The organism is Armatimonadota bacterium (assembly GCA_029907255.1).
Classification (GTDB): Bacteria; Armatimonadota; UBA5829; order DTJY01; family DTJY01; genus JAIMAU01.
Genome location: JARYMF010000001.1, coordinates 1 through 57,671, shown reverse-complemented (window position 1 = coordinate 57,671; position 57,671 = coordinate 1). Strand labels below are relative to the sequence as shown.

Below are 57,671 nucleotides of genomic sequence, written 5' to 3'. Positions count from 1 at the left end.
TATTCGTTGCTTTGTCGCAAATTACGTTGCTTGTCGAAGGTGGAATTGACAAGGTATACGTATATACAGTTGATGTGCCAGGGCCCTCGACTGAGCCATTTCTCGCATGGAAATGCCGTGTGTATAGCGTATTTGGCGCAAGGCCAGTTTCGTCTATATATGAGGCATTTCTGCCTGCAGTGCCCTTAACCGCGTGGCTAGCGTCATGCAATCTGAAACCGGATTCATTATTCGAGACATCGGTAAAGTTCCACCGAATGCTCGATGTTGAGAGTGCGACTGGCGTCCCAGGAATGGGCGCCAACGGAGGGCTGGCTGTGAATTGAGCATCGTCGAAAAGGCTTTCGGTTACCACATTATACTCACGGCCAATGTTGACCCGCGTAAAGCCAAAGGTGTCCGCATTTGCAGGCCTGGGCAGGCTACCCTTTTTCACTCCATCAATATAGTATTTGATTTGGGTTGGTCCAACAACAATTTTAAGATTACGCCAAGCAATCGACCTCGAAGCTAGCTGCGGTGCCCATGACCAAGAGGTGCCATCGAAAACCCCTCCAGAATACTTCGTAGAACTCCCCGGTGAGTTGGGATATGTTCCTAAGTATGCTGAAAACACTATTGTGTTTCCGTTGTACCCTCGCACGTGAATACCCTGATTGCTGTTGTCCGTACCTCCAAGGTCATAGAACCAACAGTCAAATGCACCGCAGGAAAAAGTATCTTGTAATGCTCGGTAGCTCAGACAGCCCTGATTGGAATTCGAGCCTGGTTGCGTTAATGCCGCACCTGAACCAGAATATGTACCATGGTGCTCATCGGTGTACAAGCTTACTCCTCTTGTTGAACCATCTGCAACGACGTCCGGACCCCATGCATTTAGATTAGGGAAGCCGTCCTGGAATACGACTACATGGGTTATAGCAGCAGATGGAGCACTTTGAGCAGACTCATTTCCGATTGCGTCATAAGCCGAAACTGTATAGGTATATGTTGTGTTGCCTGCAAGTCCAGTATCTGTATATGAAGTCTGTGTAGTCGTGGTGATTTGCAAACTATTCCTGAAAACCTTATAACCAGTGACACCTACATTATCGGTTGAAGCAGACCATGTCAGCTCAATTTGGCTTGTGCTTACTGCTTCGGCAACTAGATTGGCTGGGACACTGGGCGGCTGGGTATCGGGCTCGCCAATTACTAATACTTGTTTGCTAACTGTTGGACCAAACCAAGTGTAGCCATCGCGCACCATTCGCCAATCGGTGAGGTAGGTGTTGCCAGAATTGGGGGCTGTTAGTACAAATGTGAACGTATAAGTTTCATTTGGGCCAACTTCGCCAGATATGATGTGTCTCGTCTGGGTGGTAAATGGATCAGAGTCTCCAACTGCACCTAATCTAATTTGGCGGGCTTCGGTCCACAAGACTCCCTTATTTCGGAAAGTAATATGCACTGTATACTGACGGCCGGCCTCCATGGTCGTTGGAATGTCCTCGCTGACAAGTTCGCAGGAATAAAAATCCCACGTGGGGTTTGTCCCAAAGTATTGGCAGATACCCTTATACATGCCCCACATTGCCGCGGACCGGAAGAAATTGTCTCTCAAATAAACAGCATCGTAATTACACGTATCATGAAAAGCTAATTCAGTAAGAGTCGCTGCCCGGTCTGGGATGCGAATTTCTCCATATGCACCGTTCGAATTCTTTACACAAGCACCGTGACAGGTCCACTGGCTATCAACATTCTGTTGGATGGCACTCATTATGTTGTTGTTGATGTAGGTAGCGAGAGTCTGGCTGACTGCACCCCAAGGGGCATGCTCAGTACTCGCATCATAATAGGTCTCTGTGCCTGTCGGACAGCCTGAATAACAATCCCCAGCATAACCATTAGTATGCAGCGACACATAAATATCGCTATTGTCGTAATCCGAGGCAAGCGGTCTGGAGCGGATATCATCGCTGGATTCGCTCGACCCGCTTCCCAAGGTGCAACCAGAGTAGCTTCCATATACGCTACAAGGATATCCAATATGCTGAAGCCAATAACAAGCCGCCATCTGCCACCAAGGCTTGCCAGTAGTAGGATGGTTACCATAGTTCTTATTAGTACAGCGGACCATTCGAACAGTAGCTCCATCATTGAGAAGGTACTTCTCAAGGTACTGGCACATTTCCAGGTTGTGGAAGTCCTCCTCGTTCAGCGGCGAACAATAAACGGGGCGCTGCGTATACCAGCCACTACCATTCCAATAGATGCCGTGTCCAGGAGAAATTGTGATACTTTTCCCTGCAAGACCGCCGACAAGTGGAGGAATACCAGGTGCAGAGGAAGGAGTCGCTTCTTTCGAACGAGGCGTAATTATAGGTGTTGGCGGCAGATAATCGGATAGCAGCTTCCCCTCGGCCATAATTTTGACATCTTTATCGAGGCTAAACTGCCTTAGAGTGAGGTTTACTTGCTTAAAAATTATCCCAAGCTTTTCCTCCGTAATCCCAGCTGTTACCTCTTTCGAAAAATCTACAATAGTAGTTTCGCCTTCTACTCGCAGGTCAAGAACCTTAGTTCCTTGTGGGATGGCTGAGGATAACTGCTTTCCGGTATCTGGATCCACAATTGGCTGTGCTAATGCGGCAACCGCAGAAACTGGGTCCGAGACGTCCGGATGCATCACCGCCTTCAAACCACCCAGATCATCGAGGTAAAACACAACAGCTGATGGATACACACAAAGCTCTATGCTTAGGAGAAAGACAAGAGCAGAAAAAAGGATTAAAAAGTGACGGAAATGAGCGCCCATTCTAGCAACCCCTCCCTTAAAACTTTAAACTTGCTTTCTTGCCCACCAACCAATAAAATTTCTTAAAGTTAGCTGCTTTCATTAACTATAAAATGCCTGATAGCCGCTAAAATAAAGGTCAAATTAATGTTTGAAAGTATTATATCACCTTCATGGCAAGGAGTGTACCAGTATAATTACCAGTTGTGCAACCGTTAAGTTATACTTCGCAAAAATAAAACGCACCTGGAGCTCACCAATAGAGCTCCAGGTGCCATTGCTAGCGCGCCAACGGGGGTTTACTTGCGCCTTTATTGTTTATTGAACTTTACAGCATCGGCGATCACTACCTTCGAGCTCTCTGCCGTGCCGTTGCCAAGTTTCACGTAACCTGAAGTACCAGCCGCAAACGGCTTGTTGGTAACCAAGGTGACCCAAGTACCGCCATTGACAGTTTGATTGACTTGAACTGTCTGCGATCCGCCATTCCAATACACAGTATATGGAGCTTTGGTCGAGCGGTTTGAACCAGAGCGGTACATGCAGTAGACATTGTAGTAGCCAGCGGCTTCAAGATTCGGCGTCCACTTGGCCCATGCCGTTTCACTCGTGGCTGTGCTGTAGTAACGATAGTCACCATTATAAGCGTATGAAGTATCACAGGTTGCAGTTACCCACGAACCTTGATAGGTGGCCGCCTCCTCGTCTATGATGTACTCAGTCCTCGCTGGTGTGGTCACCACCACCTGGTTGCTTAGACCTGACTCGTTGCCGGCCTCATCGTACGCGCTCACCTGATACGTGTACGTCGTGTTGGACGAGCAAGTTGTATCGGAGTAGCTAGTGGTAGCGCTCGTGCCAATTTGCGAGCTGTTTCTGTAGATTTTATAGCCAGCTACGCCAATATTGTCTGTGGAACCAGTCCATGTGAGATTCACCTGGTTGCCCGAAATTGCTGTCCCCTGAAGGTTAGTGGGCGTGCTTGGAGCCTGCGAATCCAGATAGGTCAGGTAATTCCAGCGGACTGCATCGGCAATCACTGCCAGACCGCTTTCGCCAGTGTAGTTGCTTAGCTTTACATAACCGCCGGTACCGCTATTGAAAGGCTTCGTTGCTATTATGTTCCACTGGCCGCCATTAATTGTCTGGTTAACCTGAATGGTTGTTGATCCAGTCTTGAAATAGACGGTGTAAGGTGCTTTAGTCGTGCGGTTGGTACCAGACCTATAGTAGACATAAACCTCATACGTACCGGCATAGGTAAGGTTCGGCGTCCACTTTGCCCAAGCAGTCTCACTACTAGCCGACGAGGTGGTATATTTGTAGTCGCCATTATACGCCGCTGGCGCAGTCGCAGTGGCGCTAGTCCACGAACCATACCAAGTGCAAGACTCCTCATCCAAAATCACTTGATAGCTTGGAGGAGTGGTTACTACTACCCCTGTACACCTGGCAGATTCATTCCCCGACGTATCGAAAGCCGATACCTGATAGGTATAGGTGGTGTTTGCCGAGCAAGTGGTGTCGGAATATGAGGTGCTTTCAGTTGTTGCGATTTGCGATCCATTCCGATAGACCTTGTATCCTGCAACCGCCCTATTATCTGTCGAGGCTGACCAAGCTAGATTTACCTGTGTCTGACTTGGCGGCCAAGCTGATAGGTTGGTTGGGACGCTGGGCGGAGTTGTATCAGGAGTACCAGACACGGTGATTTGCTGCTGACATGTTGCACCAAACCACTGATAACCTTCTCGCAACATTCGCCAATCCGTCGTATAGGTGCCAGTGGTTGAGGGAGCAGTGAGAGTTAAGTTGAAGGTATATGTATCACCTGGCGCTACTTCGCTTGTAACATCGTAGCGAATGGTGGTCGTGAAAGGATCAGAATCTCCCACAGCTCCAAGCTTGAATCCCCTTGCCTGGTTCCATAGCACTCCTCTATTTCGGAACACGATTTGCACATTGGCACGCTCGCCCGGAAGTAGAGACGACGGAATGTTGTGGCTTACTAACTCATCCGAATAGAAATCCCATGTAGGTGTCTGGCCAAAATAATCGCAAACACCCTTGTAGATTCCCCATGCCGCTACTGAGCGGAAGAAGTTATCCTTTAAATGCTGAACGTCATGATCGCAGGTGTCGTGGAATCCGAGTTCTAGCAGACAAGCGGCTCTATCGGGAATTCGAATTTCACCGTAGGCGCCATTTGAATCATGCACGCCACGATTGTTCCAATCGCTATCCGGCATTTTGTTCCGAATGGCGTCAATAAGCGCATTGTTTATTGCATTTGCCAGGTTCTGGCTCACCGTACACCACGCCGCATGTTCCGAGCTACAATCATAATACATATCGGAACCGGTAGGGCAAGAAGTGCCATAGCAATCGCCCTGGTAGGCATTGGTATGGATTGAAATGTATATGTCCGTGTTGTCGTAGTCCGATGCTAATGGGCGAGCACGGATGTCGTCATTCCATTCGTCAGCGCCTGAACCTGGCGTACAGTCGGTGGTGCTTCCCCAAACAGTGCAAGGATACCCTTTGTGCCAAAGCCAATATACGGAAGCCATTTGCCACCAAGGGTAGCTCACCAATGGACATGTCCCATAGTTTTTGTCCAAGCACCTTGGCACTTTGACAGTCATACCGTCTTGCTCAAGGTAGGTTTTAATATACTGGCAGATTTCAATATTGTGGTCATCCTCACGCGAAAGCTGGCCGCTGCAAGTTGGACTGCGCTGGAATCCCCAACTTGACCCAGTCCACACCAATCCATGACCTGGAGACAACGTGACACTGCGTCCCGAGAGAGTATTAAGCTTAACATCGCTTCTCGGTTCAATTACTGGCGCAGGCTCTGCGTATTCCGCAAAAGGCACACCCTCAGCTAGGATTGAGACGTCGCCATCAATGCCGTAGCAACGCAACGTCCACTTTACCTGGTCGAAAATTGCCGCAAGTCGCGCCTCACCAGCTCCCTGCGACATTAATCGTTTGGAAAAGTCAACAACCGCCCTATCGCCCTCAAAGGTGAGGCTAAGCAACTTCGTGCCTGGAGGTATTGCAGAGGTAATACCCAATGCAGCTTGAGTACCCGGAGGCGGTGACGATAAGAGAGACAGTGCCGAGACCACATCTACAGCCCTTGGGTGATTGAGAACAGTGATAGTCCCAGAGGCGTCAATATAGGCCACAGGTCCAGCGTAGGTGCTTGCTACAATGCAAAAGCAACCCAAAACTACGAGGAACAAAACTACTTGGGGTGAAAGATGTGAATCTTTCATTGCATCCCTCCCATGAAAAATTGCACTCTACTACTAGCGATCGTTGGTGGCCATGGGATCCCGGATGCAGGGGAACGACCGCTCTAGTGAGCGATACTATTTACCTTATGTTAGCACAAGGTAATAAGGATGTCAACGGCTAATTTTTGCCACGAGCATTTCTTTTAAAAAATACCATGCGGTTTTTGTGCAGAGGGTAATGTTAGTCAACCATAAACCAAGTGACCGCAAACTTTTGGCACTCAGGTATGTTTGCTTATGCAGCCGATTCTCGCATTGCAAACACGGACTATGTCATCAGCCTTTATTTCAAGAGTGCAGTCGTTTTGACCAGCTCCACAATAAACGGTATCCATACCGAGAATGTGCTTATCAAAGACAACTAGAATATCATCGCGAACGGGCACGGGGCAAATACCACCAACCTGCAACCCAAGCTGTGTCTTGATATTGTCTATTGTGGGAAATTTGATATCCGACCTTGGGATACCAAGAATCTGGCTTAGGGCACGATAATCCACCATATCTTTCGCTCTTACAACCGCAAATATCCAACCTGAACCTTTAACTTTGAATACAAGGGTTTTTAAGAGTCTATCTTTCGAAAAAGGCAGTTTATCTAAAACATCTTGCATTGTTAAAACAGGTTCATGCTCATGGATTCTAAAGCGCACACCCTCCGCTTTAAGTTTTTTAATTATTTTTTTCAAGAATCATCTTTCCTCAAAGTAGCCATAATTGCGAATTACGTCGACGATTACCGAATAGCTCTTCCGCCAAACGCCCGGAGGAACGTTTTCCGATATTTGGATTTGAAGCCTTCCAGTGCGCCCTCCCTCTTCGAGAATTCTTTCCGCTGTCGCACGAATCGTTTCAGACGACGCCAGGTGAACCGATGACGGGAAGTTTACACCCAAACGCATCTTGGGCCACATTGCAACAGCTTGAGCAACACTTGTATCGTTATCTGGCGGTGGCGACATAGAATCAATGCCTAAAATATCCGACTCTCCAATTGCATCCCATAATGGCTTTAAATCGCCATCCATGTGAACGTAAACAGGAATATTCCTATCTGAAAGCATTTCAGATAGTTCACGGTAATAAGGCACACAATACTCGCGGAAGTATTGTTCGCCGATTACAGGCGCAGTAATGTTATCGCCAAACACAACATAGGGCATTGGAGCTCGACGCACGATTTCGAATATAGCACGCAAATGCCTGCCAATTAGCGAAATTACTTCGGCTATCAAGTCTGGATAGTCTGCAATATGAATGCAGAGGTCTTCCAGCGACACCCATTCTATCCACAATCTTTGGAATGGCGTACGACCGAGTGAAACATGCGGCAGTCCGTCGTCACCAAGCTCTCTGTCATCAAAATAAAATCGGTCGAAGTTTTCAGTTACTTTCAGGTCCTTAAGGTAAGCCATGAGGATTAGGTAATCGTCCTTCTTTTGGATAAAGTGCCTTTTCGTCGCTCCCGTGCCATAAACAGGTTCGATGAGTTTCTCTTGAAAAAGCATTCCCTTGGGGGTTATAAGGAACGTGCGAACTCCGGGAACTCCGTCAATGCAAATCTTTTCGGTTTCAAAGCGACAATTTGGCGCAAAGGCAGAATGAACACTGCTCCACCTAAGTATTCCCATGTTCTCTCGACCGACCAGCGCCCATACCTCTTCGTTGGGAGCAGCAATTCCGTCATACTGGACGAACGGCACGCGGTCTGGCATCCGTCCTTGAACGATAGCAAGCATTCGTTCTCGATTTGTCATGGTCATATCCTATTTCGCTTATCTAAAAGGCTGGCTTACTGCAAAACTACCAACTCTAGATATTCTGCTATCTACGCTTAATACTAAGTATTTCAGCCCCTATGACAAAGCTCCTTTCTTGAAATTATGTGCCTTTTACAACCCTTCCTCTTTTTCAAACTTCCATGCTACACTGGGAATTGAGAATTCTATTTTACCTTGACTGCAATGCTCTGCTGTTGTAAGATGATTGTAACAGCTGAGCTTGCCAGGTAACGAGCATGAAAACCGACAACATACTTGATTTAATTGGCAATACTCCGCTTATTCAGCTTAAGGGCGAAAATGTATACGCAAAGGCGGAGTTCCTCAATCCCGGTGGTAGCATAAAAGATCGCGTCGCCCTTGCTATGATTGAAGGCGCCGAGCGCGATGGGAAGCTGAAGTCTGACTCGATTATTATGGAGCCAACCTCCGGCAACACAGGCATAGGGATAGCGCTAGTTGGCCGGCTTAAGGGCTATCAAGTGCGGATTGTTATGCCCGAGGGTATGAGCGAAGAACGCAAAAAGCTCATCAAAGCTCTTGGCGCAGAGCTAATCTTAACACCAGACAATGAGGGCATTGCAGGCGCGGTTCGTCGGGTTGAACAGCTAGCAGCTGAAGACCCGAGGATATATGTACCTCAGCAGTTTGAAAATCCTGACAACCCTCGTGTGCACTACGAGGAAACGGCGCGTGAACTTTGGAGGCAGATGAGCGGTGACATCGCTTGCTTCGTTGCAGGCGTCGGAAGCGGCGGAACACTCCAAGGCGTCGGTAAGTTTCTAAGAGAACACAAGCCGGATGTACGTATTGTCGCTGTCGAACCGAAAAACGTGTCGGCACTCCTTGGCCATGAACCTGGCCTTCATCAGATACAAGGCATCGGCGATGGGTTTATTCCAGGTGTACTTGACGTTTCTTTGATAGACGAAGTTGTAGAGGTTAGCGACGATGACGCTATTGAAACCACCAGGGAGCTAAGCCGCGATTTTGGACTTCTTGTAGGTATCTCTTCGGGTGCTAATGTCTGGGCGGCAAGAGAATTGGCTAAAAAGATAAAAGGAAATATTGCAACAGTGCTTCCCGACAGAGCCGAACGTTATTTCAGCACTGCACTCCTTTAGTTGCTAGCCAAACCTGAGGGTAGATTCCGCGCACACTTTATCTCTATGCAGAAGGCATTTTACTTTTTGGCATACTGTGCTTTTATCTGCTAGCTTTCTCCAAGTTCGTAAATTACCGCTACCTCGCCGCAATTTGGGAACTTCACGCAATTGATACATTCATTCCAAACTTTATGTGGCAACTCGGATTTATCAATTAAGCGAAAGCCGAGCTTTATAAAAAACTCGGGCCTGAAGGTCAATGCAAATACACGAGATATACCCAATTCCCTAGCTTCATTTAGGCAGGCTTGAACAAGCTCTTTGCCAAATCCTTTTCCTTGAACCTTCTTGTCAACAGTAAGCGACTTTACCTCCGCTAAATCCTCCCAGTTGACATGAAGTGCACAAGTACCCATAACCTGCCCGTCTTCCTCAAGAACAAAAAAGTCTCGGATATTTTCATAGAGCTGATTGAGTGACCTAGGGAGAAGGTCACCTTGCTCAGCAAAAAAGTTAATCAATCTTTGCATCTCTGGCACGTCGCCTATTTTGGCCTTCCTTATCTCCATTTTATGCCTCTAATCTTTTAACCTTTAAAAATAATAATTTATTTTATCAGGCAAAGCGCTGAGGTTCCGTCGTTATTTACTATAACAAACAATTGTGGCTGGATTTGATACTTGGCCCACTGTCTTATTGGCTATGTTTTCGACGCTCTGCGAGATTTTGAACTTCCTTTATTAGTTCATCTACCATATGCTCGCTGGACACTTTTCTTATCGCACGGCCCTCGGTGAAAATAACGCCTCCATCGCGCGCACCTGCAAGTCCAACATCTGCATCCCGCGCCTCGCCAGGGCCATTTACCACGCACCCCATAACTGCCACCTTCAGCGGAGGTAGGTCCTTCATCTCGCTAAGCCGCCGCTCTACTTCCATTACCATGTCTATAAGGTCAATTCCACATCTAGCGCATGTTGGGCATGAAATTAACGTAAATCCATGCTCACGCAGATTTAGCGCCTTGAGGATTTCTATTCCCACCTTCACCTCTTCGACCGGCTCAGCAGTAAGTGAGACTCTGAGAGTATCCCCAATTCCCTCTACAAGAAGCGCACCAATAGCCACTGCTGAACGAACTACTCCCTGGCTAAAAAGTCCTGCCTCGGTAACGCCAAGATGAAGTGGGTAGTCTACTTTTTCCGAAATTATCTCATAGGCTTTTATTGTAGTCGGCACGTCGAACGATTTTAGCGAGACAACAATATCTGAAAAGCCTCGCGATTCTAAAAGCTCAATTTCATCCAAGGCACTTTGCACTAGAGCCTCTGGCGTCGGAGGCCCATAACGTTTGCGATCAAGTGAACCAGCGTTTACCCCAACGCGAATTGGAATTTTACGTTCTCGAGCACGGTCAACTATAATTTTTATCTTCTCGGGATCAGTGATGTTTCCAGGATTCAGGCGTAGTTTATCCACTCCTTGTTCGATAGCTTCAAGAGCCAATCGGTAGTCAAAGTGAATGTCGGCGACTAGAGGAATATTAATACGCTGTTTGATTTTCCGCAAGGCTTTTGCGGCTTGCTCGTCAGGGACAGCAACGCGAACTAAATCGCAGCCTGCTTTTTCAAGTTCATGAATCTGAGAAACTGTTGCTGCGACATCAGCAGTGGGGGTGTTAGTCATCGACTGGACAGAAATCGGTGCGCCTCCGCCGATTAGCAGATTCCCAACGCGAACTTGTCTTGTCAAACGCCGCTCGCGCATCCCATCACCTAGCGGAAAAGCTTATTGGAAGCCAACCGATTTAGATCCAGGTACATGATTAAAAGAAAAATAATGGCTATTGTTGTAATCCCGATCCTTATAGCAAGCTCCATGGTAGCTTGGGAAATCCGCTTACCCCTGATTGCTTCCACGAGCAACAGCATTAAATGTCCTCCATCAAGGACAGGGATTGGAAGTAAGTTAATTATGCCCAAACTAAGGCTGAGCACAGCCGTTAGCTGGAGAAGGCCATTCAATCCCCGCTCAACGCCAGTTCTCGCGGCATCCGCAATAGAAATCGGCCCACCAACCGAATCTGCAATTTCACGGCTGAATATTGAAGCGAGAATGTTTGTTAAGAATACTTTTGTCGTTTTTGTTCCATATACAACTGACTCGCCAATACTAACCCGCTTGAGCACCGGCGCCGGCAGGAATCCTAAAATGCCAATCTTCTTGCTACCCTCCTGCATTTGAGGTTGAGGGGTCCCTACTTTGGTTAACAGCTTACCGTCGCGTTGGATAACAAGTGTTAAACGCTTATTCGGGCTGCCGTGGATTATCTTTAGCATTTCCATGCCCGAGTCTATTTTCTCGCCATTGATGCTGACTATCAAATCCCCAGTTTTCAGCCCTATTCGTTCTGCCTCGCTTCCCGGTGCGACGAGGTCTACTTTGTTAATTATTCCGGTGGGCAGGCCAATCACCACGCCCAGCATGCAAAAGATGAGATATGCAAGGACAAAACTCATAAGTGGTCCCGAGAAATAAACGAGCATCCTTTGGCCAACTGGCTTGCTATTGAACCCACCGGGGATATCCTCCTTGCCAGGTTCCATTCCGGCTAACTTAACAAACCCGCCAAGCGGTATGGGGTGAATCGTGTATTCAGTTTCGCCACGCTTAAAAATACGGATAAACTTTGGGCCAAAGCCAAACGCAAACTCTTCCACTCTAATTCTGAACAATTTTGCCGCGGCAAAATGCCCTAACTCGTGAAAGAAGATGAGCGCGCCAATTATAACTATTAATGCTAAGCTGGTCTGGCCAAAAGCCACCCAGTCTATGCTTGTTTGCACGAGAATACTCCTCCATTATTCTGCTGCTGTAATCCTTGCCCATGAGTCTGCTTCAAGTATTTGGGCAAGGTCAGGGTCATAAATAGGTTTGTGTTTTTCCATGACACGACGGACTTTTCGTTCTATATCAAGGAAACCAATCTTTCCCTCTAGGAATAATCCTACTGCCACTTCATTCGCCGCATTCATCACGGCTGGCATTGTGCCACCCTGCTCGGCAGCCCTATACGCAAGCTCAAGCGCAGGATAGCGCGCTGGGTCGGGTCTTTCGAATGTGAGTAAACCCTGAGCCGTAATGTCGAGCCTGGGAAGACCGGTGTCAATGCGTTCTGGGTATAGGAGAGCATACTGAATTGGAAGCCGCATGTCTGGAATACCCATTTGCGCAAGCACCGAACCGTCTTCGAACTCCACCATTGAGTGTACTATACTTTGCGGATGAATAACAACCTCAATTCGGGAGGGGTCTACACCGAAAAGCCATCGGGCTTCGATTATTTCCAGCCCCTTGTTCATAAGCGTTGCAGAATCTATAGTAATTTTGCGTCCCATGCTCCATGTGGGATGCGCTAATGCTTCCTGAATACTGACCGTTTGCAATTGCTCGATGGGATACTTAGCAAAAGCACCGCCCGACGCTGTTAGAATTAGCTTTCTGAGTTTGCTTCTATCTTGACCTTGGAGGCATTGAAATATTGCTGAATGCTCGCTATCAATGGGCAGGATTTGGATGCCCTTCTCTTCAGCAAGTTTTGTGACCAAGCTCCCTGCGGCAACAAGCACCTCCTTGCTTGCAAGCGCAATATGCTTCCCTGCTAGAATAGCAGCAATTGTAGGTGCAAGTCCCACCGCCCCGGCAACCGCTATGACAGCAATATCAGCCTCTGGGTGGGTTGCTACTGTCTCAAGACCTTTCGCACCGCTGTAAATCGCTGGAGGCTTGGCATTTCCTAACAAATCGCTCAATTGGCGAGCATGTTCCTCGGTGCCAACCGAAACAACAGAAGGTTCGAACTTTCGCACTTGGTCGGCAAGAAGTTCAACATTTCTGTTCGCAGCTATAGAAACAACTTTAAGCCGGTCGGGGAGCCGCGAAACTACGTCCAGCACCTGCCTTCCAATTGAGCCTGTTGAACCAAGGAGAGCAAGGTTTTTCACAATGGTTCTATACCACTCCTCCAAACTTACGAATCCTTTTTTGATAATCTGCAATCGCTCGAATGAGGTCTTCCCGTCGGAAGTCAGGCCAGAGAGTTGGAGTTACCCATATCTCTGCGTAGGCAATCTGCCATAACAGATAATTACTGACGCGAAGCTCATTGGCTGTTCGAATCAAAAGGTCGGGGTCTGGCAAACCGGCGGTGTATAGCAAGTTTGAAAAGTAGTCCTCTGTGATATCCTCCGGTGCGATTCTGCCATCGCGTACTTGCCGACATGCCTCTTTAACTGCGTCAAGTATCTCCTGTCGGCCGCCATAGTTGATTGCAAGATTGAGTATCAATCCCGTGTTATTTTTTGTTGCTTCTATGTCTGTTCTGAGTGCTTCCTGAAGGGATTCCGGCAAACCTGAAAATCGTCCTGAAACCTTCAAGCGGACGTTGTTTTCCAATAAGGTTTGAAGCTCCGCCCTTGCAGCCATTTCGATGAGCTGCATTATAACTTCTGTCTCCTCCTTGGGCCGGTTCCAATTCTCGGTTGAGAAAGTATATAAGGTCAGGGCTTTTATCTTGAGCTCACCGCAGGCGCGAACAATCTCATTTACCGTCTTATAGCCTTCTTTATGGCCCATGGTACGAGGCAAGCCGCGTTGAGTCGCCCAGCGGCCATTCCCATCCATAATGATTGCAATATGTTGGGGCATACGGTGGGGATCTAGAGTAATGCCCATCTGCTGCATAACTCGTTCGGTTTCAGTCAAATGCGTTAACCCCTGACGAAGTAAGTGAGTGATGAAAAGTGAAGGAACTCTAAACTTCCATTAACTCGGCTTCTTTTGCTTCGGTAATGCGGTCTATCTGTTCGATATACTTATCAGTAAGCTTTTGAATGTATTCTTGGGCACGCCGAACATCGTCCTCAGATGCTTGGCCGCTTTTTTCCAACTTTTTGAGCTCCTCGTTAGCCTCCCTTCTAACATTTCGCACGGCCACACGCGCTTCCTCAGCCTTTTTGTGCAGAAGTCTTATCATTTCCTTGCGACGCTCCTCGGTCAAAATAGGGATATTAAGTCTTATTACGTGCCCATCGCTAACCGGCGTCAACCCTAGGTCCGACTTGATAATTGCCTTTTCTATAAGCGGAAGAGCGTTTCTATCCCAAGGTGAGATCACGAGAAGCCTCGGCTCCGGCACGGAAATTGTGGCTAGCTGGTTGACCGGCATTGGTGTTCCATAGTAATCCACTGTTACCCTCTCGAGAAGAGCTGGATTAGCTCTCCCCGTGCGAATAGTAGCAAATTCACGTTGGGCAGCTTCGACTGCCCCAATCATCTTCTTTTCGGCTTCCTTCTCCACATCTTGAATCATGACTTTACCCTCCCGACATACGTTCCAATCGGTTCACCCATAGCTGCCTTTTTAATGCTTCCCGGTTTTGTAATGTCAAATACAACTATTGGAAGATTATTCTCCTTACACAACGTGAAAGCTGTAAGGTCCATAATGCCAAGTCCCCGATTGATGGCTTCCATAAAATCTATTGATTCGTATTTTTTCGCGTCTGGACAGACATTAGGATCTCGGTCATAAACGCCATCAACGTCGGTTGCCTTCAAAACTACGTCGGCATGTATTTCGAGAGCCCTCAAGGCAGCTGCTGTATCTGTTGTAAAAAATGGATTTCCCGTGCCTGCCGCAAAGATAACGACACGACCTTTCTCCAGGTGACGCACTGCCCTTCGCCGAATAAACGGCTCGGCGACAGAGCGCATTTCGATTGCTGTCTGAACGCGCGTCATGATGCCAATCTTTTCTAATGCTTCTTGCAATGCCAAAGCGTTTATCACGGTGGCAAGCATACCCATATAGTCGGCTGTTGCGCGGTCAACTCCGTTCTCCGAAGCTTTGCCGCCGCGTATAATATTGCCGCCACCTACAACGACAGCAATCTCAATTCCCAATTCGTGAGCTGCCTTTATCTCCTCGGCCAGGTTTTTTACAACTAGCGGGTTGATGCCCCTTTGGCCCTTATCACCAGCAAATGCCTCGCCGCTGAGCTTAAGCAGGACTCTTTTCCACCTGAGTTTATTTGAACCCATATTTTTAAGCCACCCCTCCCCCAAAAGAAGTCCGAAAAGGATTTTGACGCTCCTCCAGCTATGGGATTGACTTTATGTCAATGGTGCCCCAACAAACTGCCAACGGCTTGCCAATCCCCTTGCAAACCTTATTCCCTATCCTGCAGACCCTCTTGGAGGAAAGGGATGGAATCTCCTAGCCCAGCTCGCCAACCCGGTAGCGGACGAACCTGCGAACAACGATCTTTTCCTTGAGTTTTGCTACTTTCTCATGAATTAGATCGGCGATTGTTTTGGTCTCATCCTTAATGAACGGCTGGTCCATAAGTACGACAGTAGCGTAGAACTTCTCCATTCGGCCTTCTATAATTTTCGGCAATGCCGCTTCAGGCTTGCCTTGGTTCAAAGCCCACTGCCTATGAATTTCACGCTCCTGTTCCAAACGCTCTTGTGGGATATCCTCCCTTGAGATGTATTCTGGCTGACTCCAAGCAATCTGCATTGCGATGTCATGAGCGAGCTGTTGAAACTCTTCGGTTTTGGCCACGAAATCAGTTTCGCAGTCGAGCTCCACTAAGACACCAATTTTTCCACCAGTGTGAACGTAACAAGCAATTGTGCCTTCTGTGGTAGCTTTTGCTTCACGCTTTGAAAGGGTAGCCGCTCCTTTCTCGCGCAGGATGTTTGCAGCTCGCTCCATATCGCCACCAGCTTCTTCGAGCGCTCTCTTGCACTCCATCATGCCAGCGCCGGTTCTTTCTCTTAGTTCCTTAACTTTATCTGCCGAGATTGTCATAAGATTCTACCTACTCTTCCTCTTCTTTTATCTCAATGCCGTATTTTCGTGCGATGCTTTCCGCATCACCAATCTCTTCCTCTTCGAGTGCTTCTTCTCCCATCTCGAAAGCCATCACGAGATCCTCGTCGGCTAACGCTTCGGGTTTCTCCTCACCTTCCAGCTCCTCGACTTCTTCGGCTTCCTCTGCCGCTTCGACCTCTGTCACTTCGCCTTCGGTCTCAACTTGTCGCACTTCGAGGATGGCATCAGCTATCTTACTGGTGATTAGCTTGATTGCACGAATAGCATCATCGTTGCCAGGTATTGGATAAGTAACTTCATCGGGGTCGCAGTTTGTATCTACAATTGCAACCACAGGAATCTCTAGCTTTCGTGCTTCTTGAAGTGCAATCCGCTCCTTTTTTAGGTCGACGATGTAGACAACGCCAGGAAGTTTTGGCATTTCCTTTATCCCGCCAAGAAACTTCTCTAGCTTTGCCAATTCGTCCCTTAGCTTTTTCGCCTCCTTCTTAGGAAGCTTGTCGAGGGTGCCATCCTCCGCCATCCTCTTTAACTCATTTAGACGCTCTATCCTTGTCTGAATCGTCTTGAAGTTGGTGAGCATACCACCCAACCATCGCTGGTTGACCCAGTACATTCCAGCACGCTTTGCCGACTCTTCAACTGCCTCTTGTGCCTGCTTCTTTGTGCCAACGAAGAGCACAATCTCGCCAGCCGCAACGGCCTCTTGGATGAATTGCTTGGCTTCCTCGAAGAGCTTTAGAGTTTGGTGGAGATCGATGATGTAGATTCCATTCCGGCCACCATAGATATACCGCTTCATCTTAGGGTTCCATTTGCGGGTCTGATGGCCAAAGTGAACTCCTGCCTCGAGGAGCTCTTTCATTGTTAGTGAACTCAATTGCCTTTCTCCTTTCGGTTTTAAGCCTCCCCTTTCTTCAACCCTCGGTCCGACCACATAAAAATGGCACCCGGACTGAGGTCCAAAAGGGTGCGAATTTCATGACCTAAGGTCATGGAAAACTAGTATAACATGCAATTTTGGAAATTTCAAGTATCGCAGTGCATAATACAAACATAATTCCTCGGTTTGCAACAGGCCTTCCAAACTTCCTATCGAAAAGCAAGCATTCTGTTTTTTCTTTAAGCATTCGACAAGACAAAACCTCCTTCTTATATAGACCACAGATTGTGATGTCTGTATAATTTCAGAAGGGAGAAAGCGAATATGTTAGACCGCGGTCAAATGCTTAAGCAAATCAAGAACTTTCCTGATTGTTGGGATATAGTGGTAATCGGAGGAGGAGCCACTGGAATTGGGATTGCTATTGATGCAGCATCCCGAGGCTATCGCACTGTGCTCGTAGAGAAGTACGACTTTGGCAAAGGAACGTCAAGTCGAAGCACCAAGCTTGCCCACGGCGGGGTGCGGTATCTTCAGCAAGGAAACATCTCCTTGGTTCTTGAAGCACTTCGTGAGCGAGGACTCCTTAGACAAAATGCCCCCCACCTTGTCCATGACTTGCCTTTCGTAGTTCCACGTTATGATTGGTGGGAAGGGGGATTCTATGGGTTTGGTCTTAAGGTTTACGATATTATGGCTGGCAGGCAGGGATTCGGGCGTTCCCGCCTTCTCTCACATGACGAAACTCTGGCTAGAATTCCTACCATCGAAACGAAAAGCCTTCGCGGAGGCGTGATTTATTACGACGGACAGTTTGACGATGCCCGTCTTATCATAAACATGGCACAAACAGCCGCCGAGCAGGGAGCAATCCTAGTTAATTATGCAGAAGTAACAGGACTTCTAAAATCAGATGGCGTTGTAGATGGTATCAAGGTTGTGGACCTTGAGACCGGCGAAATCCTCGAGATTCGTGGGAAGGTAGTTGTTAACGCCACAGGCCCTTTTGCCGATACAATTCGCCGGCTCGACAATCCGGAAGCAAAACCAATCATTAGTCCAAGTCAAGGCGTGCATATTGTTCTTGATAGATCATTCCTTCCTGGAGACTCAGCAATTATGGTACCGCATACCGACGACGGCCGTGTCATGTTTGCCATTCCATGGCACAATACCGTAGTTATTGGTACTACAGACACTCCGATTGATGATGTTCCCGTTGAGCCAAAGCCTTTTAAAGAAGAAATTGACTTTCTGCTATGCCATGCTGCGCGCTACTTAAGCAAGGACCCAAACGAAAGCGATGTTCTAAGCGTCTTTGTAGGGATTCGGCCGCTAGTGGCTTCAGCGGATGTCGAAAGTACGGCTGCACTATCACGCGACCATGTTGTACATATCTCTCAATCAGGCCTAATCACAATCGCGGGCGGCAAGTGGACAACCTATAGAAAGATGGCGCAGGATGTCGTAGACCAAGCCATCCTGCTGGGAAACCTAGAAGCTAGAGAATGTGTTACCGCCAGTCTTCCAATTCACGGCTTCCATAAGAATGCTGAACGCTTCGGAAATCTAAGCATTTATGGGGCAGACGCTCCAGCGCTTCAATCGTTGCTTAATGAAAAACCTGAGTATGGGAAGCGTATTCATCCTAAAATGCCTTATCTTATAGGAGAAATCGTCTGGGCTGTTAGAAACGAAATGGCTCGAACGGTTGAAGATGTACTTTCTCGGAGGACACGTGCATTGCTTCATGGTGCACGAACCAGCGTTGAGATGGCACCAACGGTGGCTAAGATTATGGCTGCCGAGCTGGGGCGAGACGAAAGCTGGTGCAAAAAGCAGTTAGCCGAGTATGAGAAAATCGCAAAGGGATACATTGTCGAATAAACATCTGTTATTCTAAGAATAAAAGCACCACAGGTATTGTAACACCTAGCAGGAGATAAAGAAACGAAGGAATATCTCGCTCTTCATGCAGTCGAGGTAGAATATCTGCGGCTGGGACGTAAATAAACGAACCTGCGGCAAATGCTAATAGAAATGCTAGCGCTTCTTGGGAAATCCCCCTCGTCCAAAACCACGACACAAGTGCAGCTCCTGGCGTTGCCAAGGCAACAATTGAAGACAGGATAAGAGTCAACTTGCGTGCGTAATTTGCAGCCGTGAAGACGGATACTGAGGTTATACCTTCCGGAACTTCGTGAGCAATTACCGCAACCGCCGCTGCCAACCCCAACTCGTGGGAAACACGGAAACCCGCAGCAATAGCCACACCATCCACAAGGCTATGCACAGTCAACGCTATAAAACCCACAATGCCAATAGCTTCCACTCGACCAATCGGATGATGTGCTGCATGCGGGTGCGCGCGGATGACTACCACATGCTCAATTGCTATAAAAATTAAGAAGCTGATTACCATTGCCGCTCCAGCGATAATTGGCGACCGCTCCACCGAACTTGGGATGAGATGAAGAAAAGCGGCGCCAGTAAGAACCCCTGAGCCAAAACCCATCATTCTAGCCACGGTTTTGCGTCTCAGAGGCCCTCTTGCCAATACCGCAATCGCCCCCGCAAGAGTAGCGAGACCTGCTGTCGTGCTGTATGCAATAAGCTGGATTAACATGATTCTTCCCCAAATGTATTACCCATTTAATGGAATTTTACTAATCTAGGGGGAGAAAGAGGCTCGTTGAAATACTAGCCTTGCTTTTTGCTATTCTTATGGCCTTTGCGCTTCTTACTTTCCTTGTCTTTGAGTTCCGGGAAGAATTCAAAAACAACTTCCTGAATGCTTGCCGCAAATGGAACTGCAAGAATCATACCCACAATGCCAAATAGTTGGCCACCTGCTACCAGTGCCATTAGACTAAGAACAGGGTGTAGTCCAACTGACTTCCCCAGTATCCTCGGTGTGATTACCAAATCGAAGGTTTGATTTAAAGCCACCATTAAAACGCCTGCAAAAACAGCATGCGCAAATGCTCCTTGCTGGTACGTCGCCAAACCCACAAGAAATACAAGCAATGTTATGGTGATGGCGCCTACGTATGGCACAGCGTATAGTACGCCTGCGAGAAGACCAAGGATAATCCCATATTTAAGACCTATAGCCGCTAGAATAACGGTTGTACCAATGCTGTATAGTAGACAAACGATTATTAATCCACGAACATAACTACTGAATACCTGCCCGACTCGTGAAGCAACTTCGATTACTCGCACCCGATATTGTTTCGGCACAATAAGCACAGACTTGCTCCGTATACGCTCCATATCGTTTAAGAAATAAAATGCCGATAGCGGTATTAAGATAAGCCATATTGCTTTCGAGAGGTTTTCTAGCAACCAATGACTCAAAGCTTGAATTGCAGACTTTGTTATCGGTGCAATCCGACTGCTATACCTGCTAAAAGCTTCTTGCAGAGTTGTTGGCAGCTGCAATCTTTCTAGTAGAATCTGATGTTTTTGCATAAATGCAGTAAGAAAATCTTGAAAGCGAGCGTATTGATGCGGGATGTCTCTTGCTAAGTCCTGGGCTTGTTTAACAATAATAGGCACAATGAAAAGTATCCCCAAAACGAAAAGAGCAAGGAATAGGATATAGACTCCAGCTACTGCCGCAATTCTAGGCACCTTATGTTTCTGAAGCCTTCCAAGAAGAGGGTCTAGCAACCAGGCAATTACAAATGCAATGATAAATGGCGGCAGAACGCCGCGAACAGCCAACAAAAATGCACCAGCGAGAACCAACGCAGCAATAACAACTAGTATAAGAAGAACTATCGAAACATAGTACCAAGGCGACGCTTTCATGGTTATACACCATTCAAGTGTAAACTTTCACCAATAGTAGTTACTTTGAAAATATATTGTCAACAAACCGAGTTGTCCTTCAGAAGGAAGAATTGAAGTCCCAAAAGGTGGCGGTTGTATCCTCGCTATTAAACGGATATTAATCGGCGAGAAGCTCCCTGAGCCGCTTTAGGGCTTTTTGCTGAAGACGGGATACGTGCATCTGTGAAATATTCAGCCTTTTGGCAACCTCAGTTTGTGACATATCTTTGAAGAATCTCAGGTAAATAATGGACTTCTCACGCTGGTCTAAACAATCAATTGCCTGGTTGAGGTCTCCGTATCTCTCGATGTTGTCAAGCGAACCGTCTATATCTCCTACAAACTCGGACAAGCTAAGAGGCGAAGAATCGCTTTCATGCTCAAGCTTGCTATCAAGCGAGATTGCGTCATAGGCGTTTCCTAGTTCGATTGCCTCAAGAGTCTCTTGCTCAGTAGCATTCACTGCTTCCGCAATCTCCTGGATAGTTGGCGGTCTTCCCAACTTTTGTGATAGCTCTTCAGCCGCCTTGTTCGCCGCCAGATTCAACTCCTGGAGCCGTCGCGGAACTTTCAGACTCCAAGCTTTGTCGCGGAAGTAACGCCTAATTTCGCCGACTATTGTAGGAGTGGCGTAGGTTGAGAACTTCGTGCCCCGCTTGGGGTCAAAGCGGTCAATAGCGTTGATGAGCCCAATAGTGCCCACTTGGACTAAGTCCTCAATCGGCTCTCCTCGGTTAACAAACTTCCCGGCCAGAAACCGAACCAGGTTTTGGTGCATCAAAACCAGCCGATCGCGGATTTTAGGATCCCTTGTGCGGGCATATTCTTCAAAAAGGGCCTCGGCATCGTCGTCCGTTTGAATAGCGGCTTCGCTTTTCTTTCGTGGAGCCATATTATTTATCCTGCATATTTTACCATGCGAACGAGTGTGCCGCCCTTAGGGGTTTGTTCGATTTGGATTTCGTCAACAAGCAGCTCCATCAGCAAAGCCCCCAGGCTTTGCTCATCTATATTCTCAGGCGAAGCTGCCTCTTCCGAAGGGCGAATTTCAGCAGTAGGAACCTCATCTTCAACTTCGATGGTTAGTTTGGAATTTGAGATTTCGCTTCGTATGTTGATATAAGTATCGGTTTTGGCAGCGTTCTTAGCCCGTTCGACGGCTGTCGTACAAGCCTCGCCAACCGCAAGCCGCACATCCTCCACTTCGTCATATGAAAGCTGCATTCTACTAGCAATCCCAAGAATCGCCAACCTTGCAACGCTGACGAATTCCGGCTTGCATGGTATTCTTAGCTCGACGACGTCGGACTGGCCGTTAAGAGACACTTAGCTGACCTCCTTCGCTTTGAGCGATTTTACCGCTTCACCCTCAGTCGCATATATGTCAAAAATCTTGTCTAGACCTGTAATCTCAAAGATGCGTTTTATCCGCATATTCGGGCATATGATACTTAGGCTTCCATCCCGCTCTCGAAGTCGCTTCAATCCACCAATTAACACTCCCAATGCTGCACTGTCCAGATACTCGACGCCCGAAAGGTTTACTATGAGATGAATTACCCCTTGATCAAGCATTTCAAGTATCCGTTGTTTCAGCTGGGGAGCGGTAAAAACATCAATCTCGCCCTGCAAATCTATTATTGAAACCTTCGAATCAACAGAACGTGTCTCCAGCCTCAGATTCATGTTTCGCCGCCTTTCTTTGGAATCAGATGGCCAAATAAGTTTTTCCCATATTTAGCCCAGTTTACACGCTTTTTATTAGGCTTCGGCTGACTCCTCGCCTTTTCTTTCTAATTCATTCCTCTTCTCAGCCATTGCTCGCTTGCCTGCCTCAATTGCCTGTTGAACCTTTTCACGGGTAGCCTCAATAAGGTCCTTGCTCTTCGAGACAAGCTCCTCAGCTGATGTAGATAGCTCTTGAACTACATCTTGCGCTTTTGCTTTCAGGTCGTCCGCAGCTTTCTTTATATCCTCGCGCGTCTCCGAGCCAGCTTTGGGTGCGAACAAAAGCCCGACTGCCGCCCCAACGATTGCTCCTATACCTATGCCTGCAAGAACGCTGATTAGAACACTTTTTTCCTCTTCGTTACTCACTTCCAATACCTCCTTCGACTCCTTCCTTAGATTTGCGCAATGTTTTAATTCCCTGCTTAATTCCTTCATAAACACTTAATAGACTTGAAGCTGAAGATTTCACCACTCTGCCTGCAACTTCGGCGACATATGCGCCGTCTAGCAAGCATTCGGCTTTTTCTGCAACACGACTTACACGCTCAGCGATGTCAGCTGCTCTGTTTGTGAGTTTATCAATATTCGCCAATGCTGACCGAGCCTCAGCGGCAACAGGGATGAACTCTTCCCGGGCATCTCTTACAAACTTGGTTATTTCCTCACTGAGCTTGCCAATCCTGCCAGCCATGGTGGCGAGAATTATGAAAGCTACTGCAAGCAAGAACAGAGCTATTGACGTAAGCACCACCGCCGCTATAAGTAGCCCTTCCACCAATCGCACCCCCGAATGCCTAATAGTGACATATTTTAGTTAAAGTTGCAATATTTTGTTGCTTCGTTGCTTTCTACTACCCTATCTATTGTGCCACCACCGACAACTTCCTCGCCCCTGTAGCACACCACAGCTTGGCCCGGAGTTATTGCTCTCTGCGGTTTATCAAAGGTTACAAGCGCCTCCCCGTTTGGTAGGGGAGCAAGTATGGCTGGCGAATCTTTCATATTATATCTTATCTTCGCCGTGACAACAATCTGCTCCTGCAGGTTTTCGATAGAAATAAAATTTAAGTCTTTTGCCACTAGCGTGCGGGAATATAAATCTTCATTTCGCCCAATTACAATGGCATTGCGCTCTGGATTTATTCTGACAACATACATTGGTTTGCCCAGGGCAATTCCAAGTCCTTTGCGCTGGCCAATAGTGTAAAAGGCAATCCCTTTATGCTCTCCAATAACTTGCCCTTTCGTGTCTAGAATCGGCCCTGGCCTTGCAATCTCAGGCGCAACCGATTTGAGAAACTCAGGGTACTTCCTGTCTTCCACAAAGCATATCTCTTGGCTTTCAGGCTTTGTTGCGACCGCCAAACCAAGCTTTGATGCCATTCGTCGAGTCTCGTCCTTAGTCATATTGCCAAGCGGCATTAGCGTATGGGCAAGCTGGTCTTGGGTCATGCTATACAGAGCATAAGACTGGTCTTTAGAACTATCAACTCCACGTTTTAACAGCCACCGCCCCCGTGACTCATCGAAAATTATGCGAGCATAATGGCCAGTTGCAATATACTCAGCGCCAAGGCTCCTAGCCTTGTCCAAAAGGGCTTCGAACTTAATAAAACGATTGCAACGAATGCATGGATTTGGAGTTCGTCCTCGCCGATATTCCTCAATAAAATCATGAACAACTGTGCGTGCAAACACTTCACGGAAATTCATTAAGTAATGCGGAATACCTAATTGAAAAGCAACTCGGCGGGCATCATCAATTGCGCTCAGCGAACAGCATGTTCGACTAAACTTTTGCTCGGTTTCGTTTTGCTGCGGCCATATTTGCATTGTAACGCCAATTACGTTATAACCCTCCTCGACAAGAATTGCCGCAGCTACTGAGCTGTCTACACCGCCCGACATCGCTACAACAACGGTGGGACAACGCGAATGTTGTTTGGCTTGTATATTGGATGTGGGTTGCTGGGATAACAGATTGCCATCCATTATCCTTTTACTCCAATCTCCTCATCCGTTAGATAGCACGCTGGGTCGGGAGCCCAAACATCACCAAAAACAGCCTCAGCGCGTACGCGAAAATTCCCATTGCAGATGTCAAGCCACTTGCATGCCGCGCACCTGCCCTTAAGCAACGTCTTCCTGTTTTTAAGACCAGCCATTAATGGGTCGGAGGTGTCCAACCATATCTCACTAAGCTTCCGCTGCTTAACATTGCCGAAAGAGTAATGACCCCAAAACTGGTCAGCATGCACATTGCCCTCATTATCTATGCAACCGATACCAATGCCAGACTGGTTGCCGCCATTTGACTTTAGGAGCTGCAGAACTTCCCCTGCCCGGCTGGAACCTTCTCGGAGCATGCGCATATAAAGGTATGGTCCATCTGCATGGTTGTCCACGGTAAGGATATCCTTTTCTAGCCCTCGCCGGTGGAAATCGGCGGCGCGGTCAATTATAATATCAACCGCCCTTCGCGTCTCTACGTGCGACAGGTCCTCGTCTCGAAGACCCCGCCCTCTACCTGTATATACCAAATGATAAAAACAAGCTCGATTTATTTTGTGCTCCTCAATGAAGTCAAAAATTGCATTCAAGTCTTTGAAGTTATGTCGCGTGAGTGTAAGACGAAGGCCCACCTTCTGCCCAGCTTCAACGCAGTTATCAAAGCCTTGCATCGCCAACTCGAATGCACCTTTTTTCCCACGAAACACATCATTTCGTTCGCCAATCCCATCCAGACTTATACCAACATACCCGAATCCGGCTTGTTCGATTCTTTTTGCTATGTGCTTGGTTATGAGAACACCATTTGTTGAGAGCACAGGCCGAATGCCTTTTTCCCTCGCTAATGCAGCAAGATCAAATATATCCTTCCGCATCAAAGGCTCTCCGCCCGAAAACAGCAAAACTGGCACATGAAAATCCGCTAGGTCCTCTATCAGCGCTCGTGCTTCTTCAGTCGTGAGTTCGTTTGAGTAACTAATGTTCTGTGAGTCAGAGTAACAATGGATGCATTGAAGATTGCAGCGGCGTGTGCAATTCCAAACGACGATAGGTCTCTTATCTAAGGTTGAGATATGTCCTCTCTCATATCTCAAAGAATCGCCAGAGGTAACCGTGCCGCAGTATAACCTAGTAACTCCAATCATTCTTTATTGACTACCTATTAGCGATCTAACCAAACCTTCTATTGTATAGCTCTCTGCAACGACATCGGGCTCGATGCCCAATTCTTTTGCAGTCTGCGCCGTAATTGGGCCAATGCAAGCTACCGTAGTGTTTTCGGGAACGCTTGCTCCGATCAACTTTACGAAATTTTTCACCGTTGACGAGCTAGTGAAAGTTATAATATCGATTTCGCCCTTGGAGAGCATTTCACGAATTCTACTTATCTCCCCGGTTTCATCAAGCTCAGTCCGATAAACACTCACTACATCTACCACCGCCCCTTGCTCACCCAATTTTTCTGGAAGAGTTTCACGTGCTTCTTCTGACCTCGGAAGAAGAATTCGCTTCCCACTAACTTCCTCAGGAAATTCTCGCACAATTGCTTCTGCTATGAATTGTGAAGGCACGAAATCTATGCGAATTCCAAATGCCTTGATGGCTTCGGCAGTGGCTGAGCCTATTGCGCAAATCTTTGGGCCCTTCAGCCACCTGATGTCGTGCCCAAGTACTTCTAGACGATTTATGACGGCCTTGAAGCCATTTGTGCTTGTGAATATAAGCCAATCATATTCTTCGATATGGTCGAGTGCCATATCCAACCTGCTAAAATCCGTCGGCGAAACAATTCTTATGAGCGGAAATTCTATGGGGTTAGCTCCACATTTTCGCAATAGGTCAGATAACACGCTAGCCTGGTCGCGGCTTCGAGTAACCAAAACGTTCTTGCCAAATAATGGCCGATTGTCAAACCACCTAAGCTTTTCCCTAAGCCTCACAACTTCCCCAACGACAATTACAGCGGGGGGTTTAAAGTTTGCTCGCTCTACCTCCGCGCAAATACACTCCAAAGTCCCCATAAGTGTTTCCTGGCTTGGCAACGTGCCCCATCGAATAATGGCAACGGGTGTGGACGGCGCCAGTCCACCTTTGACAAGTTCGGCAACAATTTCTCGCAAGTTTTCCATACCCATAAGAAAAACAAGGGTACCAGGAAAACAAGCTAACTGAGAAATGGAGGAAGTTAAAGGCATTTGACCTTCTTCATGCCCGCCCTTTTGGGCTTTTTCATGGCCGGTAACGACAGCAAAAGACGAAGCGAATTCCCGGTGAGTAACTGGGATACCGGCATAAGCTGGTACTGCAATAGCAGATGTTACACCTGGAATGACCTCGAACTCAATCCCTAGGTTTGCAAGGTGCTCTGCCTCCTCGCCGCCGCGGCCGAACACAAACGGATCGCCACCCTTTAAACGAACTACTGTTTTGCCCTCCAGTGCCTTGCTGCTCAATAAACGGTTTATGTCTTCTTGATTCATTGTATGCGCACCTGATGTCTTACCCACATAAATCAACTCAGCACCAGAGCGCACATGCGAAAGGATTGAGGGATGAACCAAGCGGTCATAAACAATTACGTCCGCTTGTTTAATACATTCTAATCCCCTGATGGTAAGAAGTCCGGGGTCACCAGGTCCCGCCCCAACCAAATAGACCTTTCCTTTGCTTATTGGTCGCAAACGAGAATTGTTTCCTTTTTCCAATTAACATCATCCAGTGTGGGATAATCTAAATTGTAATGCAAGCCACGACTTTCTTTACGCATAAGGGCTGATTTAATGATCAATTCGGCGACAGTCGCTAGGTTTCGAAGTTCGAGCAAGGATGTAGTAAGACGACCAGTCGAATACAGCTCGTTAACTTTATCTGCAATTTCTCGCACCTCAGCTTGTGCCTTTAGAAGCCTATCATTCGTGCGAACTATGCCGACATCTCTCCACATTACATTCCGGAGATGTTCAGTAAGTTCTGCAATTAATTTTTCGCTGACATACTGAGAGTGAACATCTCTTGGGAAATCGGCAACTTCTCGGTCCAAGTCCATGACGCTATTATACGGAATGCCAATTGCATCATCCGCAGCACGATGGGCAAATACCAATGCTTCTAGCAGAGAATTGCTCGCAAGACGGTTTGCTCCATGAACGCCGGTGCAAGCTACTTCGCCAGCAGCATACAGCCTATCAATCGAGGCTCGGCCGTAAATATCTGTCAGCACACCACCACAACTATAATGAGCCGCAGGAACTATAGGAATCCACTCTTTCGTAATATCTAAACCGACTGAAAGGCATTTTTCGTAAATGTTAGGGAAACGCCTTTTCAGCTTCTCAGGATCAAGGTGGGTTACATCGAGGTAGACGCACTCATCGCCACTTTTCTTAAGTTCCGCATCAATTGCCCGAGCAACAATATCTCTGGGCGCAAGGCAACCCATATGATGGTACTTTTCCATGAATGTGCTGCCGTCTCGGAGTCTAAGCACGCCTCCTTCACCGCGCACAGCTTCTGAGATTAAGAACGACCGGGCATCGGGATGGTAAAGCGAAGTTGGGTGAAATTGAATAAACTCCATATTCGCAATTTTCGCGCCAGCTCGATAAGCCATTGCCACACCATCGCCCGTAGCGATCTCCGGATTGGTGGTATGCAAGTACACCCTACCAAGGCCGCCAGTAGCTAGCATGGTGGCTTTTGCTCTGAAAACTGTAACCTCCTCAGTCTCTGGATCAAAGACATAGGCACCTAGACAAGTTTTATTACCATTCTTTTCGATAATTAGGTCAATTGCAAACTCATGCTCAAAAATGCGAATATTCTCCTGCTTTTTAACTTGAACAACTAGAGCACGCTCAATTTCACGCCCCGTTAGGTCGGCGGCATGAAGGATTCTTCGCTTTGAATGACCGCCTTCTCGCCCAAGAGCAAAACGCTCCTCTCCCGTGGGTGTTTTCTCCGTGCTGAACTTGACCCCTAGTTCAACCAATTCTCGAACACGGCTTGGGCCTTCCCTAACGATGGTTTCGACTGCTTCTTTCCGGCAGAGGCCAGCACCTGCAATTTGCGTATCGAGTATGTGAAGGTCGAACGAGTCATCCTCGCTCATTACGCATGCAATCCCACCCTGGGCGTAATTTGTATTCGACTCTGTGTCGCTTTTTTTGGTGACGAGGGCTACCTTTCCGAACTTACTAACACGCAAAGCGAAAGTTAGTCCGGCAATGCCGCTCCCCAACACAAGATACTCAACATCAATCGGCATAAGACATCACCAATACTCCATTCTCTTTATCAATTCATCTGCCCCGCTAGCAAGAAGGATTTCTGCCAGCTCTCGACCAACTTCCTCTGCCTGCTCGGGATCGCCAAAGACTTCCCTACGAATTAGGCAGTCGCCATCGGGACTTGCAACAACCCCCATGAGCCTAAGCTTTCCATTCTCAACAACACCGCAGGCGCCCATTGGAACTCGGCATGTGCCTCCGAGAGCACCAATCATACTTCGTTCGGCAGTCACAGCCACTCGGCTTTCATAATGGTTCAGCGCTAAAAGGAACCCAAGCGCTTCGATGTCATCCTCGCGAACCTCGACTGCTATCGCTCCTTGTCCCGCTGCCGGGAGGCATTTATCTAAAGGAATCTTTTCTACAATCCTCTCAGTCCAGCCCATACGCGCCATTCCGGCATATGCAACGATAACTCCATCGAACTCCCCTTCATCGAGCTTGCGCAACCTTGTATCTAGGTTTCCACGGAGACCAGGAAATTGAAAATCTCTCCGTAAGTAGCTTAGTTGGGCTCGACGCCTCAGACTGTCCGTCCCAATTCGCGCATTTTTTGGCAAATCCATCAGCCCCAGCCCATTGCTGATTAAAACGTCACTGGGGTCAAGCCGCTCTGGGACAGCACCAATGCAAAGACCTTCGGGCAGTTCCGACGGAAGATCCTTCATGCTGTGCACTGCCAAATCAATGGCGTCATCGAGAAGCGCTTGTTCAATATCCTTCACAAAAATCCCTTTGTCGCCAATCTGAGCAAGCGGAACGTTTGGCACTAGGTCGCCCTTGGTCTTTATAGTTATAATTTCAGCTTCAACTTCCGGATTAAAAAGTCTGAGCTGGTCTACAACCCAAGTAGTCTGGCGAATTGCAAGAGCGCTTCCCCTGGTACCAACCCTCAGCTTCCTCGTATAACTAGCTTCCATTTAATCTACCGACAAACTAGAATGAAATGCTACCAATAGAATTATCTCATTCTTGGGGATGCAACGTCAAATGGAAGGAGGAACATGCTAGAAACTGATGCTGAAAATTAAACTGCAGGAACTGGCACTGTTGATATGATTTCAGAAACGATGTCAGCTGTTGAGACCTTGCGGATACGTGCCTCGGGCTTTGGTATTAAACGGTGTGCCAGTACGGGTATTGCAACCGCTTTTACGTCATCTGGCAATACGTACTCCCTGCCTGAAATTGCCGCAAATGCCTTTGCTGCATGCGAGAGATGCAACGACCCGCGAGGACTTGAGCCCAAAGCAAGGTTTGGATGTTCCCTAGTAACCCTGACTATCTCGACAATATAATCCCTAACCGATGGCTCAATGAAAATATGCCTTGTTGCCAACTGAAGCTCGACGACTTCAGATGAAGAAAGAATTGTGCGAACCTTGGTAATCGGATGCTCGACCTCCTGGCGCTCAATGATAGCTGATTCCTCTTCCGCACCAGGATAGCCTATGGAAAGCCGCATCATAAACCTGTCAAGCTGTGCCTCCGGTAGCGGATATGTGCCGTGATATTCAACATTGTTCTCGGTTGCAATTACGAAAAATGGCTGAGGCAGTGGATATGTAACGCCATCAACGGTTACCTGGCGTTCTTCCATGCATTCAAGAAGGCTAGACTGCGCCTTTGGCGTTGCCCGGTTAATCTCGTCAGCCAGGACAAACTGCGCAAAAATTGGCCCACGCCTAAATTCAAACTCGCTGGTTTTCTGATTGAATATTGACGTCCCAGTGATATCTGCTGGGAGTAGGTCGGGCGTGAATTGAATTCTTTTGAAAGTGCAACCAAGGACAATTGCTAGGGTCTTGCCCAGGGTTGTCTTCCCAACCCCAGGCACATCTTCGATTAGGATGTGCCCATTGCACAAGACAGCACATATAACAAGACGAATAACATCCCTCTTGCCAATAATGACCGTCTCAATTTCATCGATTACCTGGCTTATTTTCTGTTCGATTTCCTTCGAATCAACCGATGCCGTTTTCGCCAACTTACTCCTCCATCAATACTCTATCATTGTGTCCGCACAATGTCAAATTGAAACAGCATCAGATAAAACGCTAAGAACTGTAAGCAGCTTTCAATTATTGTTCTTTTTAAAAGCAGCCAAAAGCTAATTGACAGACGACTTGCCTTTTTGCAAAGTTAAGGAAACCAAAAGCGGAGGCGCTGAGCTTGCAGGCACCAAGTTCGTTAGCTGCACAAGGTCAAACGGGAAGGTGCGCGCCATAGAGATAGCCTCCCTTCCGTCGCTGACGACTTCGACGTTGTACCCCGCCTCCATCATCGCTTGTTTTAGGAAACGGGCTACGCTGGGGTCGTCTTCAACTACAGAGTATTAATTGAAGTCTGCCACAACTATTGCATAATTAAAGGGCTGAGGCATGCTGGTTCAACACCTAGCCTTCGTTTTCACCCTCGTTTTCCTCGTCGTCATCCTCAACTCTGGACTTAATGAGCGTACCGTCCTCAGCGACTTTTACCTCGATGGTCTTGCCATCTTTTAGTATCTCAGCTTCGTATATAGTTTTTCCGTTCTTAGTTTCCTTCTCAATCTCCTTGATTACTCCGCCCGAAGCCTGTGCTTTAATTGTATCCTGAACAGCTGGCGGACATTGCTCGAGAGTAACCTGCTCCTCGCTTTCACCCTTGTCGATTTTTCCAGAAAAAGCCAATACTGAAAAGCCCAAGAGGGACACCGCACTAATAGGCACAACCAAAGCTTCTCTCCATGTCATTTCGCAACTCTCCTTTCATGGTCTTGAATCAGACTAAAAACCTCAGCCCCAATGCTGACATAATTATTTTCTCCACGTTTTCTTAGACGCAGCTTTAATAAACCTTAGAGTTTTCTAATTTTCTTGAAAATTGGATTAGACCAGAGGGCTGTTAGGTATTAGCTTTTACGTTTTAAAGCTTTGCACATAGAATAACAATTCAGCATGTTTATCTAGAGCGCATGGTCCCCTAAAATACATTAAGGTTTCGTTTGCTATTCCTGGAAGGGTATTACAAATTGACACCCGTATTTCTTTTCATGTATCTTAGTCGGGAAAAAGCCGAACATAATTGTGATTTATAATAAACAAGGGGTGGCGCTGATTGCCTACCATTAAGGTAGATACGCTTAGCATAGACTATTATGAAGCTGGTAATGGAATTCCTGTAGTTTTTATTCCCGGCATTACTGAGTATAAAGAAGCATTCGTCTTCCAATTTAGAGGATTGCAAGACAGCTATCGAGTCATCAGCTATGATGTTCGCCGAGGCTTAAAGCGCGCGACAGATTACACTCTTGATTTACTCGTCCAAGACCTTAAAGGTTTGCTCAAGGGTTTGAAAATTGACAATGCTGTAATATGCGGTCATTCTTTTGGCGGACTGATTGCCTTAAAGTTTGCACTCACTTATCCCGAGGAAACAAGTGCCCTAATACTTATATCAGCATTTGCATCTCTACCACCATTACATGAGGACCGGCTGCTTGGATGGATTTCATCGGCTGGTCACCCGTTCCACAAGTCCTTGGGAGCAGGATTAAGAGTCCAAATCGCCAAACTTCTGGGAGTTAAAGGACCGAAAATGCTTTCGATGGTGGACGAAGTGTCAGCGATTAGAGCCATAGCTCGCCAGGCGGTAAAGACCTCACGCACAACCATCACCCAGCGACTTCGTATCATTCATAGTACAGACCTGAGCGCTAACTTACGAGAAATTACAGTTCCAACCCTTGTGGTTGCTGGAGCTAAGGACCAAGGTATATTTCTCAAAGCAACCCAACAGTTATACGAAGAGATACCCAATGCTTCACTTGAGGTTATCGAAGGAGGAGGACATTTTTGCTTTCTTACTCGCCACGATCAATTCAACGCTATCTTAGATGAATTCTTAACAAAGCACCTTCAGGAGATGGCATAAACGAATGCAAAATTTGGTAGATACCCACTGTCATCTAAACCACCATGACTTTGCCGCTGACCTAGACTTAGTCCTCCATCGTGCAGAATCTTCGGGCGTCACTAGAATAATTTGCGTAGGATACGACCTCCCATCAAGCATCCGCGCGGTTGAGCTAGCTGAAAAATACAGCCATGTATTTGCAGCGGTTGGCATTCACCCTCATGATGCAAAAACCTTCGAGCCAGAGGTTGAAGCAAAACTTGCCCAGCTTGCCTCCGAAAGCCAAAAAGTAGTTGCTATTGGCGAAACTGGCCTTGATTATTATCGCAACCTATCACCTCGCGATATCCAGCAGGACGCATATCGCAGGCATATTAAACTGGCGCAGACACTTGGGCTACCGCTTATTATCCACAGCCGCGAGGCATGGCAAGATGTCATTCGAATACTCGACGAAGAAAACATGCCAAAACAAGGTGTTGTGATGCATTGTCTCCCTAGCGAACCCGAATTCGCCAAAGCCTCACTTGAGCGCGGATGTTTCGTCGGGATAGCAGGACCCGTTACGTTTCTCAATGCCGAAAAGTTACGCAAGATAGTTGCGGAGATACCGTTGGAACAAATGCTAATTGAAACTGACGCCCCATATCTTGCTCCTCACCCCCATCGTGGGAAACGAAACGAACCATCCTACCTGCCTTTAATAGCAACTTGTTTGGCTGAAGTTAAGGGGACCCCGCCTTCTCAAATTGCTAAAATAACAACCGCCAATGCGACACAGTTTTTCAATATTGGCGCAAGCTAGATTCCTAATAAACGGTTTCTAATAGCGTGGCCGGAATTGCGTGCGCTCCCTTTGGGGGCGGAAATGAGCATTGCTCAGTGCGTCGCGCTCCCGCTTCCTTGCCTGACGACAGGGACCACAACGTGCAGGTTCATTCTGAAAACCTTTTCGTGCGTAAAACTCCTGCTCGCCTGACGTGAAAACAAAGTCTTGGCCACAATTCTTGCATTTGAGGATCTTGTCCTCCATTTGCTTAGCTCCTCCTATTAATTTGGGAATTGGCCTAGTATTTACCCGGGGCTAGGCGAACGCAGACAACCGTGAGACTCAATGCTATGGGGAATTTGGTCGTCCTGTCGTCTTCATCCGGCATACCGGCAAAACCCAAAAACGTTTGATTTATAATTCCCATTCGGCAAACGATTCTAACATCGCACAAATTTTTAAATGCGCCCTTCCCCAAAAAGGATTCTTCATCTTTCTGCAACAAAACTTAATGGGAGTGCGTATAAAAGTCAGGAGGTATCTATATAAATGAAGTACAGGTTGCCGCTACTTATCTTTTCTATCTTGCTTTTATCTTCAATTAGCGTTTTCTGCGCTACGGAATATGTCCTGATCCCGGCAAATTCCGAAACAGGAACGACTTATACAAATCCAGTCTGGTCACCAGATGGGCGTTCGATTGCATACGTTGCAATTACACCCCGCCCTGATTCATCAGAGCCGCCTGCAAAAAGCATTTACGTTGCTACATTAACCAAAGGGAGATGGAGCCATCGTCTTATAGCAAAGGATGCCGACTGGCCTGTGTGGTCGCCTGATGGAAAGAAGCTAGCATTCTATCAGAATGGTCTGGCAATAATGACGCTAGCAGAAGGCAAAACTAATGTCGTACTGAAGCAAAATCCAGGTGGTGGCGTATTCTTTCCACAAAGCTGGTCACCAAATGGCCGCTATATAGTAATGCTGCCAACGACTCCGCAAGAACGAAAACCATTTGTTTTCGATATCAAAAGCGCAAAGAACTTAGGTCTTACAGCAGGCTTAAGCGCAACCTGGATATCTGATAGCAAGCTCCTCTCGTCATTTTTTGGCGAACAACAGGCTCCCGAAGCAAACTGGGTTCGCATCACTGACCCCACAACAGGCAATTACCGCACACTCCTTAAAGATATAGGCGCCGCTAAAATTTTAGTACCTCCAAGGGCAGGATATGCCTGGCTGTGGATAAAGAATCGGGCGCCTAAAGGCGAAGGCCTTTACCGTATCGATTTGAAAAGCGGCTCTCTAACTAAAATGGTAAGTTGCCGCGCAGAAGAGCTTTCTTGGAGTCCTGACGGAAAGCAATTTGCATTCCTTGGCAAACTTGTCGAGAAGTCGGGAATGGAACCGCAATATAATCTCTACGTCGGAAATACACAAAACTGGAGTTTCAAAATTTATAGCAAAGGAGCAGCTAAACCGACTGGAAACTTCGAAGACCACCTAAGGTACATATCTTGGTCTCCAGATAGCAAATCCATTGCATTTGTCACCGGCACAGGTGACATCAAGGTTCTCAAGCTGTGACTTCAATTTAGTGTTCACAATTAGAGTAGAAGCCAGCGAAGGATTTGCCCTTTCGCATGCCGAATGTTCCATTATAAAAATGCTTTTTAAGGAGCTCCTCGGCATGGCAAACGAGATAGTTATAAAACCATTTCAGCCGAAAGACCTTGATGGGGTGGTTGCCCTTCTTAACCAGGAGATGACAGCTGACCCCATAACAAGCGAGATATTCCAACGAAAAGCGCTTCTAGATGCAAACTTTGAGCCAGAAGGAGCGCCAGTAGCGAAACTTGGCGACCGGGTTGTAGGCTTCATGTTGGGAATGCATCGGAAATACCTGATGGAAGACCAGAAGCCAGATTTTGACCGCGGCTATATCTCCCTAATTGCTGTAGACCGCAATTTCCAGCGACAAGGCATTGGAACAAAGCTTTGGGAACACGTCCAATCCTTTTTTAAGGCACGTGGAGCAAAAGTTGCAATCGTTGGAACTTTTGTTCCGAATTATTTCGTCCCAGGCGTGGACCTTGCCGCGTATGCAGGAGCTGTCGAATTTTTTAAGGCAATGGGCTTTACGATACCAGTTACTGTTATCAGTATGGAATCGCCCCTCGTCAATCTAAAGACCCCTGATTGGATAAAAGAAAGAGAGGCTAAGCTGACGGCTGAGGGCGTCGTATTCGACAGCTTCAAGCCCGAGTATATTCTTCCTCTACTGGAACATTTAAGAAAATGCTTTCCTGGCGACTGGCAGCGTTACCTGCGAGAGTCGATGGTGCGCAAGACAATGGGCGAATTTGACCGCGGTGAAATTTACGTAGCGATGCAAAATGGCAAGTGCATCGGTTTTTGTCAACATGAACACGAACGTTTTGGACCTTTTGGCGTTGACGAAGCCGAAAGAGGACGCGGCATCGGGGCAGTGCTTTTGCTAAAATGTCTTCATGGCATGAAAGCAAAAGGCATACATATGGCATGGTTTATGTCTACAACCGACGATGCTGCAAAAGTCTACGTCCACGGTGGCTTTAAGGAAACTCGGCGCCACGCAGTGATGAGAAAGGAATTGGAATAATGGCAGACAAAGTTGACATACTTGCCATAGGGGCTCATGCTGGTGACGCAGAAATTTCGTGTGGAATGGCTTTGTGCCACCATGTAATTCACGGCAAAAAAGTCGCAATGCTCCACATGACACTTGGCGAGAAAGGGCATAAGGAAATGCCCCCTGAACGATATGCCGAACTCAAAAAAACCGAGGCCGAATATGCCGCAAAGACTATTGGTGCAAAAGTATATTTCCTGCCCTACCTCGATGGCGAACTACCAGTCAATGACGAGGTGAAGTTCGCTATTTGCGACGTCATTCGAGCTTGCAAGCCTAGCATTATCCTCACCCATTGGATGAAAAGCATCCATAAAGACCACATAAATACTGCTCTAAATGTGCCAGACGCCCAATTTTACGCGGGCATTGAAGGCTTCAAACGGAAAGACCCACCGCACTGGGCAGGAACACTCTATTACGCGGAAAATTGGGAAGACCGCGAGGACTTTGTACCAGAGCTCTACCTTGAGATTACAAAGGAAGATTTAAAGCTTTGGGAAGATATGGTTACGAAATATGCGCTTTTCAGAGGAGAGGTAGCAAAGTTCCCATATGTTGATTACTATAAATCCCTTGCACGCGTCCGCGGCGCTGAAGTCGGGTTTGAATTTGCAACGGCATTCATGCTCCCCAAAAGCGCACACCGAAAGAAGGTTCAGTCATTTTTCTAGTAAGCTACTAGCCAACTATGAGCCAAAAAGTTTGCAAAACACAAAAATATCTTTGGCATTTTGCAATTCAAAACAAACAAAAAATTATCTTCATGCTGCTTCTCCTAATGCTATGCATCGTTGGCGGCTGCAGTGGTAAGAAGCAGACAAAGCCCAATACGGTAATGCTTCGCATGGTGGTATGGGGCACAGCAGCTGACGAAAAAGCATGGAACGAGAAGCTCAAAATATTCTATAAAAAACATCCCAATATCCGCGTGCGACTTGAATTTACCCCATGGGAACGAACGTTTGACAAACTCTTGATTTCAACAGCTGGCGGCAATCCGCCCGATGCCTCAATTATCAGTTCCGTATGGTTCGTGCCTTGCGCTGCTAAAGGTCTGCTCGAAGACCTTGGGCCATATGTGGCGAATGACAAAGAGTTCGACCTAGAAGATTTCTACCCCGCTGCCATCAATGGCTGGGGCCAATACAACGGCAAGTTATATGCAATCCCAGCCGGCATAGACATATATGCGATGTATTACAACAAAACTATGTTCGATAAATACGGCGTACCATATCCAGATGAAACGTGGGACTGGAAGAAGTACGTCTGGGCGGCAAAGAAGCTAACCAAAGATTTGGACGGCGACGGCCGTATTGACCAATGGGGTACAACCCAAAATATGTGGCAGACATACGTGTGGCAAAACGGTGGGGATATCATAGACAAGCGAGGAAAAAAATGCCTTTTGGACAGTCCTGAAGCGATAGAAGCACTGCAGTTTATGGCAGACCTACGAGATAAATATCATGTGGCGCCAATGCCAACCGATATTGCCGACATCGGCACAAAAAATTTGTTCACTAACGGCCGTGTCGGAATGTATTTCAGCGGAAGTTGGGCGGTGCCTCTCTATTTTGAAAAGGAAATCAAGAATTTTGAATACGACGTTGCACCAGTCCCTAAAGGCAAACGCAGGGCAACGTTCTTTGGCGGAGCATCCTATGCAATACTTCGGGGTTCGAAACACAAAAAAGAGGCTTGGGAATTAGTAAAATTCATGGTAAGGAAAGAAGCTCTCCGCGAACGAGCCATAAAGGAGCAGGTCGTTCCCAGTCGCATCTCTGTTGCCGAATCTAATGCATTCTTACATCTCCCAGGTCCTCCAAAACATAGAAAAGTTTTCTTGGATGCAATCGCCTACGGACACACCCTACCCTCCCTACCATCGAGCAGGGAGATGAATTACATAATCGACAATGAACTTTACTGGGTAATCTCCGGAAAAAAAGACCCAAGAAAAGTTTGTCCAGAACTCGCTAAAAAAATTAACGACTTCTTGAGATATGAGGAGCCAGTTCAGACAAAAGAATTCAAACTAATCCGCAGGCAATCGGATGCACGTTGAGATTATGACAGTGCGTATTTCCACTGTAACCATTTTTCCTATAATTGCGGTCTTGCTTCTCTCGGGCTGTTCAAAACCAAAGGAAAACCCAAAAATCGTTGAGCTTCGCATGAGTATGTGGGGCAAGCAAGAGGAGCTAAGCTATTATCATAAAGCCCTTGAAAGCTTCTATAAGAAACACCCAAACATTCGCGTGCAAATCGAGTTAATTCCCTGGAGCCGGGTTTTCGATAAGCTTCTTATCTCCACCGCCGGGGGTAGGCCTCCAGACGTCAGCCGCATTGACTCCACCTACTTCACTCCATGTGCTGCAAAAGGTTTGCTTGAGTGTTTAGACCCTTATATCGCAAACGATCCCGAGTTCGACCTCAAGGATTTCTACGGACCAGCGCTCGAAGGATGGGGCATGTACGATGGCAAAGTTTATGGCCTTCCAGGGGATGTAGACATTTACGCAATGTTCTACAACAAAACAATGTTCGATAAATATGACATCCCATATCCAGACGAAACTTGGGACTGGAACAAATACTTAGAAGTCGCACGGAAGCTAACCAAAGACCTCAATGGCGATGGGCGGATAGACCAGTGGGGCTGCATACCCGATCCCTGGTGGCAAGACTACGTATGGCAGAATGGCGGCGAAATCATCAGCAAAGACGGGAAAAAGTGTCTCCTTGACCAACCAGAAGCATACGAAGCGATTCAATTTGCCTCTGACCTACGATGCAAATACCGCGTCGCACCAGGAGTAACCGACATGGCTGACATAGGTCCTCAAAAGATGTTCACAAACGGCATGGTAGGCATGTATATCACAGGAAGCTGGGCAGCGGCACTTGTGTTCCACAAGGAAATTAAGACATTCGACTACGACGTTGCTCCAATTCCAAAGGGGAAAAGGCGGGCTGCTTTTATGGGCGGTGCCTCCTTTGGTATCCTTAAGCTCTCCAAGCATAAGAAAGAAGCATGGGAACTTGTCAAATTCATGACGGGGCCTGAAATACAAGCTCACTTCGCACGCACCCAACATATAATCCCAAGTAGGCGTTCAGTAGCCGAATCAGGTGCCTATTTATATCTCAAAGATAAACCAAAAAACAAACAGGCATTTATCGATGCAATCAAATATGGGCGTGTTATTCCAAATGTAGAATGCTCTCGTGAAATGAATGACATCATCAATAACGAAATTGTTTTAGCGGTGTTAGGAAAAAAGAGCGCCCGAGAAGCATGCCTCAAAGTAACGCCCTATGTAAACGATTTACTAAAATACAGCGGGAGGAGGCATAACTAAGAAGGTGAGGGCTTTGACCTCGTCGAATAGTAATGTTGGAACTGATGAAACTATGATGGCTAGACGTATTTTTTGCACGCTTATTACTATCGGCATAGTTTTGGGTCTTCTTTGTGCCGGGTGCTCGCAGAAGCAGCAATCTGACATAGTCGAACTTAGGCTAACCATGTGGGGCACCCAAGAAGATGTTGCCTTCTACAACATGGCGCTAAAAGAATTCTACAAAGAACATCCCAAAATACGTGTCAAACTCGAAATTATCCCTTGGATAAGGGTTTTCGACAAACTCCTTATCTCCACCGCAGGCGGCCGACCACCAGATGTAAGCCGAATTAGCTCGAACTGGTTTGTGCCTTGTGCGGCAAAAGGTCTTCTTGAGCCATTGGATGAATACATAGCCAATGACCCCACATTTGACCTCAGTGATTTCTACCAGCCCGCCTTGAAGGGATGGGGAACATACAAAGGACATATCTATGCTCTTCCAGGCGACATCGACATTTACGCAATGTACTACAACAAAGATATGTTCCGAAAGTATGGCGTGCCCTTCCCAGATGAAACCTGGGACTGGAATACCTATCTTGAAGCCGCACGCAAGTTAACAAAAGACCTAAATGGTGATGGTCGCCTCGATCAATGGGGCTGCAACCCCGACTCAACATGGCAGGCATATGTATGGCAAAATGGCGGCGATATATTAAACAAAGAAAAGACAAGATGTACCCTAGACCAACCCGAGGCATATGAAGCAATCCAGTGGATGGCAGATTTGCGGCAGAAACATCGTGTCGCGCCACTGCCATCAGACACTGCCGATGTCGGCGCGCAAAAGCTCTTCACTAACGGCAAAATAGGCATGTTCGTTAGCGGAAGCTGGGCTTCACCATTGGTTTTCCAAAAGGAAATCAAGACTTTTGACTGGGACGTAGCACCACTTCCAAAAGGCAAGGTACGGGCGTCCTTTATTGGCGGAGGTGCCTTCGGGATTCTCAAGCGCTCCAAACATAAAAAGGAAGCTTGGGAACTTGTCAAGTTCATGGTTTCGCCGACTATGCAACGACACTTCGCACAAACAAAGCATATCATCCCAAGCCGCCGTTCCGTTGCAGAATCCGGCGCGTACTTATATCTAAAAGACAAGCCGAAGAACAAGAGAGTGTTTATTGAAGCTATCAGTTATGGACACCCGCTTCCAAGCGTTCCCTGCTCTCGCGAAATGAACGACCTTATTGCAAATGAGATTACATGGGCAATCTTAGGAAAGAAAACTGCCAAAGAGGCATGTCTAAATATCACACCGCATATTAACGATTTGCTAAAGTATGAGAACGACTAATTCCTGTTGCTAATGAATAGCTGGCAAAAACAGATTCTCAAAAATAGCCAGCGCTATCTACAAAGAGGAATACTTCTAAGGGGAGCAACAAATGGAGAAAAAACGTGCTGAACAACAAAGCAAAATAGACGCATGGAATACCATCAAACGTTTACTTTGGTGGGTCGTTTATATATTCGACTTTGCAGTCGCGCCGCCGCTTTTGTGGCAAGAAATACGAGGAATGGAAACGCTTGCCGGCGAGCTTGTCTTCAAGCTACTCATGCTGTGGGCGATTTTAACACTCCTCCTAATCGGCCGCCTGGTATTTATTTTTGCTACGCGCAAAATGACGCTAATGGCGAGAAAAGAAGCCGCGGAAGGGTTCTTGTGTATACTTCCCTGGCTTATTGGATTCACAGCCTTCACTTTAGGCCCCATGATTTTCTCGATTTACATCAGCATGTGCGACTGGGATATCATAAACCCGCCGAAATACGTCGGGCTTGCGAACTTTGAACAGGCATTATTCCACGATTTTCGGTTCGTAAAAGCTCTAAAGGTAACGGTAACCTACGCAGCATTCGCCCTACCACTTGGCCTGATGGGTTCGCTCCTTGTGGCGATACTCCTCAACCAAAATGTCAAAGGCATGACATGGTTTAGAACAATTTTCTACATTCCAGCAATCCTACCTGGAGTAGCAACAGCGATGCTCTGGCGGTGGATATTCAACCCACAGTATGGCATCCTTAACAGCTTCCTACTGAAACTCGGCTTAATAAGCGTAGGACCTGGGAAAGAACCACCTGGATGGATTGCTGACCCAGCCTTAGCCCTTCCATCGTTTATCATCATGAGTTTGTGGGGCATTGGCGGAGGAATGATAATATACCTAGCGGGACTCCAAAGCATCCCCACCCAACTTTACGAGGCAGCCGAGATTGACGGCGCTAATTGGTGGCAAAAATTCCGCAAGATTACTATTCCAATGATATCGCCCACAATATTTTTCAATTTAGTTATGGGAGTTATTGGAAGCTTCCAAGTATTTACATCATCGTTCATTATGACAGCTGGTGGCCCGGCATACGCCACGTTGTTCTACCTGCTTTACCTATACCAAAAAGCATTTCAGTATTTCCAAATGGGCTATGCCGCAGCGATGGCTTGGATTCTGTTTGTGCTGATACTCTTCTGCACCCTCTTAGTTTTCAAATCCTCAGCTCGCTGGGTGTACTACGAGGCGGATGTAAGGGGCCGACGATAGAAACGGAGAAACTACTATGAGCATGCAATCAAAAATCCAAATGCAAAAATCAAAAAAGAAAAGCGACAAAATAATTGCAAAAAGCACCCAAAAGCTCATAGCAAATACGATTACCTATTTTTTGCTTATTGTCGGGTCGTTTCTTATCATGATTCCTTTCTATTGGCTGGTATCCAGCGCGCTCAAAGATAGCAGCCACGTGTTCGACATACCACCACAATGGATTCCAAATCCTATCAAATGGTCGAACTATCCTGAGGCGCTTAAGTATATGAATTTCTTCGGATGTTTGAAAAATACATGCATAATTACTTTTACTGCAATGGCAGGGCAGTTGATGTCAGCCTCCCTTGTTGCCTATGGATTTGCTCGAATGCGCTTCCCTGGAAGAGACTTCTTATTCGTAGTTTTGCTTTCAACGATAATGCTGCCCCCTCAAGTAACCCTAATACCGGTATTTAAGATTTTTACCAGCCTTGGCTGGTATGATACCTTCTACCCACTGACGGTGCCCGCATTCTTTGGCGGCGGAGTATTTGCCATCTTTCTACTCCGACAATACTACATGACGATACCAATCGAGATGGATGAAGCTGCAAAAATCGACGGCGCAGGAACTTTCGGCGTTTTCACAAAGGTAATCTTGCCTCAGGCAAAGCCTGCGCTTGCAACAGTTGCAATCTTCTCATTTATGGCTCATTGGAACGATTTCCTTGGCCCTTTGATTTATCTTGGTGACCCAACCAAGCGTACTCTAGCGCTTGCTCTTTGGGCATTCCAAGGAGAACATGCGACCGATTGGAACTTGCTAATGGCGGCGGCAACTGTCGTTATGCTGCCCCTCCTAGTACTCTTCTTCGCTGCTCAGAAGCACTTCATCCAAGGCGTAGTAATCTCTGGTGTTAAAGGATAAATAAAAAGGAATTGGGAGGGAAAAGAATACCCTTCCCAATTCCTTACTTTTCGTTGCCAAAATTATCAAACTATGCAAAAACCAAATGCTTATCTAATAGCGATTGCAAGCTTTTTCGCAGTTTTTATCCTCGCGGTAGGAGCGGTAAGGCAACCCAAAAGCAGGAACCTAGTCATTGGCTACTTCTGGCACAGAGGGCCGCAATACAAAGAGCACTATACTAGCGTTCGGCAGAACTACAAACACATAACCCATCTCTGCCCTACACGAATCGCCATTAAGGACACGCAAGGCAACATAGCTTGCAGTAAAGACAAATGGCTCCTAGCATTTGGAAAACAGCACGGCATTGCAATTCTACCGCTTGTTGCCAACAGCAATTTCAGCAGAGAAATTGCCAGTGCAGTATTGAATGATCCCGCTAAACGCAAGAAAGTTGTGGACCAACTACTCGAGATTACGCTTGATTGGAAATGCCCAGGAATCAATATAGACATCGAAAACATCGATGCAGCTGACCGTCAAGCTTTTAACCTATTCATGCAAGAGCTCTGCGACCGCTTCCATGAGAAAGGACTTGCGGTTACCATCGATGTGCCAGCAAAAACGAAAGACAATCCAACCAGCTATTGGTCAGGTGCTTTTGATTATGAATTCCTCGGCAAGTGTTGTGATTTAGTAATGCTTATGTGCTACGATGAACACTGGAGCAGCGGCAAGCCGGGCCCGGTTGCTTCGAAACCTTGGGTAGAAAAGTGCCTAAATTACGCCGTCAGCACCATCCCGCGGCACAAAATCATTCTGGGAGTAGGCTGGTATGGATATGATTGGCCTGAAAACGGACGTGCAAAAGCATACACAAGCAAGGGCATTGCTGAGTTAATAGCCGACAAGAAGCCATTGCTTCGGTGGGATAACGAAGCAAAATCGCATTGGTTTGAGTATCAAAGCGAAGATGGAAAACACCAAGTTTGGTATGAAGACCCAAGCAGTTTTGCCCACAAGCTCGAGCTTGCACGGAAGTATCGCATTGCGGGAATCTCAATTTGGCGGCTTGGTGATGAAGATCCTAACTACTGGAAGTTGATCTCAAAATACCGCAAAGGGCAGAAAATAATTAACTAGATGTCGCCAAAGTTTACCTTATTCTTGCCGCTCAGTGTAACAAATCTTGAATATCCCTTGGGCAAATCACAGACGCACAGCTTCGCAAGTAACTCTTACTCATGGAAATCTATATTTAAGCGGGAGATTTACTCCGTCCGACCCAATGCCGCCGGGGCAGTGGCCCTCCCCACCAATCCAGTAAGGGCAATAATAGTTAGAATATAAGGAAGCATGAGCATGAATTCCGATGGAATCGCAATCGTACCAACCATCTTTCCTTGAAGTCGCATTTGGAGCGCATCAAAGAACCCGAAGAAAATCGCCGCACCTGCTGCTCCATATGGATTCCATTTTCCAAATATTACTGCCGCAAGCGCAATAAAACCTCGCCCTCCTGACATTCCCTCGGCAAACATATTCAGCTGCCCCAAAGAGAGATAAGTACCCGAAAGACCGCCTATAAGTCCACTTATGGTAACTGCTAAATATCGAACAACGCATACGCGTATTCCAACAGCTGCAGCTGCTTCGGGATTCTCGCCCGAAGCCCTAATCCATAAGCCCGCTGGGGTGCGAAATAGCAGAAAACCCACCCCAACAACAAGGACTATGGAAAAGTAAAACAGCGGGTTTTGGCCACCAAACTGAGGAAGCCCATTAACTGGCGGCGAGCTACCGGCATGTTGGAAGATCCGCCTTAGCAGATAAGTAGTCATTCCCAGCGCAAGGATATTCAGCGCTACCCCGCTAACAATATGGTTCAGTCTCATCCGTTGGGTAAGAACGGCATGAACTAATCCAAGAAGACCACCGGCAAGCATTCCAATCATTACTCCGACCCAAGGATTGCCGGTTATGTATGAGCCTAGCATTCCGAAGAAAGCGCCCGCGAGCATCATTCCTTCGAGGGCAATGTTTACAACTCCGGAACGCTCCGAAATAACGCCTCCAAGCGCCGCCAAAATCAGCGGTGCCGCCAAACGGAAAGTACTCCTAATTAGCTCAGCGTCGAAAATGTCATGCATTTGTTGGAAGACAAGACAAGATTACCTTATCCTATCAAAATCTAATATTCAACATCAACACTCGTAAAGGTCAGGAATTGCCACACGCGGTTTTCAAATGCTTACATTGAATAAGCGACCAGCGGTATTCGGCTGAGGCTCGAAGGTATTTAGTACAGCAAATTACTAGTGTTATGATGGTAGCTACTAGCGAGAGGCAAATCATCAAGCGAAACCAAGACCATCCAGCACCAAGCACAAGGCCCACTAAAGAAAGCATCCCCAAAAATAATATGCCTGAAAATGGCACATAAGCCATCCCTAGGAGCTTAGAACGCTTGCGTCCAAGTTTGAAGTAAGCGTCGCGAAGAAGTGTCAGCCTTTCACCAACCTCACCAGGCGGCGAACTTCCTGCAAAAGCAACCAAATGATGGCGGGCCACCTCAATCTTCTCATGCTCCAACGCGCGCACAATAATCCTAAAAACCTTGTTGGCTGCTAATAACGCATCATAGCCCCAATAGCCACACCTTGACCAGTAAGCAACGGCATTCCTATAATCCCGCTGCCGGAAGTAGATGCTTCCCAAAAGTCGAAGTGCGTCGGAATCACAAGGAGAATCATGAAGTAAAGAACGTAGGCGATGCTTAGCCCGAGTCAGATCGCCCCGTTCAATATCCAATCCTGCAAACTTTACAACTCGCTGTTTACTCTCTGCGCTCATTTGGTGCTTTCACTCAACATGAGTTCATACCCCTCACATGCGCAAAAAGAAACAGGACTCTTGCAGAACAAAAAGATATCTTATGTCATTCTAATTTTGCTAACGGCACCTTCTCGTAGCTTAATATGGAGTTCCTTAAGCTGCTCTTCGGTTACAGGAGATGGCGCGCCGGTCATTGGGTCGTATGCCGTCGCCGTTTTCGGGAAAGCAATCACTTCGCGAATATTTTCCTCATCGAGCAATAGCATAACTAGGCGGTCAATCCCAGGGGCTATTCCCGCATGAGGAGGCGCACCATACTCAAATGCCTCAAGCATATGCCCAAACCGCGCAATTTGCTCTTCGTGCGATATATTCAACAAATTAAATACTTTCTCTTGAACATCTCGCCGATGAATTCTCACGCTTCCGCTGGCTAACTCTGCACCGTTGCATACAAGGTCATAAGCATATGAGCGCACCTTCCCTGGGTCGGTGTCCAACAGCGGAATGTCCTCCTCATTTGGAGAGGTAAACGGATGGTGCGAAGAATCCCACCGCTTTTCCTCATCATTCCATTCCAAAAGTGGAAAATCGAGCACCCACACGAAATATAGCAAGTTTGGATCCTGGAGACCCAAACGCTTTCCCATTTCAAGCCTTAGGCCAGCAAGCGCCTTAGCCACAACCGCCGGCTGCTGGTCGGCAACAATCATTATGAGATCGCCAGTCTTTGCGCCAGCGCGGCTCACGATGCCAGCCATTTCATTCTCGCTTAGATATTTTGCGCTAGGCGATTTAATGCCATCTGGAGTTACCTGGATTGTAAGGAGGCCCTTTGCACCAAATCCCTTTGCGAGATTGGTTAGGTCATCAATTTCCTTGCGACTATAATGTGCGAGCCCTGGGCCTAAAACTGCCTTTACCTGCCCACCCTTGTCAAGAGCACCCCGAAAAACCTGATATTGGCTTTCTTTCAACAAGTCGGAAAGGTCGACAAGCTCAAGCCCAAAGCGGAGGTCCGGCTTGTCGCAACCGTATTTCTCCATTGTTTCCGCATATGAAAGCCTTGGAAATGGCTTAATGATTTTTTTATCGCTAAGCTTCTCAACAATTTCAATCATGAGTGCCTCGATGACTTCGAGGATATCCTCTTGCTTAACAAAGGACATCTCTAAGTCAAGCTGGGTGAACTCCGGCTGTCGGTCTGCCCGTGGGTCTTCATCACGGAAGCATTTTGCGATTTGGAAATAGCGCTCTATGCCAGCCACCATCAGAAGCTGCTTGAGCTGTTGGGGGGACTGGGGTAGCGCATAGAAATGACCTGGGTAGAGTCGGCTTGGCACAAGATAGTCGCGCGCCCCTTCTGGCGTGCTTTTGATTAGAATTGGTGTCTCGACTTCGATGAAATCGCGCTCGCTTAGGAAATCGCGAATTAGCTTAACGACTTTATGGCGAAGTATTAGCTTTTTTTGCATTATAGGCCGCCTGAGGTCGAGATACCGGTATTTCAGACGGACAAGTTCATCAACCTCAACATCGTCTAGAATCTGGAATGGTGGCGTCTTGGCTGGATTGAGTATAAATACGTTGTCTGCGGCTACTTCGATTTCCCCTGTTGAAAGCTTTGGGTTCTCTGTTCCCTCAGGGCGGCGCCTCACTGTGCCGTGAACGCTTAATACATATTCACTGCGCACTGTTTCTGCTTCGGCATGGGCCTGAGGGGCAGTCTGGGGGTCGAAAACCACCTGCACAATGCCCCATCGGTCTCGCAAATCAATGAAAATGATGCCACCGTGGTCGCGCCTTCTTTGTACCCAGCCATTTAGGCGAACTTCCTCGCCAATATTTGCGGCTGTTAACTCGCCACATTTATGCGTACGCTGCCACTCCATTTTTCCTCCTGAATTAAATCAAAAATTATATAATCTTTTCTATTTGCCACCAGATTTTCGCTTGCTTTCAATCATCTTCCGTGTTTGCTCTACTGCATCGCCTAGCAATACATCAGTTTCTTCTTTTGTTTCCATATCCCGAATTTTCACTTTGCCGCGATTCAATTCGTCCTCACCAATGATGATTACCAAATAAACGTGTGCACGGTCAGCGGCTTTCATTTGAGCCTTTAGACTTTTGCCGGAGTAATCAGTCTCCGCCGAAATACCAGCTTTCCGAAGGTCTGCAAGGAGTTTTATGCCCGCCTCACGAGGGGCATCGCCAACGGTAGCCACAAATACCGCCGGATGATCGGCTACTGGTATTTCGATTCCTTGCGCTTCCATGACCATAAGTGTTCGCTCGATTCCCGAGCCGAAACCAACAGCAGGAGTTGGAGGGCCGCCCATTTCGGCAACAAGACCGTCATATCGCCCGCCACCTCCAACAGCATTTTGCGCTCCAAGGTAGGTGCTCACTACTTCGAATGCAGTTTTAGTGTAATAGTCAAATCCTCGAACTAATCTAGGATCCAAAACATAGCTGATGCCAAGGATATCCAAGTAGTGCAGAACGGTTTTGAGGTGTTCATCGCATTCCTTGCACAAATGCTCAACGATATTTGGAACGCTTACGGTTAGCTCTCGGCAACGAGGCACCTTGCAATCAAGCATCCTCAGGGGATTTGCATGGAATCTGATTTGACAGCTTTCGCACAATTCCACAAGGAAAGGCTGAACTGCCTTTTGTAAAATCTCCCTGTATTCAGGCCGGCACCCCGGACAACCAATTGAGTTAATTCTCAGCTCTAAATCTTGGAGGCCAAGCGAACTCAAATAATGCATGAGCAATGCAATGACCTCCGCATCAATTGCCGGGTCAAGCGAGCCCAGGGCTTCCACGCCAACCTGGTGGTGCTCACGAAACCTTCCAGCTTGGGGTCGCTCATAGCGAAAAATGCTGGCGATGTAGTAGAATTTCGAGACCGGCATCTCGCCAAAAAGTTTATGCTGAATATACGCTCGCACAACTGGCGCCGTGCCTTCCGGCCTTAGCGTCATGCTTCGACCAGCCCGGTCAAGGAAGGTATACATCTCCTTACTGACAATGTCTGTATGCTCGCCTATGCTTCGTGTAAAAAGCTCCGTTTCCTCGAACGTAGGAGTGCGTAGCTCATTATATCCATATAAGCTGCAGACTTCTCGGAATTTAGCCTCGATGTATTGCCAGCGAAAACTTTCGCGCGGGAGAATGTCCTGCGTCCCCCGCGGCGCGGAATATCGCATTACTCACTCGCCTCCTTGCGATATTCTATGGGAATTCTCCTTAGATTGTCAAACGTAAACAAAGTCCAAAATCCCATTCGATAGCGGCTAGATTGGCAGCATAGTTAGCATGCAACGTTAATCATTCTTTACAGCACTAAAAACTAAAGTTTCTAGTGCTGTTTCACTCTCCTGGATAAAAGGAATTTTTTAATTGTGCCATAAATGATAAAGGGATACTAAAATTTAGGAAGCAGCCAATGAGCCGCAGCCAGTTAAAAATGATTATTCGGGATTTAAGCAATCTGCCGCCAATCGAAATCCCCAAGGGTTACGAATTACGAACATTCAAGCCTGGAGATGAAGCCGCATGGGCAGAAATAATGAACACAGGAATTGGCGAATGGAATGAACAAAGCTGCCGTGAAAAGCTCACAGGGTGCCCGCAATTTATGCCAGAAGGATTGTTCTTCGTTACATACAACGGCAAGCCAGTGGGCTCAGCATGTGCATGGCGACCTTCTGAAACAGAGTGGGAAAAAGGTTCGCTTCACATGGTCTGTGTGCTGCCTGAGCACCGGTCGAAAGGTTTGGGATACTTATTGTCGCTAGCTGTGCTCCATTTCTTTCGGGACCACGGCTTTAAGGAAGTAGAACTGTTGACTGATGACTTTCGAATCCCGGCGATAAAGACCTATCTTCGACTTGGATTCCAGCCTCTATACACAGATGACACGCACCCAACTCGTTGGAAGACTATATTGGCTCAAATCGGCGAAACCAAATAATAAAACAGCTGGACCATCCACGGCAAAATACACATTCCGCTTTCAAGCGGAACATAAATCACCGTGGATGGTCCAGCTGTTTTATTTATAACCAGTTAGATTGGTAAGCTAAACACGAGTTTTATATTTTTCTTTGAAAAATTCGCTACGCGTCAAGCCAAAATGAAAAACATCAAGAAACTCGTCGCCCTTTTTGAATTCATGTCTAGCAAGTCCTTCGTATAAGAATCCCACCTTCTCCAGAACACGACGAGAGGCAAGATTTCTTGTAAAACATCCTGCATAAATTCGCTCAAATCCTAGCTCTTCAAAACCGAACACAAGCATTCTGCGGACGGCCTCCGTCATATAACCTTTGCCCCAGTGTTGCTTGCCAAGCCAATAGACAAGTTCGGCATTCATATGTTCCCAGTTGACTCGGTAGAAGGCGCAAACGCCAATCACCTCATTAGATTCCCTTAACACGATAACCATTGGGTATTTCTCACGACTGCTAAAGCCCTCGATACTGCTTTTTATCCAAATCGCCAACTGCTCCTTTGGCAAAGGATAGGGGAATAGCAGATTATGGGTAACCTCCGGATCGTTCATAATCCGATGCAAAGCAGGCGCGTCATTTTCTCTAATTAGCCTCAGAACTAGGCGTTCGGTCTCTAGCGTCATCAATTCCATAACAAAATTTTTCTTCGCCAACCAATCCCATTATATCCTGCTTTTGCAAATCACCCGATTTTTCGAACGCCTGTGTAGCAGCATTTGTATACCGTTAATTAAATTAAGCAAACGGTTCAAGACGTTGACATTCGTAAATATTGCCTGCTATTCTATCACCCGGAGAATAAGGAAGACATGAAAAAACCTGTAATCGGAATTACAACTGGGACAGCCAAAAATTCACCGCCAGACGACCAGCTTAAGGATTACCAACCCTACGCTGATGCTATTCGAGATGCGGGAGGAGCGCCGATATTTCTCTGTCCCTCTCCATATCTCGACCCCCAAGAGCTCCATGAATCTCTGCTCCAAATTGACGGTCTCCTCCTGAGTGGCGGTCGGGACGTTCACCCCGATAATTATAATTCGCGGACCGAGCCAGGGGATGAAAAACTCTCAACGGAGGAATTGATTGCAAAATATAAAATGGACTGCGACCCCGAGCGCGATGCGCTTGAACTTCCGCTTATTCGTGCGGCCTACTTAAAGGGCATGCCTATTCTTGGGATATGCCGCGGCTTTCAGGTTTTGAATGTCGCACTTGGTGGCAGTTTAGTGAAAGATGTTCGCACTGGCCTAAGGCATAAATCATATACTAAAGAAGATGAGCCAGAGCATAAATCGGGTTCAAGTAGCTCACACGACATACAAATTCGCGAGGATAGTCGCTTATATGAAATTCTCGGGCCAGATATCAAGAAAGTAAACAGCCGCCATCATCAAGGAGTGTCCGCAAAGGAAAAATCGCCAAGGCTTGTGCCCGTTGCGTTCGCACCAGATGGACTTATCGAAGGACTTGAGGGATTGAACCATCCCTGGATAATAGCGGTCCAATGGCATCCAGAGAAAGCATCAGATGAATACATCTATAAGCCATGTAAACGTCTATTCAAAGCCTTTGTAATTGCCGCACAAGAGTATGCTGAATTGCCGTAAAATCACAAAAAAAACACTTTGTAGTAGCTAGACCCTATTCCTCGAACTCCTGATATACACCATCATCAGGGGTGATTTCTATTACTTCATTCTCTTCAATCCAGATTGGCGTCTGGCCGCGAAAAATCACATAAAATCGCCGTAGTTCCGTAGAAACATCAACCAATTTGTCGCTGCGTACCCCATAAGCCGAACCCTTTTCCCCAGGACCCAATTGCCGAGGATATTTATACTTGATCTTCAATTCCTCGCCTGACATTAGTCTTGATTCTATAGCTGCCAGGTCCATAACCGTCACCATCCTGGTATAGTATGCAATGCCAATGCTTCAATAAATGCATTCCCTGCAGGCTAGCTATGCCCATAGGTTTGGAATATGATTGCAATGGGGTAGCAAAAAAATAGTATAGCGTCCGAATTGCTTGCGTGTCTAATACCCTACGCTATACGATCACCTCTCTCCAGGGCGATAGCAGGTAAATTGCATTGCCTGCTATCGCTTTTATACCAAGTGCATTTTATATAACCGAGATAGGAGATCGCTATTATTCTAACAACCATGGGCAAAAGTGTCAAGCAAGCTAGTAAAATTGCCAGTTTGTGAGCAGTTAGTTGACAATTCGAGCTGTCGGTGATAGAGTAGAAATGCAAAGTCTTCAAAAATGAAAGCCAGTAATCACTAACAACCCCTCGTACACCGACATTCAAGCGAATTAGAAAATCGCTTGGAAAGTAGTGCGATATAAATGAAAAGCATTAGATACGCTTCAATATTAGCCATTTACTTCTTGATTCTGCCCACCCTTTGCTTTGCACTACCATGGAAGCATTCGCTTCCAAGACATGAGAAATACGTACCTGGCGAAATACTTGTGCAATTTCGAAAAGGTGCGCCAGCAGATAAGATAATTAAAGAACACGGTGCTTCCGTCAAAGAAGTTATCCCGCGGATTAATGTATACCGCCTCCGTCTGCCAAAAGGGAAAACAATCGAAGAAGCGCAAGCCGAGTTTTCACGTAACCCTCATGTAAACTTCGCTAGCCCGAACCATATAATACACGCCGATTTGTTTCCAAACGACGAGCTTTTCTTCCTGCAATGGGGTCTTTATAACAGCTATGGGCGATGCGATATACATGCCCCTGAGGCATGGGATATAAACACTGGCTCAGATAGCATAATAATTGCAATAATAGACACAGGCATAGACTCCAGCCACCCTGACTTAGCAGGTAAGATTGTCGCTGGCTACAATGCGATTGATGGTTCGTCAAATACAGAAGACGACCATATGCATGGTACTTTTGTATCAGGAATTGCCGCCGCGTGGGGAGATGACTACACGGGAATAGCCGGAGTTAATTGGAATGCCCTTCTTATGCCAATTAAGGTGTTGAACGCCGACGGTTATGGAGAAGAAGCAGACGCAGCCGAAGGCATAATCTGGGCTGTCGAGCACGGCGCCAAAGTTATCAATATGAGCATTGGCACATATTTGCACGTGCCAGCTTTGGAAGCTGCAGTGAATGAAGCGTGGGCCGCCGGATGTGTACTTACCGCTGCAAGTGGCAATGACGGCCTTGATGACCGAACTGACCCGCATTATCCCTCATACTATCCAGCGACAATCTCAGTGGGTGCAACCAATGAATATGATATGCGTTGCACAGCTGCTGACTGGGGCGAAGGTGGAAGCAACTATGGAGATTCACTCGATGTCATGGCGCCAGGGAGCTTCATAATTAGCAGTGTACCGTGGTGGTATTGGTCATGGTTGTTCGATGGCTACGAGATACTGAGTGGAACTTCAGCCTCAACGCCATTCGTTTCTGGCTTAGCCGCGCTCATATGGTCAGCGCACCCGGACTGGACAAACCAACAAGTGCGCGACCAAATTGAGCAAACCTGCGACGATATCGGCACAACAGGCTGGGATAGGTATACAGGTTGGGGAAGAATTAACGCATATCGGGCGCTCAGTGAGGCGTTTGAAACTTATTCAACCATCGGAGAGCTTTGGAACGCCGAAATTGGTGAGTTTGTCAAACTATCTGCAAAGCCCGTAACGGCAGGAACGGCACAGTTTGGGGACAGATTCTATATCGAGGAACCCGACCGATCGGCAGGAATAATGGTCTATTATGGTCAATCGGTAACCACACCAACGTCAATAGGCGACCTTGTGGAAGTTGCTGGCGAGCTTTATACAGCAAAGCCTGAGGATTTTCCAAACGGCGAATTAGCTATTATCAACCCACGCGTCACAATAGTAGGTAATGGAATAACAGTAGCTCCACTAGGTATTTCAAATAAAGATGTTGGAGGGCAGGAGCTGGGATATCGAGGCATAACGGGCGGAATTGGACTACCGAACACAGGGCTATTGGTAAAAACGTGGGGCAAAGTTACAAGCGTCGGCCGAAATTTCATATACATCGACGATGGATCTAATCTAGATGATGGTTCGGGCCTTACAGGACTGAAGGTTTACACAGCCGGGACGCCTTCCGTTAAAAGGAACGATTTTGTAAGCGTGACCGGCATCAGCACCATTGAAATTCCTGCGTATACTGAAATAAGAATCCCGGTAATTCGTGCCAGACAACCGGCTGATATAAAGAAGCTGAATTAAGCTTCTGATTGTTACTCCCAACGGAATCCGATTATCCGTGGCAACCCATCACGCAAAACGCGCATAACGACTATATCCCCAACTTGAATATCCGCCCACATCTCGGCAAACTGGCGGAATCCTCCAACAGACTTGCCATTGAGCGCTAATATTACGTCGCCAACCTCAAGACCTGCTGCCTGCGCCGCAGACCCCGGCTCTACCTGCGTAACAATCACTCCCATAACAACGTCCAAACCAATTCGTTTTGCCATCGCCGGAGTCATCGCCCTAGTCTGGAATCCAGGAGTCAACTTCTCAAAGGTTTCAGGTGCGGTTGGACGTGCCTTTGGCGTTTTCGGCGATTCCCTCACTCGGACTGATATATTTATTTCCTTCCCGTCCCTCACTATTGCAAGGGTTACCCGGTTTCTAGGTTCAGTATGAGCCACCAAACGCTTGAGGTCTGCTACATTATTGATTGGAACTCCACCATAGGAGATAATAATATCCTCACTCTTAAGGCCAGCAAAAGAAGCAGGACCTTTCTCATCCACATAAGCCACAAGAACTCCACTTTTAACATTGTAATACTCCGCAAGCACCGGGGTGAGCTGCTGTATACCAATACCAAGCCAGCCCCGCACAACTCGACCATTGGTGATAAGCTCATCCAGTATCTCCTTCGCATCGTTGATTGGAATTGCAAACCCCAAACCAATAAAACCGCCCGTCGGGGATGCAATCGCGGTATTTATGCCAATTACTCTGCCTTCCATATCAAGAAGCGGCCCGCCACTATTGCCTTTGTTGATGGCCGCATCAGTCTGTATTAGATTGAGATACTGAGTATCCTCGTCTTCAAGTTGGCGCTGAAGAGCACTTATTATGCCAAAAGTAAGCGTATGCTCGAAACCAAACGGACTGCCGACAGCCAGAACCCAGGAACCAACCTTAACCTTATCAGAATCACCTAGCGGTAAAACATTCTCATCGCTCAACCTTGGCGAAGATACCCGTACGACTGCCAAATCTGTTGCTGGGTCTACACCAACAACTATGCCCTTCAAATCAGTATCATCAGCAAGCCTTACAGAAACGGCATACGAATTCGCAACAACGTGATAATTTGTTAGGATATAGAAGTTGCGTCCATCTCGTCGAATTATGGTGCCAGAACCGTTTGCAGTTTCAGATTGAACAGTAAAATTGCCTGAGAACTTATTCGTAGTGTTAGAAGAATACTCAGGATGTAAGAAACCTTGGGAGTACTTGTCAAGTGATTCTGAATTCTCGCGAAGGTTCCCCCTCAAATCCGGAGGGCGTACTGCAGTTATGCTAACCACGCCTGGTTCCACGCGTTGGGCAATTTCGCTAAATGACTTCTCAAGAATCGGGAGGATTGAATTCTGCTGAGCAATGTCAGAGGGCAAACTTGCCGCCAATCCGAAATATTTTGGCAACAAAAGTGAAATCAAGACGGCAAGGATTATGGAAAAGGTTAAAAGAAAAGAGGGCATTCGCAGCCAAATGACGCCGTTCGTACGCAGTGGCATTATCTACTCCCTCCTGTTCTGCGCTTATTTCATAATGCTTATGGAGTCTGTTACCCTTGGTTAATATTGTGTAAAACAGCAGGTGGCTACCGCTCTCAATGATTGAGATTCACCTTTATAAAAAGAAGAAGCCCCGATAATAATCGGGGCTTAATACGGCGTCACTAGCACTCAGAAAGTGATATGCAATAAGAATGCTTCACTACGTGACTCTACTCGCTTCCGATGTAGAAATTGCCTCGCTGACCCAATTCGAGGCAAGGTCAACCTTTAGAAACCAGCTACCCAGTTGCTAAAAGCTTGGGCAGTCTCTACAAAGCACATAATTATAATTAATGCCAAAAAAGTAGCCAGAACTTTCACTATACCCTACCTCCTTGCTTGAGGCTTCCTCTTCCAATTTAGTCATGTGCAAATTCCATGCCAATTTGCGGCATTTTCCAGACTTACCAACACATTAAACGAATCTAGCGAGGCCGAGGTGCTTTACTTGATAGCAAACGGATTAATTCAAGATTTGGGGTGCCACCATAACTTTGACATTTCTGAATCTCTTTCCATGCCTCGGAATATTTTCCCTGAAGATACAAAACCGCCGCAATGTTATTTCTTGCAGGGATATGGTTTGGCTTTATTTGCAATACATTTCTGTATTCTTCGACGGCCTTATCAAGCTCCCCCAGCGATACCATGGCATTCCCCAAGTTATAGTGCGCCTCAATTAATTGCGGGTTAATTTTTACAGCAACACTGAGATGCCTAACTGCTTCATCAAACCGCCCAAGCTTAACGAAGGCTGAGCCGAGATTGCAATGAATTTCCGCATCATTGGGTTTAAGTTTTAGCGCATTGGAGAAATGGGCTGCTGCTTCGTCAAAACGTCCCAATTTCGCTAATACCAAGCCTAGATTGTTATGAGCATCAGCATTGTCAGGATTTATCCGCAAAACCGCCTCATAGTGGGCAATTGCCTCGTCATTTCTGCCCCACTTCTCCATGATGAAAGCCATGTTATTCCTTGCATCCTCGAGGCGAGGGTCGAATCTAATAGCAGCACTGAAGTGCTTAACTGCCTTGTTATACCTACCTTGGCACATAAGGACGGCACCAAGGCCATTGTGTGCAGGCGCATAAGATGGCTTTAACTTCAGCGCGGCACGGAATTCATTAGCGGCAGCGTCAAGCTTGCCTTGGTGGAACAATGCCACACCTAGGTTTTGATGTGCTAGGTAATTGCCTTTCGTTACTGCAAGCGCGCGTTGAAACAAAGTAATGCTGTCCTTCCAATATCCAATTTGAACTCGAGCACCCCAAGCAAGAACAACAAGAATAACAACAGCAGGAACTATTAAAAATAGTGAGGGAGAGTAAATGGAAGCTTTTTCTTTTGAGGAGCGAGCCTTTAGCAAACTTTGAATTAAATCGGGAGTACCCCACGCAATTATTATGAAGAGACCGATTAGTGGGACATACGTATATCTATCTGCCATGGCTTGGATGCCAATTTGAACGAGGCCAATTACCGGAACCATCGTGCCTATATACCAAAGCCAGCCTACTGCTAGATATGGTTTGTTTCTTGAACCTCTGACTACCAACAGGGTAAAGGCAACCAAGAGCAATGCCGAGCCAAGCCAATTCCATATCGGCAAGGTGCTCCCAGGATGAGGGTATAGCACTGCCAACTTTACCGGATAAAGCATCTTGAGCATGTAGCACGTATATGCTACCAAAGCATTTGCAGCCCTAACCCCCAGCGTCATGCGTTCGAATGAAGCGACGGCTCCGCCTGCACTTTGGGCAAAATAGGTTATCGCACACGACAATAGGGATAGCCCGAATAAGGGTAATTTTTCCGCCAATATTTTTTTGAGCTTACCAGAGGGAGCCACTCGAAATGACCTGCCATCAAAAGCAAACCTGCCAATGGGCCAATAATCTAAGAGGAGGAACAAAAAGGGAAGGGTCACGAGCATTGGCTTGGACATAAGGCCTAAGGCAAAAAAGATCACTACAAAAACATAAGTTGCAATTCGCGGTGACTTGACATATTGAACATATGCCCACGTCGTAAGTATCCCAAAAAGTGTGCTGAGTACGTCCTTTCGCTCGGCAATCCAAGCCACGGATTCAACATGGAGAGGATGCACCGCGAACAAGGCGGCTACAAAAGCGCTCCTCCATAAAAAGCCTGTTATTTTAAATAAAAGCAGGAATAAGAGC

At 47.0% G+C, this 57,671-nt stretch carries 51 protein-coding genes and 1 pseudogene (1 of these 52 running past the window's edge); 16 read left to right on the top strand and 36 right to left on the bottom strand.

Annotation, left to right across the window (positions count from 1 at the left end; genetic code table 11):
- From QHH26_00260 to QHH26_00245, 4 genes are all read right to left on the bottom strand, one after another.
- A protein-coding gene (locus QHH26_00260; GenBank protein ID MDH7480387.1) for an N-acetylmuramoyl-L-alanine amidase crosses the window boundary here: on the bottom strand, positions 1-2,800 show its 5' portion. Its footprint begins 872 nt before the window's first position; 2,800 of the gene's 3,672 nt are visible here — the first part of the coding sequence; it begins with the start codon at positions 2,798-2,800; its stop codon lies beyond the left edge, outside the window.
- A 290-nt stretch (positions 2,801-3,090) separates the two neighbouring features.
- Positions 3,091-6,063 carry an N-acetylmuramoyl-L-alanine amidase gene (locus QHH26_00255; GenBank protein MDH7480386.1) on the bottom strand — a complete coding sequence of 991 codons (2,973 nt, stop codon included), beginning with the start codon at positions 6,061-6,063 and terminating at the stop codon, positions 3,091-3,093.
- A 242-nt stretch (positions 6,064-6,305) separates the two neighbouring features.
- The gene (locus QHH26_00250) at positions 6,306-6,773 is read right to left on the bottom strand and encodes a YbaK/EbsC family protein (GenBank protein ID MDH7480385.1); all 468 of its coding nucleotides are present in this window, start codon (positions 6,771-6,773) and stop codon (positions 6,306-6,308) included.
- Positions 6,774-6,776: 3 nt separating this feature from the next.
- Positions 6,777-7,841 (bottom strand): uroporphyrinogen decarboxylase family protein, encoded by a 1,065-nt coding sequence (locus QHH26_00245; protein ID MDH7480384.1) that lies wholly within the window; start codon positions 7,839-7,841, stop codon positions 6,777-6,779.
- A 260-nt stretch (positions 7,842-8,101) separates the two neighbouring features.
- On the opposite strand from QHH26_00245, the gene cysK reads away from it, so the two are divergent.
- A complete protein-coding gene (cysK, locus tag QHH26_00240; protein ID MDH7480383.1) occupies positions 8,102-8,989 on the top strand; it encodes a cysteine synthase A in 888 nt (295 codons plus the stop codon).
- Positions 8,990-9,078: 89 nt separating this feature from the next.
- On the opposite strand, the gene QHH26_00235 is transcribed toward cysK, so the two are convergent.
- From QHH26_00235 to rpsB, 9 genes are all read right to left on the bottom strand, one after another.
- On the bottom strand, positions 9,079-9,540 hold the full coding sequence (locus tag QHH26_00235; GenBank protein ID MDH7480382.1) for an N-acetyltransferase: 462 nt from the start codon (positions 9,538-9,540) through the stop codon (positions 9,079-9,081).
- A gap of 124 nt (positions 9,541-9,664) precedes the next feature.
- Positions 9,665-10,738 (bottom strand): flavodoxin-dependent (E)-4-hydroxy-3-methylbut-2-enyl-diphosphate synthase, encoded by a 1,074-nt coding sequence (gene ispG / locus QHH26_00230; GenBank protein ID MDH7480381.1) that lies wholly within the window; start codon positions 10,736-10,738, stop codon positions 9,665-9,667.
- A gap of 8 nt (positions 10,739-10,746) precedes the next feature.
- Positions 10,747-11,817 (bottom strand): M50 family metallopeptidase, encoded by a 1,071-nt coding sequence (locus QHH26_00225; GenBank protein MDH7480380.1) that lies wholly within the window; start codon positions 11,815-11,817, stop codon positions 10,747-10,749.
- Positions 11,818-11,832: 15 nt separating this feature from the next.
- Positions 11,833-12,975, bottom strand: coding sequence for a 1-deoxy-D-xylulose-5-phosphate reductoisomerase (locus QHH26_00220; GenBank protein MDH7480379.1), 1,143 nt, complete (start codon positions 12,973-12,975; stop codon positions 11,833-11,835).
- Between the two features lie 7 nt (positions 12,976-12,982).
- A complete protein-coding gene (locus tag QHH26_00215; protein MDH7480378.1) occupies positions 12,983-13,735 on the bottom strand; it encodes an isoprenyl transferase in 753 nt (250 codons plus the stop codon).
- A gap of 49 nt (positions 13,736-13,784) precedes the next feature.
- Entirely contained in the window at positions 13,785-14,342 is a 558-nt protein-coding gene (gene frr, locus QHH26_00210) for a ribosome recycling factor (protein ID MDH7480377.1), read from the bottom strand.
- Positions 14,339-15,073, bottom strand: a complete 735-nt coding sequence (gene pyrH, locus QHH26_00205; protein MDH7480376.1) for a UMP kinase — start codon at positions 15,071-15,073, stop codon at positions 14,339-14,341. The genes frr and pyrH overlap by 4 nt, the downstream gene beginning before the upstream one ends.
- Before the next feature lie 175 nt (positions 15,074-15,248).
- Positions 15,249-15,848: a translation elongation factor Ts gene (tsf, locus tag QHH26_00200; protein ID MDH7480375.1), complete on the bottom strand. Its 600-nt coding sequence runs from the start codon at positions 15,846-15,848 to the stop codon at positions 15,249-15,251.
- A 10-nt stretch (positions 15,849-15,858) separates the two neighbouring features.
- Positions 15,859-16,752, bottom strand: a complete 894-nt coding sequence (gene rpsB / locus QHH26_00195) for a 30S ribosomal protein S2 (GenBank protein MDH7480374.1) — start codon at positions 16,750-16,752, stop codon at positions 15,859-15,861.
- Positions 16,753-17,079: 327 nt separating this feature from the next.
- Between rpsB and QHH26_00190 the strand changes: the two genes are divergently transcribed.
- Positions 17,080-18,642, top strand: coding sequence for a glycerol-3-phosphate dehydrogenase/oxidase (locus tag QHH26_00190; GenBank protein ID MDH7480373.1), 1,563 nt, complete (start codon positions 17,080-17,082; stop codon positions 18,640-18,642).
- Between the two features lie 7 nt (positions 18,643-18,649).
- On the opposite strand, the gene QHH26_00185 is transcribed toward QHH26_00190, so the two are convergent.
- The 14 genes from QHH26_00185 to QHH26_00120 form a co-directional block, all read right to left on the bottom strand.
- The gene (locus QHH26_00185) at positions 18,650-19,381 is read right to left on the bottom strand and encodes a ZIP family metal transporter (protein MDH7480372.1); all 732 of its coding nucleotides are present in this window, start codon (positions 19,379-19,381) and stop codon (positions 18,650-18,652) included.
- A 74-nt stretch (positions 19,382-19,455) separates the two neighbouring features.
- Positions 19,456-20,571 carry an AI-2E family transporter gene (locus QHH26_00180; protein ID MDH7480371.1) on the bottom strand — a complete coding sequence of 372 codons (1,116 nt, stop codon included), beginning with the start codon at positions 20,569-20,571 and terminating at the stop codon, positions 19,456-19,458.
- A gap of 139 nt (positions 20,572-20,710) precedes the next feature.
- Positions 20,711-21,484, bottom strand: coding sequence for a SigB/SigF/SigG family RNA polymerase sigma factor (locus QHH26_00175; GenBank protein MDH7480370.1), 774 nt, complete (start codon positions 21,482-21,484; stop codon positions 20,711-20,713).
- Positions 21,485-21,489: 5 nt separating this feature from the next.
- Entirely contained in the window at positions 21,490-21,918 is a 429-nt protein-coding gene (locus QHH26_00170) for an ATP-binding protein (protein MDH7480369.1), read from the bottom strand.
- Entirely contained in the window at positions 21,919-22,278 is a 360-nt protein-coding gene (locus QHH26_00165; GenBank protein ID MDH7480368.1) for an STAS domain-containing protein, read from the bottom strand.
- A 75-nt stretch (positions 22,279-22,353) separates the two neighbouring features.
- Positions 22,354-22,689 (bottom strand): YtxH domain-containing protein, encoded by a 336-nt coding sequence (locus QHH26_00160; GenBank protein ID MDH7480367.1) that lies wholly within the window; start codon positions 22,687-22,689, stop codon positions 22,354-22,356.
- A complete protein-coding gene (locus QHH26_00155; GenBank protein ID MDH7480366.1) occupies positions 22,682-23,098 on the bottom strand; it encodes a DUF948 domain-containing protein in 417 nt (138 codons plus the stop codon). Before QHH26_00155 ends, QHH26_00160 begins: the two co-directional genes overlap by 8 nt.
- A gap of 35 nt (positions 23,099-23,133) precedes the next feature.
- The gene (gene mnmA, locus QHH26_00150) at positions 23,134-24,315 is read right to left on the bottom strand and encodes a tRNA 2-thiouridine(34) synthase MnmA (protein MDH7480365.1); all 1,182 of its coding nucleotides are present in this window, start codon (positions 24,313-24,315) and stop codon (positions 23,134-23,136) included.
- Entirely contained in the window at positions 24,315-25,478 is a 1,164-nt protein-coding gene (locus QHH26_00145) for a radical SAM protein (protein MDH7480364.1), read from the bottom strand. Before QHH26_00145 ends, mnmA begins: the two co-directional genes overlap by 1 nt.
- 3 nt (positions 25,479-25,481) lie before the next feature.
- Positions 25,482-27,038, bottom strand: a complete 1,557-nt coding sequence (gene cobA, locus QHH26_00140) for a uroporphyrinogen-III C-methyltransferase (protein ID MDH7480363.1) — start codon at positions 27,036-27,038, stop codon at positions 25,482-25,484.
- Positions 27,002-28,597, bottom strand: coding sequence for an L-aspartate oxidase (gene nadB, locus QHH26_00135; protein MDH7480362.1), 1,596 nt, complete (start codon positions 28,595-28,597; stop codon positions 27,002-27,004). The genes cobA and nadB overlap by 37 nt, the downstream gene beginning before the upstream one ends.
- A gap of 6 nt (positions 28,598-28,603) precedes the next feature.
- The gene (hemC, locus tag QHH26_00130) at positions 28,604-29,539 is read right to left on the bottom strand and encodes a hydroxymethylbilane synthase (GenBank protein ID MDH7480361.1); all 936 of its coding nucleotides are present in this window, start codon (positions 29,537-29,539) and stop codon (positions 28,604-28,606) included.
- 107 nt (positions 29,540-29,646) lie between these two features.
- Positions 29,647-30,609: a MoxR family ATPase gene (locus QHH26_00125; GenBank protein MDH7480360.1), complete on the bottom strand. Its 963-nt coding sequence runs from the start codon at positions 30,607-30,609 to the stop codon at positions 29,647-29,649.
- 409 nt (positions 30,610-31,018) lie between these two features.
- A complete protein-coding gene (locus QHH26_00120) occupies positions 31,019-31,357 on the bottom strand; it encodes a hypothetical protein (protein MDH7480359.1) in 339 nt (112 codons plus the stop codon).
- Between the two features lie 364 nt (positions 31,358-31,721).
- Here QHH26_00120 and QHH26_00115 point away from each other — a divergent pair, with 364 nt between their 5' ends.
- Positions 31,722-32,537, top strand: coding sequence for an alpha/beta hydrolase (locus tag QHH26_00115; protein ID MDH7480358.1), 816 nt, complete (start codon positions 31,722-31,724; stop codon positions 32,535-32,537).
- Between the two features lie 4 nt (positions 32,538-32,541).
- Positions 32,542-33,324 (top strand): TatD family hydrolase, encoded by a 783-nt coding sequence (locus QHH26_00110; GenBank protein ID MDH7480357.1) that lies wholly within the window; start codon positions 32,542-32,544, stop codon positions 33,322-33,324.
- A gap of 81 nt (positions 33,325-33,405) precedes the next feature.
- On the opposite strand, the pseudogene QHH26_00105 reads toward QHH26_00110, so the two are convergent.
- Positions 33,406-33,552: pseudogene (locus QHH26_00105) on the bottom strand (zinc-ribbon domain-containing protein).
- Positions 33,553-33,837: 285 nt separating this feature from the next.
- Between QHH26_00105 and QHH26_00100 the strand changes: the two are divergent.
- From QHH26_00100 to QHH26_00060, 9 genes are all read left to right on the top strand, one after another.
- On the top strand, positions 33,838-34,875 hold the full coding sequence (locus tag QHH26_00100; GenBank protein ID MDH7480356.1) for a hypothetical protein: 1,038 nt from the start codon (positions 33,838-33,840) through the stop codon (positions 34,873-34,875).
- 103 nt (positions 34,876-34,978) lie between these two features.
- On the top strand, positions 34,979-35,929 hold the full coding sequence (locus tag QHH26_00095) for a GNAT family N-acetyltransferase (protein ID MDH7480355.1): 951 nt from the start codon (positions 34,979-34,981) through the stop codon (positions 35,927-35,929).
- Entirely contained in the window at positions 35,929-36,633 is a 705-nt protein-coding gene (locus tag QHH26_00090; GenBank protein ID MDH7480354.1) for a PIG-L family deacetylase, read from the top strand. The genes QHH26_00095 and QHH26_00090 overlap by 1 nt, the downstream gene beginning before the upstream one ends.
- A gap of 107 nt (positions 36,634-36,740) precedes the next feature.
- Positions 36,741-38,030, top strand: a complete 1,290-nt coding sequence (locus tag QHH26_00085; protein MDH7480353.1) for a sugar ABC transporter substrate-binding protein — start codon at positions 36,741-36,743, stop codon at positions 38,028-38,030.
- Positions 38,020-39,327, top strand: a complete 1,308-nt coding sequence (locus QHH26_00080; GenBank protein MDH7480352.1) for a sugar ABC transporter substrate-binding protein — start codon at positions 38,020-38,022, stop codon at positions 39,325-39,327. The genes QHH26_00085 and QHH26_00080 overlap by 11 nt, the downstream gene beginning before the upstream one ends.
- A gap of 4 nt (positions 39,328-39,331) precedes the next feature.
- Entirely contained in the window at positions 39,332-40,666 is a 1,335-nt protein-coding gene (locus QHH26_00075; protein ID MDH7480351.1) for a sugar ABC transporter substrate-binding protein, read from the top strand.
- 328 nt (positions 40,667-40,994) lie between these two features.
- Positions 40,995-41,915: a sugar ABC transporter permease gene (locus QHH26_00070; protein ID MDH7480350.1), complete on the top strand. Its 921-nt coding sequence runs from the start codon at positions 40,995-40,997 to the stop codon at positions 41,913-41,915.
- Positions 41,916-41,931: 16 nt separating this feature from the next.
- On the top strand, positions 41,932-42,828 hold the full coding sequence (locus QHH26_00065; protein MDH7480349.1) for a carbohydrate ABC transporter permease: 897 nt from the start codon (positions 41,932-41,934) through the stop codon (positions 42,826-42,828).
- A 72-nt stretch (positions 42,829-42,900) separates the two neighbouring features.
- Positions 42,901-43,953 carry a glycosyl hydrolase family 18 protein gene (locus tag QHH26_00060; GenBank protein ID MDH7480348.1) on the top strand — a complete coding sequence of 351 codons (1,053 nt, stop codon included), beginning with the start codon at positions 42,901-42,903 and terminating at the stop codon, positions 43,951-43,953.
- A gap of 128 nt (positions 43,954-44,081) precedes the next feature.
- Here the strand turns inward: QHH26_00060 and QHH26_00055 are convergent, their stop codons facing one another.
- The 4 genes from QHH26_00055 to hisS all read right to left on the bottom strand — a co-directional run bounded on the left by QHH26_00055 (position 44,082) and on the right by hisS (position 48,863).
- Complete coding sequence (locus tag QHH26_00055) at positions 44,082-44,915, bottom strand: ABC transporter permease (protein ID MDH7480347.1); 834 nt, start codon at positions 44,913-44,915, stop codon at positions 44,082-44,084.
- A gap of 115 nt (positions 44,916-45,030) precedes the next feature.
- Positions 45,031-45,663 (bottom strand): hypothetical protein, encoded by a 633-nt coding sequence (locus QHH26_00050; GenBank protein MDH7480346.1) that lies wholly within the window; start codon positions 45,661-45,663, stop codon positions 45,031-45,033.
- 80 nt (positions 45,664-45,743) lie between these two features.
- Positions 45,744-47,537, bottom strand: a complete 1,794-nt coding sequence (gene aspS / locus QHH26_00045) for an aspartate--tRNA ligase (GenBank protein MDH7480345.1) — start codon at positions 47,535-47,537, stop codon at positions 45,744-45,746.
- Between the two features lie 39 nt (positions 47,538-47,576).
- Entirely contained in the window at positions 47,577-48,863 is a 1,287-nt protein-coding gene (gene hisS / locus QHH26_00040; GenBank protein ID MDH7480344.1) for a histidine--tRNA ligase, read from the bottom strand.
- 239 nt (positions 48,864-49,102) lie between these two features.
- On the opposite strand from hisS, the gene QHH26_00035 reads away from it, so the two are divergent.
- A complete protein-coding gene (locus tag QHH26_00035) occupies positions 49,103-49,630 on the top strand; it encodes a GNAT family N-acetyltransferase (protein ID MDH7480343.1) in 528 nt (175 codons plus the stop codon).
- Positions 49,631-49,738: 108 nt separating this feature from the next.
- Here QHH26_00035 and QHH26_00030 read toward each other — a convergent pair whose 3' ends face one another.
- Positions 49,739-50,323 carry a GNAT family N-acetyltransferase gene (locus QHH26_00030; protein MDH7480342.1) on the bottom strand — a complete coding sequence of 195 codons (585 nt, stop codon included), beginning with the start codon at positions 50,321-50,323 and terminating at the stop codon, positions 49,739-49,741.
- Positions 50,324-50,479: 156 nt separating this feature from the next.
- Here QHH26_00030 and QHH26_00025 point away from each other — a divergent pair, with 156 nt between their 5' ends.
- Positions 50,480-51,280 (top strand): gamma-glutamyl-gamma-aminobutyrate hydrolase family protein, encoded by an 801-nt coding sequence (locus tag QHH26_00025; GenBank protein ID MDH7480341.1) that lies wholly within the window; start codon positions 50,480-50,482, stop codon positions 51,278-51,280.
- A gap of 34 nt (positions 51,281-51,314) precedes the next feature.
- Here QHH26_00025 and QHH26_00020 read toward each other — a convergent pair whose 3' ends face one another.
- Positions 51,315-51,569, bottom strand: coding sequence for a hypothetical protein (locus QHH26_00020; GenBank protein MDH7480340.1), 255 nt, complete (start codon positions 51,567-51,569; stop codon positions 51,315-51,317).
- A 457-nt stretch (positions 51,570-52,026) separates the two neighbouring features.
- Here QHH26_00020 and QHH26_00015 point away from each other — a divergent pair, with 457 nt between their 5' ends.
- Complete coding sequence (locus tag QHH26_00015) at positions 52,027-53,913, top strand: S8 family peptidase (GenBank protein MDH7480339.1); 1,887 nt, start codon at positions 52,027-52,029, stop codon at positions 53,911-53,913.
- 11 nt (positions 53,914-53,924) lie between these two features.
- On the opposite strand, the gene QHH26_00010 is transcribed toward QHH26_00015, so the two are convergent.
- Both QHH26_00010 and QHH26_00005 read right to left on the bottom strand, forming a co-directional pair.
- Positions 53,925-55,448: a trypsin-like peptidase domain-containing protein gene (locus QHH26_00010; GenBank protein ID MDH7480338.1), complete on the bottom strand. Its 1,524-nt coding sequence runs from the start codon at positions 55,446-55,448 to the stop codon at positions 53,925-53,927.
- A gap of 467 nt (positions 55,449-55,915) precedes the next feature.
- A partial coding sequence (locus tag QHH26_00005; GenBank protein ID MDH7480337.1) for a tetratricopeptide repeat protein occupies positions 55,916-57,671 on the bottom strand: 1,756 nt, incomplete at its 5' end.

Coding starts and splice junctions, on each gene's coding strand:
- QHH26_00255 (MDH7480386.1), bottom strand. CDS start 6,063: ATGAAAGATTCACATCTTTCACCCCAAGTAGTTTTGTTCCTCGTAGTT.
- QHH26_00245 (MDH7480384.1), bottom strand. CDS start 7,841: ATGACAAATCGAGAACGAATGCTTGCTATCGTTCAAGGACGGATGCCA.
- cysK (MDH7480383.1), top strand. CDS start 8,102: ATGAAAACCGACAACATACTTGATTTAATTGGCAATACTCCGCTTATT.
- QHH26_00235 (MDH7480382.1), bottom strand. CDS start 9,540: ATGGAGATAAGGAAGGCCAAAATAGGCGACGTGCCAGAGATGCAAAGA.
- ispG (MDH7480381.1), bottom strand. CDS start 10,738: ATGCGCGAGCGGCGTTTGACAAGACAAGTTCGCGTTGGGAATCTGCTA.
- frr (MDH7480377.1), bottom strand. CDS start 14,342: ATGATTCAAGATGTGGAGAAGGAAGCCGAAAAGAAGATGATTGGGGCA.
- pyrH (MDH7480376.1), bottom strand. CDS start 15,073: ATGGGTTCAAATAAACTCAGGTGGAAAAGAGTCCTGCTTAAGCTCAGC.
- tsf (MDH7480375.1), bottom strand. CDS start 15,848: ATGACAATCTCGGCAGATAAAGTTAAGGAACTAAGAGAAAGAACCGGC.
- QHH26_00190 (MDH7480373.1), top strand. CDS start 17,080: ATGTTAGACCGCGGTCAAATGCTTAAGCAAATCAAGAACTTTCCTGAT.
- QHH26_00185 (MDH7480372.1), bottom strand. CDS start 19,381: ATGTTAATCCAGCTTATTGCATACAGCACGACAGCAGGTCTCGCTACT.
- QHH26_00180 (MDH7480371.1), bottom strand. CDS start 20,571: ATGAAAGCGTCGCCTTGGTACTATGTTTCGATAGTTCTTCTTATACTA.
- QHH26_00175 (MDH7480370.1), bottom strand. CDS start 21,484: ATGGCTCCACGAAAGAAAAGCGAAGCCGCTATTCAAACGGACGACGAT.
- QHH26_00165 (MDH7480368.1), bottom strand. CDS start 22,278: ATGAATCTGAGGCTGGAGACACGTTCTGTTGATTCGAAGGTTTCAATA.
- mnmA (MDH7480365.1), bottom strand. CDS start 24,315: ATGGATGGCAATCTGTTATCCCAGCAACCCACATCCAATATACAAGCC.
- QHH26_00145 (MDH7480364.1), bottom strand. CDS start 25,478: ATGATTGGAGTTACTAGGTTATACTGCGGCACGGTTACCTCTGGCGAT.
- nadB (MDH7480362.1), bottom strand. CDS start 28,597: ATGCCGATTGATGTTGAGTATCTTGTGTTGGGGAGCGGCATTGCCGGA.
- hemC (MDH7480361.1), bottom strand. CDS start 29,539: ATGGAAGCTAGTTATACGAGGAAGCTGAGGGTTGGTACCAGGGGAAGC.
- QHH26_00120 (MDH7480359.1), bottom strand. CDS start 31,357: ATGACATGGAGAGAAGCTTTGGTTGTGCCTATTAGTGCGGTGTCCCTC.
- QHH26_00110 (MDH7480357.1), top strand. CDS start 32,542: ATGCAAAATTTGGTAGATACCCACTGTCATCTAAACCACCATGACTTT.
- QHH26_00100 (MDH7480356.1), top strand. CDS start 33,838: ATGAAGTACAGGTTGCCGCTACTTATCTTTTCTATCTTGCTTTTATCT.
- QHH26_00095 (MDH7480355.1), top strand. CDS start 34,979: ATGGCAAACGAGATAGTTATAAAACCATTTCAGCCGAAAGACCTTGAT.
- QHH26_00090 (MDH7480354.1), top strand. CDS start 35,929: ATGGCAGACAAAGTTGACATACTTGCCATAGGGGCTCATGCTGGTGAC.
- QHH26_00085 (MDH7480353.1), top strand. CDS start 36,741: ATGCTATGCATCGTTGGCGGCTGCAGTGGTAAGAAGCAGACAAAGCCC.
- QHH26_00080 (MDH7480352.1), top strand. CDS start 38,020: ATGCACGTTGAGATTATGACAGTGCGTATTTCCACTGTAACCATTTTT.
- QHH26_00070 (MDH7480350.1), top strand. CDS start 40,995: ATGACGCTAATGGCGAGAAAAGAAGCCGCGGAAGGGTTCTTGTGTATA.
- QHH26_00065 (MDH7480349.1), top strand. CDS start 41,932: ATGAGCATGCAATCAAAAATCCAAATGCAAAAATCAAAAAAGAAAAGC.
- QHH26_00060 (MDH7480348.1), top strand. CDS start 42,901: ATGCAAAAACCAAATGCTTATCTAATAGCGATTGCAAGCTTTTTCGCA.
- QHH26_00050 (MDH7480346.1), bottom strand. CDS start 45,663: ATGAGCGCAGAGAGTAAACAGCGAGTTGTAAAGTTTGCAGGATTGGAT.
- aspS (MDH7480345.1), bottom strand. CDS start 47,537: ATGGAGTGGCAGCGTACGCATAAATGTGGCGAGTTAACAGCCGCAAAT.
- hisS (MDH7480344.1), bottom strand. CDS start 48,863: ATGCGATATTCCGCGCCGCGGGGGACGCAGGACATTCTCCCGCGCGAA.
- QHH26_00035 (MDH7480343.1), top strand. CDS start 49,103: ATGAGCCGCAGCCAGTTAAAAATGATTATTCGGGATTTAAGCAATCTG.
- QHH26_00025 (MDH7480341.1), top strand. CDS start 50,480: ATGAAAAAACCTGTAATCGGAATTACAACTGGGACAGCCAAAAATTCA.
- QHH26_00020 (MDH7480340.1), bottom strand. CDS start 51,569: ATGGACCTGGCAGCTATAGAATCAAGACTAATGTCAGGCGAGGAATTG.
- QHH26_00015 (MDH7480339.1), top strand. CDS start 52,027: ATGAAAAGCATTAGATACGCTTCAATATTAGCCATTTACTTCTTGATT.
- QHH26_00010 (MDH7480338.1), bottom strand. CDS start 55,448: ATGCCACTGCGTACGAACGGCGTCATTTGGCTGCGAATGCCCTCTTTT.